Consider the following 57,671-nt stretch of genomic DNA (forward strand, 5'->3'; position numbering starts at 1 on the left):
TTGTTGATTAAACTTTAAGTAATAAACGTCTTATTAATCTTTGGAATTACTAATATATTTTTTAGTAATATCACTGATAGGGAGAAGCGTATCATAAATGATGCGGTTTTTATAAGGTTCTTCTTATTAGTGAAATTGTTAAAAAAAACAAAATGCAATGAACTGACAAATTAAAATCGCTTTAAGTCGTATTCTCAAAGAATCTATAAATCACTCGTATGTACACAGCCCCTTACTATAAGTTAAAGTGTCACTTTTCGGTTCTAATATTTATTATTCATAAGATATGCAATATATGATACAATTCATTCAAATGTATATTTGAATGAGGTGCTCTATGGTTCAGACTATTATAACTGCGGCAATACTTTATATTGCAACTGCGGTAGATTTATTTGTGATTTTATTAATATTTTTTGCTAGAGCAAAGACTAGAAAAGAATTTAGGGATATTTATATAGGTCAATATTTAGGATCGATTATCCTCATATTAGTCAGTTTATTTTTAGCTTTTGTGTTAAATTATGTTCCAGAGAAATGGATATTAGGTTTATTAGGTTTAATCCCCATCTACTTAGGTATAAAAGTTGCTATTTATGATGATTGTGAAGGTGAAAAAAGAGCAAAAAAAGAATTAAACGAAAAAGGTTTGTCCAAATTAGTAGGGACTGTTTCTTTAGTGACAATTGCAAGTTGTGGTGCAGATAATATTGGTTTATTTGTCCCTTATTTTGTAGCATTGGATATTATTGAATTACTGACTACCTTAATTGTATTTTTAGTTTTAATTTTCTTTTTAGTATTCACAGCACAAAAACTAGCTAGAATTCCTGGTGTGGGTGAAATTGTTGAGAAATTCAGTCGTTGGATTATGGCTGTTATTTACATAGCATTGGGCTTATTTATTATTATTGAAAATGAAACCATACAAACAATATTAGGATTTATATTATAAATTAAGGTGTGACTTAATATGAGTAACAATAAAATTTGTGACGTCATTTGTGTTCATGAGGAAAAAGTGAATTATGCTTTAAGATTTTTAAAAGAAGAAAAAACTCAACGGCTTATCAATACATTATTAAAGATAAGTGATGAGAATAAGCTGAAAATTATATTAGCTCTAATTAAAGAGAAAGAATTATGTGTTTGTGACTTATCTATAACATTAGGTTTGAGTATAGCTTCAACATCACATCATTTGAGAGCCCTGTATAAAAGAGACGTGCTGAATTTTTACAAGGATGGGAAAATGGTATACTATTATATCAAAGATATAGAAATGAAATCATTATTAATAAAATGTATGACTTAAATATAAAGAAACGCTCACATTAAACGAGCGTTTCTTTGAATTCTTGTATTCTTTTTCCAATTTCATCTCTAACACGTTGAAATTCTGGCCATTCTTTTCCTGCTGGATCATCAAAGCCCCAGTGTTCTTTTTTAACATTAGGTGGTAATATAGGGCAATTATCGTCTGCATCACTACATAATGTTACGACCAAATCTGACTGTTCTAAGATATCACTATCAATCAAATCTGATGTATGGTTTGAGATATCAATATCCACTTCTTTCATAGCTTCTATTGCTTTAGGATTAACACCATGTGTTTCAATACCAGCAGAATAGACATTCCAATCTTCACCCAATATTTCTTTTCCCCAACCTTCAGCCATTTGGCTACGACAAGAGTTTCCTGTACATATAAAATAAATTGTTTTCTTATCCATAATTAAAGCCTCTTTTCTTAAAATATGATTAGTGTAAGGTATAAACCTAAGAGTGTTACAAATAGGACCGGAATAGTAATGATAATTCCAATTTTAAAGTATGTTCCCCACGAAATTTTCACACCTTTTTGTGTTAAGACATGTAGCCACAATAATGTTGCTAAAGAACCAATCGGTGTTATTTTAGGTCCTAAATCAGAACCTATGACATTCGCATAAACCATACCTTCTTTAATTGTTCCAACTACATTCGATTGTCCGATAGCAATTGCATCTATTAAAACTGTAGGCATATTATTCATAATTGATGATAACAAAGCAGATATAAAGCCCATGCCCATAACACTACTGAATAGTCCATAACTTGAAATATTGGATAATGCATCAGCTAAAATTGTGGTGATGCCTACGTTTTTCAAGCCGAATACGACTAAATACATACCAATTGAAAATAGGACAATATTCCATGGTGCACCTTTAATTACTTGTTTCGTATGCACAGCTTCGGAATTGCGAGCTAACAGTACAAAGATAATAGCAATAATACCAGCAATGATTGATACAGGGATTTGAATAAACTCACTAACAAGATAACCCACAAGTAGTATTGCTAATACAATCCATGAAATCTTAAATAATTTAAAATCTTTAATTGCATTTTTAGGATGTGAAAGATTTTCTGTATCGAACGTTTTAGGTATAGATTTTCTGAAATATAACCATAAAACGAGAATACTAGCAATCAGAGAGAATATATTAGGAATAATCATTCGACTAAAATATTCAATAAATCCAATATCGAAGTAATCTGCAGAAACGATATTAACTAAGTTACTTACAATTAAGGGTAGTGATGTAGTATCAGCGATAAAGCCACTGGCAATGATGAATGGGAAAATAACTTTTTTATTAAACCCTAGATTTCTTACCATCGCTAATACAATAGGAGTTAAGATTAAAGCTGCACCATCATTTGCGAAAAATGCTGCTACAATTGCCCCAAGTAACATAATAAAAACAAACATTTTTAAGCCATTACCGTTTGAAGCCTTGACCATATGTATTGCAGACCATTCAAAAAAACCAATTTCATCTAATATTAATGAAATAAGAATAACAGCTACAAAAGTTAAAGTTGCATTCCAAACAATACCGGTTACTTCTAATACATCGGAAAAACTTACGACTCCTGTAATGATAGCAACAACAGCTCCAATTAAAGCTGTAATACCAATATCTAAACCTTTTGGTTGCCATATCACAAAGATTAAAGTTAACAAGAAGATTATAATTGCTAAAATGGTCATCAACAGTCACCTGATTTCACATTTTTACATACACATCTTTGATTAGATGTATTAATGATGTTTAAGTTTTGAATAATATCATCTAAAATAGCATGATTAAGTTGATACCAATGTTTGTTGCCGTCTTTTCGTGTTGTAACTAATTCGTTATCTACTAATGACTTCATATGATGACTTAGTGTAGGTTGTGAGAATTGAAAGTGTTCTAATAAGTCACAAGCGCATAGTTCACCACAAGAAAGTAAATCTAATATTTCTAACCTGCTTGGATCTGATAAAACTTTTAATATTGCTGATAATTCTTTATAAGACATAAATATACCTCCTATTCATTACATAGATTAACATCTATATAGCTTTATGTCTATGTAGTTTTTTGACTAATTTTAGTATTAGATTAGAATGCGTCCTAAATAACTAGTTTTATTATCTTGCAAAAGTTGAAATAATAATTTATATTTAATACATCAAAAAAAATTGATGTATCATTTTAGTATTTTATAAAGGAGTTCGATTTTATGAGAATAAATCATGCAGGTACATTATCTGTTGATTATTTTGTTAGCTACTTAAATCTAATTATGATATCAAGAGAAGTTTCTTTAAAAGAAGCTATATCATATATGAAAAATGAGTTCTTTAAAGGAGAACCTGACATGTATGGTAAAATAACAGAAACTCATTTTAATCAAGTAATACAAGAACTCAAACAAAAATAGAAATATCTATATATAAGAGAGGTGATTATTTAATGGAAATTATTAAGTCCAGTCCTAATAGAAGTGAGGAAGAACAATTAGACTTTTATGAACAGATGTTTAATGCGCTAGCTGATAAAATCAGGCTTAAAATTCTACAATCAATACGTCAAAGCGATTCAAAATCTTTATGTGTTTGTGATCTAGAAGAATTATTAGCGTTAAAACAATCTAAACTTTCCTATCATTTAAAAAAATTAGTAGATGCAAATATTCTTATTGCTGAAAAGCATGGCACATGGAATTATTATAAAATTAATGAGCAACAAATACAGGTGGTTTTAAATGAAGATACTTGCTGTAAGATACCTTAAGTATCTTCTTTATAACATAGAATTAATCAAATTTTTTTGATTAATATATCAAGAAAAGTTGATTAAATGAATTCGGAGGCGTTATACTAATGATAGATTCAATTATGGAATTCATAAAAACATTTCTGATGTTATTTTTTGAATTATTATTACTATTTATAGTAGTGAGTTTTATAGTAAGTCTGATTCAACAAGTTGTTTCAGAAGAAAAAATTATAAAGCTTTTGAGCAAACCTAATGAAGTCGTCAATTATATATTAGGTATGATATTTGGTGCTGTTACACCATTTTGTTCTTGTTCAACTATTCCAATACTTGCAGGTCTATTAAATTCCAAAGTTCCTTTTGGTCCAGCAATGAGTTTCTTAATTGCTTCACCGTTAATGAACCCACTAATGATATTTATGTTATGGGCTTTATTAGGATGGAAAGTAGCCATTGTTTATTTTGTAGTACTAGCAATTTTCAGTATTTTAACAGGTTTAGTATTTTCAAAAATGAATTTAGCTGAAAGTTATAAAGGGGTCAATGTTAAAGGTGATGGCTTTTTTGCTAATAAAACAGGATCTCGTTTTAAACAAGCATTAAACGATGCGTGGGCATTTTTATACCCAATGTTACCTTATCTATTTATTGGTGTATTTATTGGTGCCTTTATATATGGATTCATACCTGAAGAATTTATAACTAAGTATGCAAGTGGTGATGGTTTTATATCGGTGTTTATTGCTTCTGTTATCGGTATCCCTATGTATATCAGACCAGAAACAATGTTACCTATAGCCGAAGCATTAGTATCAAAAGGTATGTCGCTAGGAACAGTAGTTGCATTAATAATTGGTGGTGCTGGTGCAAGTATTCCAGAGGTCGTATTGCTATCTAAGCTATTCAAGAAAAAATTTGTAATATCATTCATTATTGCAATTTTAATTGTAGCCATTGCTACAGGTTTGATTGTGAATATCATTATTTAAAGGAGGTGAAATAATGGGTATTAAAGACGCATTAAAAAAAATAAAACCTCAAGAACAGTCATGTTGTTCGGTAGAAATTGAGGAAAAGAACGAAAAAAAAGAAAAAGATGAAAAAGAGCAAGAAGATAATAACAATTGCTGTAACAATTAATATAAGGGCCTGGAATTTATATCCAGGCCCTTATATTAATCTATTTTGCTACGCTTTTCTATATTTATTCTACAATAATTTAAAAAAGGACACATTTTGAAATCAATGTGTCTTTGAAAATGGTTACCTCTATATTATGCTTTGATTTCTACAGGTTCACTAAAGTGATTTTCTATAATTCTTGTTATTTCTTTACCTAGTGGTCCTTTTATTGTGAAAGTTCTTTTGAAATAAGAACCTAAAATACCTAGACCTGCTGCTGCACCGACACCTTTTCCAATGCCTTTGCCTATCGTTTTTATGATGTTACTCATGATTATCATTCCTTTCATTATTATTAATATTATTTGTAAAACATTGTCTGCTTGGTTTACTTTTGAACTTGTTGTTTTAAATATGTTAATTGTAGTAAAAGTAATTCATCAATCACTTGTTCTCTTAAATCAGGGGGTGAAATGATACGTATATTGGATCGATATATAAAACGGAGTTGAATAGCTTCGACTCTTGTCATCTTGAAAGTGACAATAAGATAATGTGCATCATATTTTTCTATTACATGAATTTGATAATATCGATGCATTTTTGACCACACATCTTTACCGATTTAAAACGTGATATAGGTTTGTAACTTTGATTTTTCTTGTATATCCACAGATTTTTCAGACAAACTCAGATTCATTTGATTAATATCATCTATATAAATTTCATTCATTGCGCGAACAACTAATGATGCTGGCAAAATACCTGTTTGATTTTTATCAATTTCAAAGCGGTCAAGATATTTTAGTAATGTAGTTCGATGACCTGAATGATGTTTGATGATTAATAATTTAAGATATTGATAAAAGTAATGACTTAATTTGGGTGTCGTCAGGTATAAAGCAGTCAAAATATCATACATAAAATGCATATTTTCATGCTTATCTTGTTCGAGCTTATAACTTTCTGATTTATAATCGTACGTGATTGCTTTAGGTGTACTGATCCACGATTTACTTTCATATAAGAAGTTTCTGATATCGTCGATATCTCTTTGTATCGTCCTAGGACTCTTATTGAGTTCTAATGTAAGTGATTGTTTGTTGACGGATTTATTCTGTAGTAAACGATGGTATATTGTTAATATTCGAAATGCACGATCCAATATGTCACCTCCTTTAAGTTATATATTACAAAATAGGTTTGTCACAATAAGTCAATCCTCCGTATATTTAATAAAAGTTGTGAAAAATATTTTTTAGATAAATACATTTATATAAAGAGATTTTATAAATATTGATAAGTGAAGAAATAGCGGTAATGACAAAATACGGCTATACCTCTACTTTTAAATTATGTTTTCTAATGGAATAGGCGTTACTATTTGAGAAAATAACATGCCCATCATTTCACTGATGAGCATTAATCGTTCGGTCACATTGATATCTTCAGGAGAGGGTGTTACATCTCCACTTGGATGGTTATGTCCTAGCATAATACTGTTGGCGTTACTGAGCATCGCTGTTTTGAATGTTTCTCTGGGGTGAATCACTGTTTGGTTAATAGAACCTATCGATAGTGTTTGAATATGTGTAGGTTCGTTTTTACTATTCATACATATAAGTATGAGATGTTCTCGATCACTGTTTCCAATGAATGAACGCATAATTTCTGCCGCATCACCAGGGTTTGAAATACGATTTTTTAGATAATTTAATGTATCTCTTTTTATCATTTGTAGTGAAACAATATTGATTTCTTTCATCGTTTCCCTCCATATATGGGTTATGCTTTCAAAGTCCATTTCTGTCTTGCTTTTGGATTAAGGGGGTGCATGATTTCATTGGTTACTGGGTTCATGAGTTGTTTCACTTTCGTCTTATGTGGTTTCAACATCTCTAATACTTCATTGACACGTGCTTCAACAACGGGCTTTTTAGCGTAAGCACCCCAGGCTAATATTACTTCATCCGATTCTTTCACTGCCTTCATAATTTGAATATCGGTATGATTATCATAGGAGTTTTCTAGATGTTTGAGATTGAGGGGTGTTGTAATATTGGAATATAGATTCACAAAATTGATTGAGCCAAATTCATCCATTTCTGAAACTTTGTTCATAATGAGCTGAGTTGTTAAGTCTATACGAAGAAGGCCCATAAAATTTGGATACATCGTGATGATTGTAAGTGTTTGTTTTTCACTGTCCCATGTTTTCTTAAGTAGATAGCGATGCATTTTATCTTCACTGAATATGGCTTCAGTTTCTAATGTATTTTTTATTGTTTTCATGTAATATTCACTCCTCTAGTATTCTTCTGGTAATAACATGACGTAATAAGAAAGGTCTACATCATCTTCTCGGATAATATAGACCTTATTTATATTGATAGCTTTTGAATAATTAGCTTTATGTGTTTTGATGTACTCAGGACGTTCTTGTTTGTGTTTGATATATAATTGATCATTATGCATGTTGAACTGGAAGATATGAAAGTAATCTATTGCTTCTAGTTCCTTGGACTGTTCGTTTTCACGTTTAGAGACGAGTTGCCATAATTGTTTTTGTAAGGAGATAGGTAAGCTATTGGCAATCCCCCGTGTTATATATTTATTCATAAGCGTTTTCCTTTCGTTCTGATTCTTTCATCCATGTAATGATTTCGCTTAGGATAGTGATGACTAATTGTGTTAGTTTGATATATTTATGCATTTTATTGTCCTCCTGTTAGTAAGTATCGTTGATCCAAAAGGGGCATGATGGTGTTGTGTAGATATAAGAAATCCATATCGTGATTTTCAACGATATAGCCGATGGCTATGAGCTGCTTCTGATAATAGAGGATGAATGGATAGATATTACTTTCGTGAAGTGTATCAGAGTAGTAGGTGTAGGTTTGAAGTATTTTATTACTGAGTGGCCCAAGCCTTACATATTGGTCAGGTAAGATATGATCAGCGATTTCCTCGATAGATTCACATTCCCACTTTTCATCTTTTGGCAGTTTGAATAAGTTGGTTATATAGTGCTTGAGTTGTTGTTCTAGTGTCATCATTATGACCTCCTAATGTGTTTGATGGATGTATGCATGTGATACATCATTTTGATAATATAAGTTTGAAATACGATTTGTTTCGCCTAGAAATCCCACTGAAATACAGAAAAGATCCCAATCGAAAGTCATGACAATTGTTGATATGACAAGGAAATCCCGTTATCCCGCTCATTTCTCGGGAAATATAGCTATATATTTATATATCATTTGGATTAATAGGTGTGGTTATGATTTACTTTTTTCTTTTTATATTATTTATTTATAAATAATAATGGGATTTTGGGATTACGCTTGCGTAATCCTTCTTATACATGAAGTTATCCAATACCGTTGCTATCCCGCTCGTATTTTATTTTGGGATGTTCTTTCGTCATATCAATATAAGCTTCACATTGAGCCATGATTTGTTAGCGTGTTGAATATATTTGTTAGATGAGTGTTATTGAATGACGAAAGGACAATACATTTGTATTAGATTTGAAGAAAGAGCGTTTGAGGCAAAAATAAAGACGAAGTGCTGAGGAGCACTTCGTCGAGTGGGGTATCATTGAAAAGTTGTTTAATAATTTCATTATTGAGTTTGAGTGTAACGTAGAACTGTTTTTTATGATTACCGTCTTTACGAATATCGATACGATCAATGACCGTAAGGTATAATGCTTTGAGTTGTACTTTATCCATTGATTCTACGTTTTGAAATATTTGTTGTAATAGGGCAGCGATTTGCTTCGTATCGTAAGATGGTTTTTCTTGGTTTTGTTGTTGCTTGAGTTGACTGACTTGGTTTGTAATGTCATTGAGTTGTTTTTCATACTGATGAATCGTATTTTTAAGAACAGACGTTAAGTCTGGATTATCTTCAAGCGTTTTTATCAAGTTATCTAATTTGATTTGGACTTCATCAAATTGTTTTTGTTTATAAGCAATATCATGGTTAAGTGCAGCCATATCAATTTGACTATCTTGATTAACACGTTCGACAACTTGTTTGAGAACTTTATCACTTTTGATAATTTCCAGTATCTGATTCATAACATATTTTTCTATTACATCAGCTCGTACGCTGTTCGCGGAACACACTTTTGACCCTTTATTGCGAAAATTACTACATGAATAATAATAGCGAATGCGTTTTTTGGTGCCATCTTTAAGTGTATTAGTAGTAGTGGAAGCAGCATATGTGGCGCCGCATTTCTCACAAAAAATTAGGCTCGTCAAAAGGTTTGTTCCTTTACCATGTACTTGGGGTTTTTGGCTTACTTGTTTTTTACGTGATTGTACTTTATCCCATAGCTCTTGACTAATAATAGGAGCGTGTTTACCTTCAGCAATTACTGGATTATCATTCAATCCCTTACGACGCTTTTCATTCCAATCTTTGTATTTTGCGAATTGAATTTTGCCGATATAAAATGGATTTGAGAGAATATAAGTAATAGCTGAAATACTAAAAGGGTTGCCTTTTTTAGTTACATAACCTTTATGATTGAGTGCATTGGCTATTTTACGATAACCATGACCTTTGGCATAAGATTCAAAGATATATTTCACAATATTGGCTTCATGTTGATTAATCATCAGTTCGTGCTTACTATCTGGTATTGTGTCATATCCTATCGGTAAATTCCCCTGATAATAGCCTTCTTGTGCACGTCTGGTTTGACCCATGAATACGTTCTCGACAATGTTATTACGTTCAAATTCTGAGAAACTCGCAAGTATTTGTAACATGAGTTTACCGCTACTCGTATTGACTTCCATACGTTCAGACAAACTGAAAAATTCGACATTTTGCTTATGCAAATCTTCGACAATTTTGAGTAAGTCTGATGTATTACGTGCGAGTCGATTTGTTTTATACACCATAACACAATCGATATGATCTTTATTCGCATCATGTAACATACGTTGAAGTGCAGGACGGTTCATAGATTTTCCTGAAATACCACGATCAGCGTATATATCTTTGACTTCGAAATGATGGAAGTTACAATATTCTTTGATTTGATTGATTTGTCCGTCGATACTATACCCCTCTGAACTTTGCATTTCTGTTGATACACGAACATAGATACCGACACGTTTTTGTTTGAGTTGTTGCATGATTTTTTCATCCTTTCTGATTAAGCAATCGATGATTGTGCTGTTTGATTGACGATGTTTAAGGGCTCATTTTTGAAATAGATACCTGTAAGCGTTTTACTTTTGGTAATATGAATTTCATCGATGTAAGGGTACAACATGTTTAACGTGAAACGTTGTTGAATGACATTTTGTAAAGCCTTTCGAATTTGATGCGTATGGATTGATGATATAGGTTTGGATTGTTGACATAATGATTGCGTTTGTTCTCTGAATGTTTCTGCATCAATTTTACATTGGGCTAATTTTTCTATCAGTTGTTCTTGCGTAAGTGTACTTTTAGCTTCTATGTCTTTTTGTTTTTTGAGTCGTTGTTGAATTGTATGGTTGATTTTTGAATACAACTGTTGATTTTGAAAGAAGTCTTGACATGTAGCTAAGACACTCGCTTCTAATGATTGTGCGTTGATTCCTTTGAATTCACAGACAAAACGAGATGCATTCATATTTTGTGGACAGACATAATAACGTAATGTACGGTGCTTTTTTCTAATGGTTATATTAGTCAACGTTGAACCACAATAAGGACATTTGATTTTTTGTTTGAGTTGATTAGCTGATGATGTCCGTTTGAGTTGCTTTTGTGACCGTATCGCTTGAGCTTGTTCATATATACTTGTCGAAACAATAGAAGGACACATGTTGTCATATTGCCCGTATTGATTAATGACTCGACCACAATAATTGGGGTTCATGATAATACTACGTACTTGGTAGGGTTTACGATTGATGAATTTCTCGTCAGCTTCTAAGTACTGTGCAATTTTTTTATAACCATAGCCTTGAAGATAATAACTGAATACAGCTTTTACGGTTGATGCCTCTGTGTTGTTTATCATGAAAATACCGTTATTATAGTGATAGCCAAAGGGTGCATGGGTCGTAATCAGTTTACCTTGTTTTGCTTTTTCTCGAAGGCCATTTTTGACTTGTTCGCCAATATTATCTGATTCAAGTTCAGCCAAACTGATGAAAACATTGATCTTCAACCGATCGAAAGCTTTATTCATGTCGAAGTAACCATCATGAACACTTAAGATATGAACATGATACGTTTGACATAATTTCATGAGTTTTAATGCATTTTTTAGGTTACGATGAAGTCGATTCAGACGATAGCAACATAGTACGTCACATTGTCCTTGTTGAATCAGTTCAGTAATTTGCTGGTAACCGTTTCGCTTATCAGTGCGTCCTGATTGCTTATCGCTATAAAATGTGATGTGTTGAATATTGTGTTTTTCAGCTAATGTCTTGATGGCTTGTTTCTGTGCCGGAAGTGATTGTTGTTTTGTTGTACTTTGACGTAAGTAACCCATTGCTTGTTTCATCCTGTTTCCTCCTTCCACAGTGATAATATATATTTATGAATGAATTTACACATAAGCCCAACACCAATAAGGTGTTGGGTGTTATTATTAGTCATCAGCGTGATTGATTTCTTCAATCACTAAATCAGCGAGTAATGTGATTAATTCGTCCATATTCTTCCTCCCAATTGACTTTGATAGTAGTAAAAGTGTTATACCAACATTGGAAATATTGTAATGAATTCAATTTTTCGCTTTGAGCAGAGTCTATACAATTCAGGATAATCTTCATAAATGCCCCAAAAGACAATACGTTTAGGTTTGATGTTTTTAAGTTTAATGTCATTTATTAATTGGCTATCGTCGTCATAATATTTTGTAATTTTACAACCATTTGATTTACAGAATGATTTAATGTCATCAATTGGCATACTTTCTAAAACTTCAGATCTTTCGTCTGTAATATTATGTGCTAATACAATTACATTCATAGTTAATTCCTCCAGTTGATTTAATGAGCTACAACGCATAGAGCGTTGTAGCGGTATAATATTCAAATTTATATTTCTAAATCGTCACTTGCTTCTTTTTCTTTCGCTTGTTTAATAAAATTATTAAGCAAATCTGGATTTGTATTACCATCAAATTGCGGTGATGTGAAAGTTTCTGTATTGGAACTTAAGCCAAAAATGGGTGCAAGTTCTTTATCCAATTTAAGATGATAGAATACAATACTCCTAGATTTTCCTTGAGCATCCTTGACACTCCGTTTGGTCGTTTTTCGGTTACGGTCAGATTGAATATGTCCTTTATCTCGTAGCGCATTGACGACATTTTGTACATCTTGATATTGGTTTTCTTCTAACATGTGTTTAAAAACATCTTTAAGCATCTTGACTTGAATGTGACCATCTTTGAGTTCAATAAGTCCATAATTTTCTGTCATCGTTGATAGTTTATTATCTTCAGAAAATTTGCCTCTATTCTGTGCCACAAACTGAACAATAGTTTCGACTGATTTATCAGCGAGAGACCTTTCATTTACTGAATCTGAATGATAATTCACTAAGTATTCTCTAACTGCGTCCAAATCGATTGGGGTTGCGATTACACGTTCCAATATGCGGGCTGATGTCGTTATTGTTGCGTATCGCTTGAACATGCGAATACCTGTATTGCTGGTTTCATTTTCTAGTCGTGTTTTGAACCATTGGTGCTCAGTGCGGAACCATTGTATGACTTCTTGTTCACGATTGAGTAGATACTCAGCTACTAAGGGCATGACATGACCATAATTCGCTGATATGCCTTTTTTAATGGCATCTGCATTGTCAGCGCTTGTCGTAAAGGCTTCAGATATTTCGATTGTACGTACATTCAAACCATCATTACGTGCAGATTTATTGAATATACTAAATTCTGATGTGCTGATGATTGACGTACCTGATTGTTTGATGGGTTTAATACCTCCATGAATATTTGCACGTTGACGACCTTGCCCTTCAGATAGACTATACAAAATCTCAGTGAATTGACCCAATCTAGAAGTAGAAAGTTCGTCTAAGACGATAGGCACGCCATAATTATTATTTATATAAGCTTCTAAGGCATTAGGTGTACCGTTCCAAGATCGGAACAAACTTTTGCTTCCCTTATTAGGGTTACCACATATAGAGACGGCTAGAGTAGCAGCCGAAGTCTTACCTGAAGAGGATTGACCTCGGAAACTATAGATGGTACCGGAAAACTCAATTTCATGTAAGTTTTTAAGGTAGGCTATGACTAATGATGAAACACCAAAAATCACTGCGAGCTCCAGTAACAAGTTCCCTTTTACTTCATCAAGATACATTTGCCACCAGCCTTCAAAAGTGCCTTTAGGTTGTAGATCGTATTGTATATCGCATAGGATTTCTTCATTTAAGGAACGCTGTATCTTTTTAGATACATAAGGTTCATCCAACGATATGATAGGGTAGTTTTCAGTGTTAATTACACCAACACCTTGATACATTGATGATACAGAAGTTTTAGCTCGCATTTGTTGAAGTATAAACCCTAAATCTCTGACATATTTTTCATTTATATTGAATCCAAATTTGATAATGCTTGGAAGCTTTTGTGATGACAGAATGTCAGCCTCTTCAATTAGTTCGGTATTATTAAAATCTGATAAAATAATTTTTTCAACTTTAGTCTCTGGATCTATGAATCTTGCTGTTATAACAATGGGGCTTGATATGAAAACTTTTTTATCCTCATCTTCGTTTTTCTTGGCAGGGATAATTAAAAACCAACCGACCATAGTCAAAATAGCATTCCCAAGTTTGAAAGGTAGGTTTGAAGGGTTCATTAGAACCCACCTCCTTTCCAGTTACTTTTGTGACGCATTGGATTAGGCCCTGTTTTACGGTAAACTAAGTTCCCGCTACTATTCTTACCAATAATGACAAATGGAACATTTGGTGCGTGCTTTACAAAGTATGCAAACCAGCGACCTACTTCTTGCTGTAATTCAGTTGAACATGTCTCAGTTTTTATTTTTAAGTCATGAAATGTAAATGTAGTGTCTTCAGATAGACTGAAAGCAACACCTAAACGTCTTCTTTTAAGTTCGTTAAACTCTTCACCTTTGTACTTCATAATTATTTACCTCCAAATGTATTAATTTGTGTATCGGCCGAATACATATATAACTATATAGGTAATAGTGTGAAGAGTAAGTCTGTAAAATAGACTTGAAAATTCCATACAAAAATTTTCGTGTAATATATTGACAAAAAAGAAGTGCCGATGAAAATCGGCACTTCTTTAATAATGATAACTATTTAGTTGTTATAAAAAAATATTCAGATTGATTATCTTCATCTTTATCAATATCTTTCTTATAATGATAATTTAAAGCTTTTTTTAATTCAGCAATAAGTTTATTGCGATTTTCTTTGGTGTACTTTGGTGTATCTACTAACTCACTTTGACTTAATAATCTAATGACTAGGGCTTTAGGGGCAGATGCTTGAGTTTCTTTGTTAGTTAAATATTTCGCAAGATTTACGTCAATTTGAACACGGCGTTCTTGTTCTAAATAGTCACTATAGCTATAAGATTGAGATGAAGCTAATCTTACATTAACTTCATCCTTGAGTTCATCTAATTCATCCATATAGTAATTAATTATATCTATTTTTTGAGCACTGCTAACATTTGGAGCTGTTATTATATCGATAACCTTAGATTTTATACCAACTTCGATATTTGAATCGATTAAGAAATATAAATAGTAATTTGTCATAGCAGTTTTATAATCAATAGGATTAGTAATTTCATTTTTTATAAAATAATATAAGTTATCATTAATTTTATTTGTAGATTCTATATCTTTTTTATTAACGCCATTTTTTAAAAAATGGATATAATCAGAGTTATTCGACAATATATCATGTATAACAAATTTACTATCACATTTAAATGCATAGAATTTTCCAATTTTAAAATTTTCAGAATCAATACCAAGTGCAAGGCAAAACTTTTTGAAATTTGCTGAAAAGTTAGTTTTAGTTGGCACAAATAAATCATGATCTTCCCACTTTTTTTGCTTATTTTCTTCATTTGCATTACTGCATCCATCAAGAAGATATAATTCATATTTAACTATGTCAGTTAAAATCATTGGATATTTTACCTTGTTACGAGTGTTGCGATTATTATTTAATTCCTCATAAGATTTACTTGCTTGACTCATCACTTCTTTTACTTCCTTTGTATCCATATTTTCAATTATTGATTGTAACTCATGTCCCCAATTGCTATACATCAAATCACTCATTTCTAATTTTTAAATAATTATATCTTAAGAATTGTGAATATATAGAGAGAACATAGGTTCTTGATTTGTTATAATTATTTGTATTAAGTAATTTCGTTATAAAGTGGATTGAACAATAGAAATTAAAAGAATACATTTATTAATTTACAAAATTTTAAATTTTTTAAAAGGATGATTAATTTAATGGAAAACAATAATTTAAAAAATGATCTTTTAGACGAGTTAGATAGACATTTAGAATGGATAAGGAGTTGTGATACAAAAGCTTCAATTGTTTTAGCAATGTTAGGAGTTTTTATTGTTACTATTTCTTCTGAATTATTCTTAGATAGTCAAAAAGAAATAGTATTAAACGTATTGAACAACATAAATTTTTCGAATTTAATTTATTTAATGTTTGAAGGATCGGTCTATTTTTTATTTTTTTATGGAGTATATAATATAATTAGGGTGCTTTTCCCCAGTTAAAAAATCTGTTAAGGCTTATAATGGGGTAGAAAATGACTCCTTATATTATTTTGAAAGCATTTCAAGCAAGACTTATTCTGAGTATAAAAAGCAAAGAATTAATAGGACATCAGAAGAAGAAATCCAGGATATTTTATCCCAGATTTATATAAATTCAAAAATATCTACAAAAAAATATTATTTCTATAAAAAAGGTTTAGCATTAGTACTTTGGGGAATTTTAGGAATTTTGATTTTGCATTTTATCGGTATTATTTTAGTTAAAGCGGGAGGTTTTTAAATATGAAAATAAGAGGCTATGATTACAAGTCAAGAAAGAAAAAAGTTGAAGAAATCTTAGAGAATACTAATTTTATAAATGAAGTGAAAAGATTCCCTAATAATGATAATTTTACATATGAGAATGGTTATAAAGCTTGGCTTAGTGCAATTTTTATAGATTTAAGAAATTCTACTAAATTATTCACAGAAAATAGTGAAGTAGATGTTGCCAATGTGATTAGAGGCTTTACGCCTGAAGTTATAGAGATTTTACAAAAGGATACTCAAGATAATGAATTGAAAGAAATTGGTATTAGGGGAGATTGCGTATTTGCTGTATATTCAACTGCTAGCAAAGAAGAAATATATGATGTCTACCAACGTGCAGTTTACATTAATACCTATTTAAAAATGTTGAATAAATTATTAGATAAAAGAAATCTTCCAAATATCAAAGCAGGTATTGGTTTGGCTGCAGATAAAAATTTGGCAGTGAAGGCAGGTAGAAAGAGTTCAGGTATAAATGATTTTGTATGGATTGGAAAAGCAGTAACAACAGCGTCAAATTTAGCAGATCTTGGTAATAAAGAGGGAATTTGTCCTATTGTGATGTCAGGCACTTTTTACACTAATTATATTGATGTTGAAAAGAATGAAAATTCTAAAAATTGGTGGAGAAAAAATCATGATAACCAAAATGGCGCATATTACCAAGGAAATATTGTGCGTACAGAATTTGATGAATGGATTAAGGCAGGTATGGTAGATTAAAAGTTAATTATGTTTTGAAATTGTTTAAATAGGGGGCGAGTACATTGATAAAGAAATTAGACAATTTAGATTTTGAGTCAATAGAAAAAATTTCCAATATATGGTTAAATTCTAATTTGGAAGCTCATGATTTTATAAAACGTGAGTATTGGATTGATAACCTAGATAAAGTGAAAAAAATGTTCTCAGATTCAACAATTTACGTGTATTATGCTGATAATCAAATTGTCGGATTTGCTGGCTTATATGAACAATATATTGCAGGTCTTTTTATTACAGATAATTACCGCAATAAAGGTATAGGAAGGTTTTTATTGGAAAGATTAAAAAGTGATTATAATGGACTTAATTTACATGTATATGAGAAGAATGAAAGAGCCATTCGTTTTTATACAAAACATCAATTTGAAATACGATCTAAGGAATTTGAAGCAGAAACTCAAGAATATGAATATTTTATGAAATGGGATAGTAATTGAAATTACAAAAGTACCAATAAATAATTTTATGTAAAAAGATAACAAATAATATACTCTATCAAGTCCCACAACTTGATAGAGCTTTTTGTATATATTAAGCATTTATGCTACTAGTTGATATTAGACGTAAAGTATTTATAGTAGTAATATATCGTTTTATCTAGCTGTACGAAAAATCAATTACAAAAAACCGCATCAACAACCGATAAGCAGAACTCGTCAAGAGATGGCAGATAAGATAGTTTTAGTACTCTGAAATTTTAGGTATAAGGTATATTATAACCGTTTTAGTCTATCCATCCATCGCTCACTCATTCTATTCTAGCTTATCCACCCGACGCAATTTTCTGACTCATTCCAGCTTTGCCTATCCACCTATCGCCCTTTATCTACGCACTCCACCTTTAAAATCTACAATTTCCTTATGCTTATTCATTCACTATCCCTCCGTACTCTTCTCATCGTTCTTTTAATTCACACATCCCTTTTCCTTCGTCACTCGGTCATGGCAGTTTGTAATTCTTGTTCAATTAAGTCGATATGTTTACTAATCAAATTCCGTTGTTCATTCAAGAATTCTAGGTGTGCGCGTAACACGCTTGGGACATCTATTTGGTTTTGATAAAGCATGTCTGTGTTTTTTCGGATTTCTTTTAATGGCATATTCAATTTGCTTAGGCACTGGATAAATTTAATCATTTCGATATCGTCGTCTGTGTATAAACGCTTGTTATTGCTATCTCTGTCGATGTGTTTCAAGATATTCTTTTTCTCGTAATAACGCAGTTTGCTTTTAGGTATATTGCAATAATCTGAGACATACTCAATGTAATATTGTTTCATGTAAGCATATCCTTTCTCTTAAACCAAGGTTTAACTGATATTGTAATCTATATAAACATGAATGAGGAGGAAAGACAATGAAAAAGGCTTTAATTGTTGTAACAAACATTGCGAAATATGATAATTTAGACAGACCTACAGGTGCGTGGTTCTCAGAGGTTACGCATTTTGCGAAAGACTTCTATGATGCAGGTTATGATGTTGATTTCGTAAGTCCCAACGGTGGATATGTACCTATTGATCCTGTCAGTCTTACCCCTGAAATGATGAGTGTTGAGGACTGGAAATATTATACGGATCACGATTATATGAATCAATTTGGACAAACATTATCTCCAAAAGAGGTTAATCCTAGCGACTATCAAGCCATTTACTTTGCAGGTGGACATGGTGCGATTTGGGATTTAAGAAATAACAAAGAACTTAACGACATTGCGTTAAGTATTTACAATAACCAAGGCGTTCTCTCTTCTGTATGTCATGGTGCGGCTGGTCTACTCGACATTAAAGAAAATGGCGATTACCTCGTTCGTCATAAAGACGTGACTGGTTTTACAAATAGTGAAGAACAAGCAAATGGTACAACTGAATACATTCCATATTTATTAGAAGACGAATTTATTAGTAACGGTGCACATTTTAAAAAAGAGGATGACTGGAGTAATTTCGCAGTCGTAGATGGTCGCATTGTCACTGGTCAAAATCCTCAATCAGGACATGCAGTTGCTGAACATGCTTTAAAAATCTTATCTAATCAATAATTTTAAAAAGGAGCGATACACATGAAATCATTAATAATTGGCGCTCATGGTGGCGTTGGTCAACATCTGGTACGCAAACTCAAAGCACGAAACGTTGACTTTACTGCCGGTGTTAGAAAAGAAGAACAAGTTGAAGTTTTAAAAGCAGATGGTATTGATGCAACTTACATTGATGTTGCAAAACAATCTATTGATGAATTAATAGAATTATTTAAACCGTATGATCAAATCCTTTTTTCCGTCGGTTCTGGTGGAAGCACAGGTGACGATCAAACAATCATAGTAGATTTAGACGGTGCAGTGAAAGCAATTAAAGCAAGTGAACACGTCGGTCGTCAACATTTTGTTATGGTATCAACGTACGACTCACGTCGAGAAGCGTTTGATGCGTCAGGCGACTTGAAACCATATACCATTGCTAAACATTATGCGGATGACTACTTAAGACATGCAAATTTAAAATATACCATTGTGCATCCAGGCGCTTTAACAAACGAACATGAAACGCAACAATTCAATATGAGTGCGCAATTTGAAAATGTACAAAATCCGTCTATTACAAGAGAAGATGTAGCAGAAGTGCTTGTTTCTGTATTAACTGATGAAGCATTACAAGGTCACGAATTCCAAATCATCAATGGTGATTTGTCATTATCAGACGCAACGACTAAATATCTGGAGGAATAATAAATGAATAATCAACAAGTTGTACTTGCAAAACGACCACAAAGTATCCCACAAGACGATGTATTTAGATTTGAAACAATAGAAACTCGAGAACCACATGCAGGTGAGGTTCAAGTAGAATCCATTTATGTATCTGTAGATCCTTACATGAGAGGCAGAATGAATGATACAAAAAGTTATGTTCAACCTTTCCAAGTGAATGAGCCATTACAAGGTCATATTGTTGGAAAAGTCACACAATCGAACGATGAACGTCTATCTGTCGGTGATTATGTCACAGGCATATTACCATGGAAAAAGATAAATACAGTGAATGGAGACGATGTGACCCCTGTGCCATCAAAAGATGTACCATTACATTTATATTTGAGTGTTTTAGGCATGCCGGGAATGACGGCCTATACAGGATTGCTTCAAATTGGTCAACCACAATCTGGCGAGACGGTTGTCGTGTCAGCTGCATCAGGTGCAGTAGGCTCTGTCGTAGGACAAATTGCTAAAATTAAAGGCGCAAAAGTTGTCGGTATTGCTGGTGGTAAGCAGAAAACAGCATATTTAACAGATGAATTAGGATTTGATGCGGCCATTGACTATAAACAAGATGATTTCGCACAGCAACTCGAAGCGGCTGTACCAGATGGTATTGATGTGTATTTTGAAAATGTAGGCGGCGCAATTTCTGATGAAGTGTTTAAACACTTAAATCGATTTGCACGCGTTCCGGTATGTGGTGCAATTTCAGCATATAATAATGAAAAAGACGATATTGGACCACGTATCCAAGGAACGTTGATTAAAAATCAAGCATTGATGCAAGGCTTTGTAGTAGCACAATTCGCTGATCATTTTAAAGAAGCAAGCGAACAACTCGCACAATGGGTGTCTGAAGGTAAAATTAAATTTGAAGTGACGATAGATGAAGGTTTTGACAATTTACCTTCTGCATTTAGAAAGTTATTCACAGGAGAGAATTTTGGTAAACAAGTTGTCAAAGTCGCTGAAGAATAGGAAAAGGCTATGAAAAATATCATCGTAAGATTCATATTTAGTTTACTGTTTTATAAAAGTGGTGTTGCACACTTTAAAAATAAAGATATGTTTTTAAAAATCGTGCCGTCCTATTTACCTTTCAAACACGCAATAGTTAAGTATTCGGGCATATTAGAATTTATAATTGCTTTTTATGTACTCGGTGCTAAAAATAGATCACGCGTAAGAAAAGTAGTACAAGGATTCCTTTGGCTCGTATTTCCTGCAAATATTTACGCTGCACGTAAGAACATCTCTTACAAAGATGAAACAGATAGTGTTAAGCAGCATGTCATTCGTTTACCATTACAATTTGTCATGGTCGCACTTGCGAAACTATTATAAGACTTATCATAGCCACGCCTGGAACATTACTTTTTGTTCCAGGCGATTTTTTAATATTTACACTTAAAATCGATGTATATCAAATGATTCTCTTGACAACGCTTATGTGCTGTTTGTTTAAATAAGCTCATATCAGACATTTACTTTTCAATTTTTCTATAGTGATAAGCTTCTAAATTAAGAAAAGCATAAGTTAATTTGCGTGTATGAGTGTAAGAAGAAATAAAAAATGTATTTTATCATGTGATACTATCGCAACATTGTAACATTAATGTAATAACGTGACCTGTAAGACAAATATGAGGAGGGTTTTTATGAAAAAAGTTTCTAACTTTATTTTAGCTAGTAGTTTAGTTTTGGGCTTTTTCGTAACGCCCGAATTATTTAATATCACTCAAGCACATGCGCAAGAATCTGTGAAACCTTATTATAGTTACAGTGGTTATACAGCAAATCAAAGTAATTTTATTCTAGATAAGAATTTTAAAACATCTCAAAAAGCTGATAACTTCAAGATTAATAATTACAAGATTACTAAAAATAATAAAGATTTACACAATCCAACAATTTACGGAGTTTTCTAATCATAAAACGAATGGTGTTTTCTTCTTATTAGACGGTAAGTCAGTGAGCAAAAGGAAATATTGAATCATTACGATGAACCAAAGTATACATCTACATCAATCTGAGGGAAAAATATATGTATAAAATTGGAAATGAAGATGTGAGATTTTATGTTAACCAAAAGGATTATGTCATCAAAGGACAAATCGTTAGTGAATAAAATGGGATACTAAGCATGTATGAGAAGTGGGATAAAATTCATTTTGAATTCGTAGTCTCGCTCCCTAAATTAATGTATACTGCATTTAATTCAAAAGTTAATTTATATGTTTAAGATTGACGATAAAACAATATAAAAAAGAAACCGCATCATTAACCGATAAGCAGAAGCGTATCATAAGTGATGAGGTTTTTAGCTGCTTTATAAAAGAATTTTGATGATTCATAATAAAATGAATTTATTTAGAAATAAGGTGTTGTAATGGAGTGGATTCATATATTATCGAAATACTGGCAAATTATAGGTGGGATAATGACTATATTAGGACCTATAACATACTTTATTCATTCATACTATGAAAGAAGGATTTTGACAAATAAGCTGGATAAATTTTTTACATTATTTACTATTTTTTTAGTTAATATGTTAACCTACTCGTTGTTTACATATTTGTTATTTGTTCAAGCATACTATGATAGTGATTGGAATTTATTTAATTTTAATTCTTATAGTATGCTTTTTCTAGGTATTTCACTATTTTTATTGTTTATTTCACTTATGGTGGAAATGTTGTATCAATCAAAACTTAGAATAGGTTTTACATTGATGAAAGTGTCAAATATTTCCGGGCTACTAATTAAACAAAAAATAATTGACTCACAAAGAATATTAAAATATCAAATATTAGAAGATAGCTTAGAAGAAAAAAATATTATTAAATTTTATAGAAAAAAATATAGAGAAATTGGTATACCGATAACTGAAGAGTATATTGAAAATAATTACTTTATTTCTGATAGTATTTACCGTTTGAAAAATATAAGTGTGTTTAATAAGAAAATTTCACTGCTAGTAATTGATGTTGTTAGATGGTTTTTAACATTATTAATTGGCATTGTTGGACTTATTATTATGCCAATATTTGAGTTGAATAGTGCTTGGATATTTGGTTTCTTGATTTTGATGGCGGTTATCACAATGATTAAGAATATAAGGTGTATGAAAGCAATTAATATTAGTAACGAAAAATTATTGTATGAAGAATATAAAAATTGGTGTGATTAATGATTGTTGGATATATAAAATTAATTTTACTTAAGTCTTTAATAGTATAGAACAATTTGATGAGTGCGAAAGTTTTAATGAGATTACTTAAATTTTGAAATTTACACCACCTAAATCTATTTATATATTATAATCGATTGTAATAGAGATAAAGGTAGGGGATGTTATGGTATATCAAAGTGAGTTTGCATTAGAAACTGAAATGATGGAACAGCTGAAATCAAATGGCTATGAAACTGTAACGATTAGAAGTGAACAACAACTATTAGATAATTTTCGTTCTATATTAAATGAACGTCACGCTGATAAATTAAATGGAGAACCTCTAACAGATAAAGAGTTTCAACGCTTGTTAACGATGATTAATGGTAAGGGGATTTTTGAAAGTGCGCGTATATTACGTGATAAGATGCCTTTGAAACGAGATGATGAATCTGAAGTGTATTTATCATTTTTAGATACGAGAAATTGGTGTCAAAATAAATTTCAAATCACTAATCAGGTGTCCGTAGAAGATACATACAAAGCGAGATATGATGTCACAATTTTAATTAATGGCTTACCATTAGTTCAAATTGAGCTTAAACGTCGTGGCATTGATATCAATGAAGCATTTAATCAAGTGATGCGTTATCGAAAACAAAACTACACAGGTCTTTTTCGTTATATACAATGATATTTAAAATTTTGTAATAACAAGCGTAATCAAAGTTATTAAATCACTCATAAGAAAATAAATATAATTTTAATTGAAGAGCTACATTACTATTTTGGGGGCTATACATTATGTTTTTCTACCCGATTTCATTTTGACTAATATATAATTGAATTTTAAAGAGTCTAAGAGAAAATGTAGAGGGATATCATGTATTAATTCTTTAAAATGCGGAGGGTAAAATGAAAAAGGATAAAGTAGTGATTGCATCAGTGACCAAGGAAAACCAACTTGAAAAGGTATTGAAATACAAAGATAACTTGAAAGCAGTATTTATTTTAACTGGTAATTTCATAAATATTAAAGAGTACGTGAAGCTATATCAGTCAAATGGAATTGATGTTTATATTCATGTGGAGAAGATTAAAGGATTAAAATTAGATGATTTTGGTTTTAAATATATAAAACAAATGATTCAACCGGAAGGTATCATAACGACAAAAATGAGCCATGTAAAATTAGCGAAAAAGAATGATATTTTCGTAATTCAACGTTTCTTTTTAGCCGATCACGATATGAAAGAAAATATTATAAATACTGCTAAAGTAAGTCAGCCTGATATGTTAGAAATGATGCCAACGATTACTTCATTTTTAATTGAATCTATTCAATCAAAAGTAAAAATACCTATTATTATGGGTGGATTAGTAGATAGTGAAACTTATTTAACTCAAGCGCTTGAAGATGGCGCTTTAGGTGTATCGACTGCAAATAAAGCAATGTGGAAGAGAGAATTTACTGATTTTTTACATGAGCATCAATAAATATTAATATACATTTGTTACATTAAACATAACAAGTGAAGTGATAGGCAATTGGAGAGCCAAATAAGCGTGTATTGACACGTTTATTTGGCTATTTTTTTTGGAGGGATTAAGGCGAATGAAGCAATTTAGTTTTCTCTTGTGTATAACATTACTGTTTTTAGCAGGTTGTAGCGCTGAAGGGAGTAAGGAAGAGACAAAAGATGGCAAAGTGAAAATTGAGTACTGGCATGTCAACGCTGAAACTCAAGGTGGAAAAACAGTAAAAGAACTTGTAAATGATTTTAATAAACAAAGTGACGACGTCTATGTGCAAGCTAAATATAATCCAGATATGTATAAAGGGTTGATACAGAATATGATGTCTGAAGCAGCAGGGGGTAGAACCCCAGATGTTGTACAAATAGGCTGGTCCTTTAAAAATTATTACAAAGACAACTTTGAATATACATCACCCGAAGAGATTATCAATCAATCATTTCCAGAAGATAAAAAGTTTATAAAAGAAAAGTTTGATGACAAGGTTTTAAAAATTGCCCAGGATGAAAACGGAGAACAACTAGGACTGCCATATTCTGTTAGTAGTCCAGTTATGTTTATAAATAAAGATATTTTACGTAAAGCGCATCTTGATGCAAATGGGCCGAAGACTTGGGAAGAAGTTCAAAACTATGCAAAAAAAATTAAAGAAACCACAAATCAATATGGCATCTTTATACAAGAGCCTGCAGATAGTTGGGCACAACAAGCAATCGTTGATAGTAATGGGGGCAATATCGTAAAAGATGGAAAAGCATCATTTGCAAACCAGGAAGGTATAGAAGCGTATCAAATGATGCAAGATATGGTGAACGATAAGTCCGCATTACATACTAATGATGAACAAGGTCAACAAAGCTTTATCAATGGTGAAGTCGGTATGCTATTTACTACAAATGCGAAACAAAAACACATTAAAGATAATGCAACATTTGATGTTGAAGCGATTGAAATACCAAGTTGGAAAGGTAAAGTGAAAGCAGTTCCCGCAGGGGGTGCAATGCTAGGCATTACGTCAGATACTAAAGAAGAGCAAGAAGCATCGTGGAAGTTTATGAAATATCTATACAAAGTTGAAAATGTGGCGAAATGGACGAAAGGGACGGGATACGTGCCGCCACGTAATGATGTTGTAGATAACCCGAAAGGTTTAAAAGCTTATGTTGAAGAAAATAAGATGATGCGACCAGCAATCAACCAAATGAGTGATGTTGTGCCTTGGGCGGCGTTTCCTGGTAATAGCGGTTTAGAAGCGGAGCAACAACTTATTGATATGCGAGATAAAATACTCGGTGAAGATGCAGATGTAAAGGAAATCATGGAAGCAACGCAAAATAGAATTAACCAGGAATTAGATTAACCAATTAAGGAGGTACAAGTAATGAATAAAAAATGGTTGCCTTATGCACTATTACTACCATCTGTAATCATTATTTTAATTTTTAATATTATACCTTTGATTTATACCGTATATTTAAGCTTTTTTGATTGGAACATGATTAAAACAAACAAAGAATTTGTAGGTTTAGATAATTATATTGAACTTTTTACAAACGTTAAGTTTTATATGATTATCGGTCAGACATTTGCCTATATTGCATTACTAGTTGTATTTAATACAATGATAACTTATATTTTTGCTTTTATTGTGGATTACTTTATTGGCAAAGGAAAACGTATTTATCAAACTGTATTGTTTATACCCTCTGTAATTTCACTTGTGGTAGGCGCGATGGTGTTTCTGTGGGTACTTAATCCAGTGTCGGGTCCTGTTGCACAAGTGCTAGGTATATTTGGCATATCGATACCAAATTGGACGACGACGAATGGTTGGGTCATCTTCGTCATTAGTTTGATTGTAGCGTGGAAAGTCTTTGGTTATAATTTCTTGGTTTTATATTCCAGTATTATTGGCATACCGAGAGAGATGATTGAAGCAGCAAAAATAGATAACGTGAAGCCTTCACGTATTTTTATAGATATTATTCTACCTATGAGCTCGGCGACCGGTTTTTACATTTTAATCATGACTATAGTACAAGGTTTGCAGTACGTTTTTACGCCTATCAGTGTAATTACAAAAGGCGGCCCCAATTATCAAAGTAGTAATTTAATTTATCATGCTTATCACGAAGGGTTTACCTTATATAAAACAGGCGTTTCTGCTGCTGTATCGACGATTACTTTGATTATTTTCTTTTCACTATTACTGATTCAGTTTTTAGTGGTTGAGAGGAGAGTAAAGTATGAAAATTAAACCTTCTATCGCACATATCGTACTCATCACATGTATATTATTAGCAATTTATCCAATTATTTTTGCAGTAAGTAATGCGTTCAAAAAACTAAACCACGCATACGATTCTATGATTAATTTAATACCATTGCCATTTACAATGGAGAATTTCGACAAATTAATTAACGATATTCCATTGTTGCAAATTACAACAAACACGTTCGTAATTGCCAGTGTGATCACGATAGTGAAAGTAATCATTTCATTTTTAGCAGCGTTCGCTATTGTTTTCTATCAATTCAAATTTAAAAAAGTAACTTATATGGTACTCGTAGCAACGATATTTGTTCCATTTACTGTCACGATGGTCCCGAATTATATTATTATGGCGCGTTTAGGTTTTGTAGATTCGTGGTGGGGAGTTATTTTACCCCAGCTTGCAGATGCAATTGGCATATTTATGTTAACGCAATCTATGCGTAATATACCAAAAGTATTGTTAGACTCCTTGCAAGTGGATAATATTTCAGTTTGGTATACGATGAAAGACGTGATTGTGCCAATTACTAAGCCTGCACTGACATCAACAAGTATTTGGTTTTTTATCTTGTCATGGAATGAATATATATGGCCAAACTTAATGTTGAAAAGTGAAGCAAATTATACATTACCTTTAGCATTACAATTGTTTGTAAGCTCAGAAGGTGGCACTAATTTTACAGTAGCGATGGCCTTGAGTGTCTTAACGATGGCCATTCCACTCATCGTATACTTATTATTCCAACGTATGATTATAGACACATTCACTGCAAGTGGGATTAAATAGGAGGTTTACAATGGGTACTTTAGAATTGAAAAATTTATGCAAATCATTTGGTGACACCAAAGTGATTGAGAATTTAACTTTGAAAATAAATGATGGGGAACGCGTAGTGTTTTTAGGCCCCTCTGGTTGCGGGAAGTCTACAATACTTAGAATGATCTCTGGCATAGAAAGTGTTTCAGACGGCCAAATACTATTTGATGATAAGGATGTAACAAATTATGCCCCGGGAGAAAGAGATATTGCAATGGTTTTCCAAAACTACGCGTTATATCCACATATGAGCGTAGAGAAGAATATTACCTATGCATTAAAACGTAATAAAATACCCAAAGAAGATATTGAGCAACGCCTTCATCAAGCACTCTCTATATTAGATTTAAATCACTTAAAAGAACGTAAACCAAGCGAACTTTCAGGTGGTCAACGTCAAAGAGTTGCTTTAGACAGAGCAGTCGTTAAGAATGCTTCTTATTTCTTATTAGACGAACCTCTGTCTAACCTCGATGCTTTACTGCGTGTGTCTGCTAGGAGAGAGTTATTACATTTACATGATATGTATCAGCATACTTTTATTTTTGTGACACATGATCAATTAGAGGCAATGGCATTAGCTGATCGTATCGCATTATTTGATAAGGGTGAAATACAAATGTTCGATACACCGGAAAATGTTTATAATCATCCGAGTAATGTGTTTACAGCACGTTTTATCGGTACGCCACCGATGAATATTCTCGATGCAAAGTATGAGAAAAACCAACTCATATTTGAGTCTAAACTATATATAGATGCGAAGACTTTAAATCAACAAAATTTAGAGACCTATGAAGGTCGTTCGCTACTAGTAGGTATTCGTCCTGAAGCAATTTATATAAAGGAAGAACCAACAGGAATAAGATTTGAAATTGAAGATATTGAAAATTTAGGAGAAAGTTACAGTCTTATTGGAAAAATCAATCAACAAATGCTGACTGTAAAAAGTTATAAAAGACCAGAACAAAGTGTAGTAAATATTAAGTTTGATATGAGTAAAGTAACATTGTTTGATCCAAATACAGAAATGAATATAGAGGAGAGGTAATTATGGCACTCATTTTAAGTACCAATGCATATATAAGAAGTGGATTAACGCCTATTTATGGTCTCTTAGAGGACAACCCAGATTTAGGAATAGAACTTTTTGCGAATAACCAAGATAAAGTTTATATGAAAGAATTACTTGCTTTAGGTAAAGATACAAATCGATACTTAACCTATCATGAACAAATATTTGATGTAGAACACTCACGATCAAAGGAAGAAGATTTATATAGCTTAGAACAAATTCGATTAGCCATTGAACATTGTGTAGACTTAGGAATAAAAGATATCGTCTATCATGTAAATAACATCGCGATTGACGATAAGCAACAAATGATTGTCCAAACAAAACTTAATTTAGACCATATTACACAAGAAGCTAAAAACAAAGGTGTCAATATTTTAGTGGAAAATGTGGGTGTAGATACCAAGCAAAACAAATTATTAACAGAATCAGAATTTATCAATTTTTGTAAAGAACACGCGAACAACGTATTGATTGATATTGGACACGCAAATGCAAATGGGTGGCATTTAGATTATGTGATACAGCAACTTCAAGACAAAATTAAATTCTATCATTTACACAATAATGACGGTAAGCATGACGATCATAATTTATTAAACGATGGCACATTAAATGTGGAACACTTCTTTGAGACATACCGTAAGTACACACCCAATGCCCATCTAACATTGGAATACAATTATGATATCGGAGAACAACCACAGCAAATTCAACATGATATAGACTATGTATTAAGAAAAATGAAAACAGAATAACAAGGATAAAGTTGAAAACTGTCCATCATAGGGAGAAGTCGGATTGTAGTAGATTAAGCTACACTCCGACTTGTATTATTCATTTTTAAATGACTGAAGACATCATTTGTTTAAAAATAGCTAATAATAATTACTATTTTAAGATTTTTGTAATGATATAAATACAAATTAATCTTTTTAATATAAACGATACATATCAAGTCAATTTGGTAATTTTAAATAAAAACAATATTTTAAGCCATGTGCTTGAGCTGGACCCAAATAATGGGAATAAAATAAAAACACTTTCGTTGAATTCATTTAAAATGAATCATACAAAGGTGTTTTTCTATAAAAAGAGTGTCTTATTCATTACAAACAAAGGTTAAAAGTTGAGGGAAATGGAAAAAATAAAATAAATATGCGTTGTCTATGTCCTACGACAAAATATGTGAATGCATTTCTGTTGTAAAGGGATAAACGATATATCCCCGAACGATAAATTGTCGGAGAATGCGTATGTATATCATATTTTTATATTTCAAATAGAGCACGATAACTTAATGTATAACTGGTATAATAACCGACAGCTATTGTAATAACAGCTTTATTAAATTCTATAATCTGAAATGTTTCATGAGAAACGCTTTTTCAGCAATCTATTAACAAGGAGAAACATATCATTAGTGATACAGTTTTTGAGGTTCAAGTTTTATAAAAATTAATTGTCGTTTTAAGCTATATATTGATAACTTTAGATTAAGCATATTGAATCCGTAAATCATTAAGTTGTTATTGATGCTTTGATTATTAAGAGGCACAATTATAACGTAAAAAAAGTTATTAATTTAGTTAATAACTTCAATAAAATACTTTAATTGTAAATTTCTGACATAATAACAAAAAAGATTATCTTTTGACTAACGACGCCCAAAAGTTAGTTCTTCCGCTAACTTTCGAGTATCGTACAATGATAATCTCGCTAGTTTAAGTTTGTGCCAGTTAATGAGACATCTATTTATTGTTTTACAAAAAATTACTCTTTATTTAAATGGATGGTAAAAAATCAGGTAGTTGTTGCTCATGCTTATCGAGCATAATATGTTCTGGCTTGATCCCCTGTTCTCGTAATACTGCGATGTTCTGCAAAAGAAATTCATCGCTGCCGACAATATAGAAGAGGCCATCTTTATCTGCAACAAGTTTTTTCACTTCTTTATAGTAATCTTTACGATTATCGACAAACTGCGCAGTGAAATTCTTGTCAACGGCAGATTCAAAAATGGTAGGGAATAAGAAATCTTTTGATGAATCGATATTCAATGAATGAATTTGATTGACGTTGCCAGCGCGTTCGAAATAATCAAGCACAAGTGGTCTGAATGTTGCTAGACCGACACCTGAAGACAGAAGATAAACATTTTTGTCTGCTCTTTTAAGTGGTACATTTGAATGAGTTTTAAATATCGCAACTTCATCTCCAACTTCAAGATTTAATAAAATCGATTTAAACTCAGAACACTGCTCTTTGATGCGCGTAGTGATACCAATCACGTTTTCTTGCGGTATAGTAGAGATTGACATATGACGAATTAAATTACGATTTGGTTTATCTCCATCATTAAACCCTTTCAGAGCGAAGTGGACATGGGAACCTTCTTCCCACGTAAAGTTTTCTGGGCAATCCAATAAATATGTTTTAACTTCAGGCGTTTCTTCAATAATTTTATTTATTTTAGTCCAGTATATCTGCATTACATACCCTCCTTATTTAATTACATATGATAATTCATGAAAAAACTTTTTTATTTGAATATTAACTTACTAACTAAGATACTTATTAAGTAAGACTTTATCACGAACTAAATAGGGTGTCAATGAGAATTCTTCTCAATAACATAGACATATTTAAACTATAAGTCTTTAGCACATAGCGTATGTAATAGGGTTTAAAAATTATGATTTAATTTACGAAAAACATCCAGAATTTGCTCTATTTCCGTTTCATCTAAATTTTCAAGCATTCCTACAAAAGTGGTAGACCGCTGTTTAATGATTTGTTCTACAATCTCTTCACCTTGACTAGTAAGAGAAAGTAAAACTACTCTTTTATCCTTATTTGACCTGTAATGGTTAATTAAATTATGTTTCAATAAGTTATTTGTTAGAACAGTACCACCGCCAGAGGAAATTCCAAGATAATTTGTAATATCAGAAACTGTACAATTACCCACTTTATTTAAGTAAGTAAGAATAAGAATATGACTAGCACTTAGATTGTATGGTGTTTTTGGGAATAAGTCTTCTTGTTTTTTCATGTAGATAAATATATTTTCAAATAAATCTTGGAACTCTTTCAACTTCCTATTACGCTCTTCAAAATCTTTTTTATATGAATCCATTATTTTCCTCGCAATCTCTTCGTTAAATGCTTTATTTCCCTTATAATCCTTGCCATTTAAGACTTCTATTTAAATGTTTCTATACGTATTTTAACATAATAATTGTTCTGTCCTTATTGGATAACCTTTCTTGCTCTAAATATAAAAATGAGTTTAATTTTTAGTTTATTTCAAGGATATATACATTGAAAGAGAGTTTTTATATATTTTTTAGGGCTGGCATTTCTAGTTGGTTTTATAATATCAGAAATAAATTATATATAAATAAACATATGCCGTTGTGACTAGTTATATTGGAAGGTAATGGTAAAAGTTATCTAAAGATAAAAGCTATTATAGCTGAAGCAAATTATTTGGCTACCATGTGTTAAATACACATAGAATTTAAGGGAAATTATGTAAAACATAAAAGTAACAAGGTTTTACCAATAAAAATTTTACTCAAAAATCGAAATTGTTTACAAAAAAGAGGGTAATATATAGGTTAAGGGGTTGATTATATTGGTAAATATAAAAAAAGATCGTATGAAAATCTATGTTTTAGATAATGGACGAATGCAAATGGATAAAAATCTTATGATAGCTAATCCAAACCAAGCGACACTCCACAATCCAAATAAAGAAAATGAACTACATGAAATTCCGATTTATACAGTTTTTATAGATCATCTTTTATAGATCATCCAGGTGCTAAAATTTTATTTGACATTGCTTGTAATCCTAATTCAATGGGAAAAGAAGGTCGTTGGATTAATGCTACACAGAAAGCCTTCCTTTATTTTTCAGATGAATCATATCATTTACCCAATAGGCTAGGACAATTGGACGTAAATCCTAAAGATGTTGATATAGTAGTCGCTTCACATTTACATCTAGACCACGCAGGTTGTTTAGAATATTTTACAAATGCAACTGTCATTGTCCATGATGATGAATTTAGTGGCGCGATGAAGTGCTACGCACGTAACCAACAAGAAGGCGCATATATTTGGAGTGATATTGATGCTTGGATTAAAAGTGATTTAACTTGGCAAACAATTGCATGCGACCAAGACCATTTGATGCTTGTATCTGGAGTGAAGGTGCTGAATTTTGGTAGTGGGCATGCTTGGGTTATGATTGGCCTTGAAATTGAAAGTGAAGAGTTAGGCACTTTAATCTTAGCTTCTGATGCCATTTATACACAAGAAAGTATGGCGCCTAAATTGCAAATACCTAGAATAATTTATGATTCAATTGGTTGGGCTAATTCAGTTGAATATATTAAGAGACTAGCAAAAGAAAAAAACGCAGAAATCTGGTTTGGTCATGGCGGCCATCAATTTGAGTTTTTTAGAAAGTCTACTGATGGTTATTATGATTAAAGGGTGTGAAAATAAATGAAAACAAAAGCAGCAGTATTATATGACATGGGCATAGAAGGCCCTTATGAAAAAACGAAACCTTTAAAAATTGAAACTTTAAGTCTTGGCGCTCCTCAGAAAAACGAAGTGTTAATTAAAATCCATGCAGCAGGTTTATGTCATTCTGATTTATCAGTGATTAATGGAAGCCGACCACGACCAATGCCTATGGCGTTAGGACATGAAGCAGCAGGAGAGATTGTAGAACTAGGTGAAAATGTAAGCGACTTTGAGGTGGGTGATCATGTTGTTTGTACATTTATCCCAAGTTGTGGTAAGTGTATACCCTGTCGTGAAGGACGACCAGCATTATGTGAAAACGGAGCAATATCAAACGAAAAAGGTGAAATGTTAGAGGGAGGGTCTCGTTTATCTAAAGATAATGACGCCATTTATCACCATTTAGGCGTTTCTGGTTTCTCAGAATACGCTGTTGTATCAGACAATTCAATTGTAAAAATTGATTCGGACATTCCTTACGAACGCGCAGCAGTATTTGGCTGTGCTGTCATTACAGGTATAGGAGCAGTTATTAACACAGCACAGATTAGACCAGGCAGCAATGTAGCAGTTGTAGGGCTTGGCGGTATTGGTTTAAACGCTATTATAGGAGCAAAATTGGCAGGAGCTAATGAAATTATTGCTTTAGACATAAATGAAGATAAATTTGAAATTGCCAAAACTTTAGGGGCGACGTCAGTATTTAATTCAGGAGATGAAAATGTTATAGAAGAAGTTAAACAATATATTAATGGTGGAGCTGAATATGTATTTGAAACAGCAGGTGCAGTACCAGCAATGCAAGTTGCATATGCAATAACAAAACGTGGTGGCTCGACAATTACAACAGGTTTACCTAATCCAAAAGCAGAGTTATCATTTCCTCAAGTCACCTTAGCAGCTGAAGAACGAACGGTTAAGGGTTCATATGTTGGAAGCTGTGTTCCTGACCGTGATATCCCTAGATTTGTTAGTCTGTATCAACATAATCGACTTAACATTGATCCATTAATCAGTGATGTCATTTCACTTGAACAGATAAACGAAGGTTTTGATCAATTAGCAAATGGTGATGCAGGTAGAATTATTATTAAAATGACAAAATAATTACTATATTAGTTAAAGTAAATAAATTAAGCTTAGCTATGAAAAAATCTATGACGATAGATTTCTTTCATAGCTATTTTTTATAGTTATAGAGAGCAGTAGATCGATTGCGCTTTTAGGTTTTAAATCTGTATTTTAAACGGATTAGCTTTACTCTCGTCTTTTAAAATTCGCTTGAGTATGTTGGGTTCTTGAAAACGTATATAGGAGAGTGGCGTTATGCATTATTGTGACCGCGATTTTGAAAACAGACTTAAAATACAAAATAATCAAATAGAAGCTACGTTCAAAACGAGTTTTTTATGTTCAGAAAAACAAATCAATCTGATGCGCCTAAACTCGCATTACTAGCCATCAATACCAATATTTCCTATTTATAAAATTTTGTATACTCGAAAAATTATAAAAATAACTAAAGTTAGTGCAAATTAATGAATTTTTTTCACGCAAAAGAGGCAGTTTTTTGGAAACCATGATATATTCACACCGTTATATTCCACGCATTTATCAATCATTTTTGAAGTATCCTGTTTTGCTTCATTATTTAATGCTTCAATATCTTTGTCACATCAATACTGTTTACCTGCTTGTTACTCAAACTTATGGATTTCGACATTTCTGTGCCGTTTCCACCTATTATCAACTAGTGTCTTATCTCGAATATTTAATCCATTCATAATTTCTTTTATAGCATGGTTTTCAGCTTTTATTTCTATAGCTTTAATCCTAATTTCTGATAATTAAGTAACTCTTTTTATAGAAAAAGCATCTCCGTATCAATTCATTTTATGACGCATTCAACGAAAGTATTTTTATTTTACTCCCACAAATTGGAATCAGTTCATATAAACTGGTTGTGCCCGTTGATCTGAATTGATCTTCTTATAATCACTAGTTACGTCACTTTCTTTTCCTTAATACTGACACATGCAAATACTTATTTGTATCTTGTTTAGAGAGAATGCCTATTAATGTTTGTATTTTGTGTTCTAGGGAAAAATGAAACTATTTAGAGAAAAGAAATATTGCACTGCTCAGTCTTTACTATTATCTAAATGTTAGGAACCTTAAAACTTGTATTACCAAAGTGAACTTAATAGCACATATGCTACATAATTAAAGACAGGATATGTGGTTGAAACCACGAATAATGAAGTCCATGAAGCACAGCTTGTTGCTCTGGATAGGTGTTTTGAGAATCATGCATCATATTGTTACTGCTATCCAAAAGACAGATGTTTCAAAGTCTATTAAAAACTTACTTTTAGTCATACAGTTGCTTGGTACTTTAGATATTAGAATCATTAAAAACTTTGATTAGCAAAATGAATAAAGAAGTTGGAAATGCGGGTGAAGACGAGCATAAAGATAGACGTTGGAGGTGGTTAAACCTACGATCTACTTCAAAAAATGCTGAGGTAGTTGAAAAATAAATATACTTCTGAGCATTATCAAGGGATTAGGGACAGATGTAAGTGAAGAGTAAGCAGAACAGAAAAACCAAGAAATCAGTAAAAGCAAACCATCTACCTACATGTCATATCTTTATAGGGGGGAGTTATTTTATTGGCATCGGTACTGTTTAAAAAGGCTCTGATAACACTATATGAACTAAATTCACTCAACCAGATAAATAAGTTCTCGGCTGTTTTCAGGTCTACAGTATGAGAGCAGCCTTTTTTATGTAATTCAGTAAAGAATTGTTTTTGCCAATATATTAAATAAAAAAGGGTTTGAAATTTGCAGAAAGCCAATTACAAACTAATCAGAGAGGGTTAGGACGAACGAAAGTTTGCAGGATGAAGAAAATTGGTTTGGTAGTACTCCATCGTTTTGCTTCATATTTGCTAACAGCGTGATGATATCTCTAACTATAGGGTAAGCATCCCATTTCAGCCAAGATAGAATCATTACTTAAAAATTATATATTACTGAGTTTTGTCGAAACATCTATTGGATGTTTATAAGACATAAGATTTATTTAAAATTAATCATTAAATTAATTCAATAATAAACTTAGTTTAAATATTAATAAAAAGGATGATTAAGATAACGGTTTTAACTTTATACAATTAATTATAAATATTACGTAAAATTTGTAATTGATGATAAACCCTACATTTGTAGTATTAGGAGGTTGAAAAAGTGTCGAAATTTAAGTCTTTGCTTCTACTTTTTGGCTCACTAATCGTACTTAGTGGCTGTTCTAATGTAGAAGTTTTAAACCCAAAAGGGCCGGTAGCAAGTGACTCGAAGTTTTTGATTATTTACTCAATCATCTTCATGCTTGTTATAATCGCTGCTGTGCTTATCATGTTTGCTTTGTTTCTATATAAATATAGATTACACAAAACAGACGAATCTGGTAAGATGCACCACAACGCTTTAATTGAAACAATTTGGTTTATTATTCCGGTGATCATTGTTATCGCTTTAGCTATTCCTACAGTAAAATCACTTTACATGTATGAAGAAACGCCGGAAAAACAAGATGATCCCCTTGTTGTCTATGCAACAAGCGCTGGTTATAAGTGGTTCTTCAGTTATCCTGAAGAAAAAGTTGAAACTGTTAACCACTTAACCATACCTAAAGATCGACCTGTTGTCTTCAAACTCCAATCAATGGATATGATGACAAGTTTCTGGATTCCACAGTTAGGCGGTCAAAAATATGCGATGACTGGAATGACAATGGATTGGACTTTAACTGCTAGCGAAGAAGGAACGTTCAGAGGACGTAACTCAAACTTCAACGGTGAAGGATTCGCTCGCCAAACATTTGATGTCAATTCAGTTAGCCAAAGTGAATTTAAGGATTGGGTAAAAGATGCTCAAAGTCAAAAGGAATTAGATCAAGATACCTTTGATAAACAACTTTTACCAACTACTGAAAACAAAAACTTAACTTTCAGTGGTACGCATATGGCATTTGTTGATCCAGCAGCTGATCCTGAGTATATTTTCTATGCTTATGATCGTTTCAATTACGTACAGAAAGATCCAAACTTTAATACACCAGAAGAAATAAAAGAGGATGTATTAGATAAACCTAATAAACCTGCACGTAAGCCACAAATCACAAACGCAAACTATGAACGTCATGGTATGAAAGCTATGATTCTAGGCAATAATGAACCATATAATAGTGAGTTTAAAGATGAAGAATCACATAATATGGACGAAATGGAAAAAATCTCAGAAGGTGCTAAAGACGAACAAGCATCAGAGTCTGAGAAAAAAGACCATGAACATGGAGGTGGACATTAATGAATTTCCCATGGGATCAATTGCTCGTTCATGGCGATTGGATGGTTACAATGGCACAAATTGGTGCACCGTTCGCTATCATCGCAGTGATCGCAGTAATTACTTACTTTAAATTATGGAAATATCTATACAGAGAATGGTTCACATCGGTTGACCATAAAAAAATCGGCGTGATGTATTTAATTTGTGCTGTATTAATGTTCGTGCGTGGCGGTATTGACGCCTTAATGATGCGTACACAATTAGCAATTCCAGATAATACATTTTTAGAACCACATCACTATAATGAAGTCTTTAGTACGCATGGCGTCATCATGATTATCTTTATGGTAATGCCTTTCATTTTTGGTTTATGGAATGTTATTGTACCTTTACAAATTGGTGCAAGAGACGTTGCATTCCCTGTATTAAATAACGTAAGTTTCTGGTTATTCTTCTCAGGTATGTTGTTATTCAACCTGTCATTTATAATCGGAGGCTCACCTGCAGCTGGTTGGACGAACTACGCACCACTCGCAGGAGAATTCAGCCCAGGGCCCGGAGTCAACTATTACTTAATTGCAATTCAAATTACTGGTATAGGTACCCTAATGACTGGTATTAACTTCTTTGTTACTATAATCAGATGTAAAACATCTACCATGAAATTTATGGAAATGCCAATGTTTACGGTTACTGCTTTCATTACCACATTACTCATTATATTGGCTTTCCCAGTATTAACAGTGGCATTAGCACTGTTCACAACAGATAGAATCTTTGATACTGCATTCTTTACAGTCGCAAATGGCGGTATGCCAATGTTATGGGCTAACTTCTTTTGGGTGTGGGGCCATCCTGAAGTTTATATTGTTGTGCTACCAGCGTTCGGTATATATTCTGAGATTATCCCAACATTTGCTCGTAAACGTCTGTTCGGTCATCAAAGTATGGTATGGGCAACAGCAGGTATCGCATTCCTTAGTTTCTTAGTTTGGGTTCACCATTTCTTCACAATGGGTAATGGTGCATTAATTAACTCAGTCTTTTCAATCACAACCATGCTGATTGGTATCCCAACCGGCGTTAAAATCTTTAACTGGTTATTTACGCTTTATCAAGGTCGAATTACTCTTGAGTCACCAATGTTATTTGCGCTAGCATTTATCCCTACCTTCCTAATAGGTGGAGTGACTGGTGTTATGCTTTCTATGGCAGCAGCAGACTATCAGTATCATAATACGTACTTCTTAATTGCACACTTCCACTACACATTAGTAGCTGGTGTTGCATTCGGTTTATTAGGCGCACTCATATTCTGGTGGCCTAAGATGGCTGGGTTTAAGTTAAACGAAACATTAAATAAATGGTGTTTTTGGTTCTTCATTATTGGCTTTAACGTTTGTTTCTTACCCCAATTCATCCTTGGATTAGATGGTATGCCACGTCGTTTATACACTTATATGCCAGAAGACGGCTGGTGGTTGTTAAACGCAATCTCTACTGTCGGGGCACTCATGATGGCATTAGGCTTTACGTTCTTAGTTGCTAGTATCGTATATAGTTTCTTCAAATCACCACGTGAAGCTACTGGCGACAATTGGTACGGTATAGGACGTACATTAGAGTGGTCCACTGCTTCAGCGATGCCACCTAAATATAACTTTGCTGTTACACCAGATTGGAATGACTATGATACATTTGTAAATATGAAAGAACACGGTAGACACTACTTAGATAATCACAACTACACTGATATCCATATGCCAAATAATACGCCAGTTGGTTTTTGGATGGGCATCCTCTTCACAATCGGGGGCTTCTTCCTTATCTTTGAAACAATCCTCCCAGCTGTTATTTGCTTAATAGGTATCTTTGGTACTATGATTTTCCGCAGTTTCCAAGTAGACCACGGTTATCATATCCCAGCTTCTGAAGTAGCAGAAAACGAAAAACGTTTGCTTAACGAACGTATAAAAGAAAGGGAGGCTGTACGTCATGAGTCATGATGCAAATACTATTGACCAACGTTCGCATGAAGGTAATTTAAATAGACTTGGCTTTTGGATATTCCTTACAGCAGAAGTCTCACTATTCGGTACGCTATTTGCAACCCTATTAACACTTCAACATGGTGGAGACTATGGCGGTAAAATGACGACTGAAATGTTCGAATTACCCCTCGTTTTGATAATGACATTTGCGTTATTAATTAGTTCTTATACTTGTGGTATTTCTATTTACTATATGAGAAAAGAAAAAGCAAAATTAATGACGATTTGGATGATTATCACTTTATTATTTGGTGTTGTCTTCGTAGGATTTGAAATTTACGAGTTTGCACACTACGTATCAGAAGGTGTTAACCTAACAATCGGTTCTTATTGGTCTAGTTTCTTTATACTTTTAGGAACACACGGCGCCCACGTCTCATTAGGTATTATTTGGATTATTTGTTTATTAATCCAAGTTGGCATGCGTGGACTAAATAAAGACAATGCGCCTAAGTTATTTATAGTAAGTTTATACTGGCACTTCTTAGATGTTGTTTGGATCTTCATCTTTACTGCCGTATATATGATAGGGATGGTGTTTAGCGGATGAATACAATTGTAAAACACACAGTAGGCTTTATTGGCTCAATCGTTCTGACTCTTTTAGCAGTATTCGTAACCCTATATACATCAATGGCACTTAATGCTAAGATTACAATCATCTTTGGCTTTGCTTTTATACAAGCTGCAGTACAATTATTAATGTTCATGCACTTAACTGAAGGTAAAGACGGAAACGTACAAGGGTTTAAAGTTATATTTGCGCTTATCATTACTTTAATTACTGTTATCGGTACTTATTGGGTAATGCAAGGTGGACACTCAAGCCACTTATAACCTATAAAAAAGGGAGAGGATTCCTTTTGAAGTTATCTAATTAGCGGTAGTCAATTAAAACCAATTTCATTGAATGCATATGCATGTACGCAATCCTAAAAATTGTAATTTGGTTTAGTATATAATTTCAAAGGTTTGTTTCCTATATTAAGTAGGAGACAAGCCTTTTAGCTTTGACTTAATTCATTATTTTTATAAAAATTGAACGGTGCAGCCCAAAAAAGAAATAAAAAATAGGGTTGGCGTTTTGTACAAATAGTTTCTGAAGGCATGATGTTTAAACCCGAGTGAAACATAATAGATATACCCAGCAGAGATTAATATACTTTCCTTATTGCTGATTTTGGCACGATTAAAAAACTCCTTATTCGATAAGGAGCCTTTTTAATATAGTTTCTAGTAATCATTTATTATGTAAAACGACACAAAAACTAGAAATCTTATTAGTTCATGATTTCTAGTTTTTCATTTTATTAACATAATAAAGGCTTGTAAATAGTGCCTTTGTCTATTCTATTCGCTTTAATTATAGTAAACCTTCTTTAATTTTGAGAGAAAAATTTTTATATTGCCATTAAAAAATTATAGTTTGCGTGCTTATTTAATCGTTCTAGAAATGCATTCTAATATTGTCTGTTCGGAAAACGACACTCTAAAAGATAGCATGGATCTCCTATAACTTTATAGTTATTCATAACAAAAATGCTTTCTTCCTGAATAAAATCAAGATATGAATTATGAGAAATTTTATGAGTATAAATATTAATAAATACATGGACTTTACAGTCTAATGCTTCTTGGTTTAAAACAATCGTGTATCCAGTAATAACGTTGTCATCCTCTAATTTTTCACTCTATTTGTTGCTGCCTGACTAGTTAGATTTACTTTTGCTCCCAAATGCTTCATTGAAATTTTACTGTTATTTTTTAATTCTCTAGTTATTTTTTTGTCTAATTCGTCCATTTTTAACGCTCACTTTCAATCTTCAAGTATTTAGTTAAAAACTCTTTGAAATTTATATTTAAACAGATAGGTCAACCAATTAAGATAAATATATACAAAAATTTGGAGGAATTATTATGGCGTGGATAAACACTAAAGATGGTTTAGAAATATACTATGAAAGACAAGGTGAAGGAACACCAATAGTCTTTCAATCAGGTTATATGGGCATTCATGATGTTTGGAAAGATCAAGTTAAACTATTAAAAGAAAGTTATTTATGCATAACACATGATAATAGAGGTTACGGTCTTTCAAGTAAGCCTGTAGATTCATCATTTTATACTATGGAAAAAAACGCAGAAGACCTTAAATCTGTACTTGATGCAAACAATATTGCTGAACCTATATTATTAGTTGCTCACTCAATTGGTAGCTTAGCTTCATTAGCTTTCGTTACAAAATATCCGCAACTCGTTAAAGGGATTATAATGGCAGGTGGAGGTCCTTTTACAGGAGAATCAGTACTTAAAGCCGGAGGGAATGAGGAAATGTTTGCAGCTTCTCAGACGACACCTAGCGAAGCTCAACAATTTTACCAACGTTTAGGTTGTTCAAGCGAAATTGCATTAGAGGCATCTAAATGGCAGTCTACTGTTTTCAAAAACCAAACACGAGCAATGTTGTATTATACTGCAGATACGAAATTGTTATCATTAGACGTTCCTATCTTAGTTATTCATGGAAAAGATGATATAGTTTCAACTAAAGAAAGCGTTTATGAAATTGTGGAAAACTTACCAAATGCAGAGTGGCTAGAAATGGAAAACGTTAATCACTTCCCACAGTTGGAACATCCTCAAAACTTAAATGTTATTATTGAAAATTTTATCGCAAAATACTTCAATTAACAATTATTCGAATAACAACACAGTTCTTAATGAATATAGAAAACAATCTTTTATTATGATTGTTTTCTAAAATGCTCATTTAAAGGATTCAGTGCCTAACATTCGGGCTTTGTATTTATCTATTTAAATTTATTATTGTTAATGTAGTTATTACTATTGTTATATTTTTTGACATTAATTACTAATGAATAAACTCCTAAAACAAGCATAATAATAGGAAGAATAATAATGATATATATAGTCAATTTTCCAAAAATGTTAGTAACAAATGCTAAAGCAAATATGATTAATAATATAAAAACTAAAAGATTTAACGCGGCTGTTTTACTCATAAATTCACTCCTTTTATGCTGATAATATAATTTTAAATTTATTCTACTTATCTTTATCATTCTTATCATTTTTTCTTTCTACAAAGAAATATATAATTAAAATAATAAAAGGGATAGACGCTGAAACTAGTACTGAATAACTACCATTTTTAATTAAAATTGGCACACATATAGCTGCTACTATTATACAAACTAGTAATATAAGTAGGAGGTACAGTTTGTTTTTACTCACCTAAAAATCGCTCCTTCAAGTAAAATTCATTCATACTGTAACACATCATATAATCTTTTCATATTGATGTTTTTGCCTAGCTAAAAGGATGTCTCCTTTTGCTTTTTCTAACTTTTTTAAGTATAGTAACTTAGTATATTTTTTAAAATTTATTAATATCCCTCTAAATAATGCTATTAATGGGTTTCCAAAGTGAAGTTGAAACAATAAGAGTTAAAAAAGCTCATAGACACTGATTTACTATCCGAAGAAATTTTAGATAAGCGACCTAATTGTCTATGTCTTAATCAGCCTATTTTAAGAAGTTAAAATCCTGTTTTTGCGTTTCTCCATACTATGATGTTATAATGTAAATAACAAAGAGAGTTCCATAGGTACACCAATCCCCTCACTACCGGAAATAGTGAGGGGATTTTTTGGTGCAACTATGTCGCCTTATTATTTGTTACGATTGTTTAGCCAGAACGAGAAGATCGCAACAATGCATCCTGAAATCACAGGTGCAATTATACTAACAAAGAGAATTACCATAGGTTTCACCTCCTTCCGTCGAAAATATCGCCGGAAGTTAAGGCGACTCCATTATTATACCATCTGTAAACACGTAAGCATACGCGCTTCCGATAAGTTAAATTATGTTGAATAGAAAGCATATCGCCTTATTAAAATTCCATGTTTTATATGTCTCGATTTAATATTTAAACTTTTATGAAAAATTCTAATGATTCATAAACCCTCTTCCTTTTTATATAATTATACCATTATATAAATTAATTATCTTGAGGTATAACGCTAAACAATCTTGGAAAAAGTGTCAATATTTGAAACAACTTTTTCAGCTGGAGAAACTAGCGTATTACTAAAAAAGCACATGAATATCATGAAAGCATCAACCAATTTAAAATGCTCTATCACCGATAAACAAAGAAACACTACAATATTTTTAATAAAGACAGACACCCACTACTTTTGTGTACAGCATAAGTAGTGGGTGTTTGATGTTGTTAGTAAGTCTGGCGTGGGTGTAGCCAAACATTGGTTATAACACAATCGTTGACGCTTTAGCGAATATGTTCTGCCATGTGTGGTCGAGTTCTGTATCAGTGACAATGTAGTCAATATCAGATAATTGCGCGAATGTAATAAGACTGGTCTTATCGAATTTTGAGGTGTCGACCGCTAAAATAACTTTATTGGCTTTGCTAATCATTAACTCTTTGATGTGCGCTTCATACTCATTCGAATCAGTAATCATGCCATCTTTAGTTAAGGACTTACAACTTAAAATAGCATAGTCAGGATTAAATTTATGAATGGATTCAATTGTTTGCGGCCCAACTAATGCTGATGAGTGTTTTAAGAGTTTACCTCCAGTCGAATTAATTTCGAGTGATGACTGGTTTAACTCATATAAGGCATTGACTGCGTTTGTAATAATATGGATTTTTTTATCAGTAATTGCGAATTGTTTTAACGTTTCGATAACTGTTGAGCTTGAGTCTGAAAATAAGCTAGTATCGTCCTCAATAAAGTGATTGATTTTTTTAGCAATCTTAAGCTTGGCTTCTTTATTCCGTGTGTGGCGAACAGAATAAGGTAGTTCTTCAGACTTTAATAATTTAGCTCCACCGTAATTACGTTCAGCAATGCCTTCTTTTTCTAATTTTTCTAAGTCTCTGCGGATAGTTTCTTCAGAGACATTAAATGTTTCTGCTAATTTACTTACGTAAACAACGTTGTTTACGTATAACTCATTCAGTAAATTTTTTCTCCGTTCAAAAGGCTTCATCTGTCATTGCTCCTAATTTGTTTTTCTCTAGTATAGCATAACCTAGCCTAAAACCTCACATATCACCATTATAAACAACAACAAACAACAAAATGTGTGGTTTATTGTTGATTTATGATAACTATAGCTCTATAATGTAAACCAAAGAGGTGAAGAAATGAAAAATTACATCGCAGTTGATATTGGTGCGTCAAGTGGAAGAGCAGTCCTAGCGCATGTAGAAGACGGAGATATCAAAATACAAGAAATTAATCGTTTTGCTAATGGATTCACCACACAAAATCAACAAGAAGTGTGGGATGTTGATTATTTGTTTGATGAGATTATAATATCACTCGAACGAGCCAAAACGCTAGGCGTCGGTTCATGTTATTTAAGTATAGATACCTGGGGGGTAGACTATATTTTTTTAGATGATAAAAGTAAGCGCTTGCAAGAAGCGGTGTCATATAGAGACACGCGTACGAACCATACAATGGAGAAAGTATTTCAATTAATAACTAAGCACGATATTTATAACAAGACGGGTATTCAATTTTTACAATTTAATACGTTATTTCAGTTATACGAAGAATGTAAATCGGTAAAACAACAAGCAGAATATATTTTATTAGTTCCGGATTATTTAAACTTTCGCTTAACTGGGCGATTAACTAACGAAGTTACTAATTTAAGTACTACACAATTATTAGACTTATATGGCTATAACTTAAATAATGAATTGTTAGAAATAGTCGATATCAAGCCTCAACAGTTTGCAGAAGTGGTTGAACCTGGCACATATCTTGGAGATGTGAGACCCGATATTCATAAGTTGCATAATTTACCAGAAACGTGTGTTTATGCGACCGCGTCGCATGATACTGCTTCTGCAGTATTAGGGTCAGTAGGTCATAGTGGGAAAGATTGGGCATTTTTATCCAGTGGGACGTGGTCATTAATTGGTCAAGAATTATCAGAGCCTATTGTCTCTGAAAATGCTTTTAATCAGGGCTATTCCAATGAAAGAGGGATTCAAGGAACTTATAGGTTTTTGAAAAATATTATAGGTATGTGGATTATCCAAAGAGTCCGTAAAGATTGGCCCAAGAATTATACATTTCCCGAAATGGTAAAACAGGCACAACAACATACTGATTTTAAAGTGTTCGTTGATTTTAATGATGCACGCTTTATAAATCCAAATAACATGGTTGAAGCTATTCAAACCTATTGCATTGAGACTGGACAATCCGTTCCACAAACTATAGGAGAATTAGCACAAACAGTGTATTTAAATTTAGCTATCATTTATGCAGTTTCTATAGAGGCATTGAATGAGATAACAGGGTCGACGATTGAAGTTATTAATATTGTAGGCGGTGGCTCTAATAATGAATATTTAAATGAACTTACAGCTTATTATACGAACTGCGATATTATTGGAGGCCCTGTAGAAGCTACAGTTTTTGGTAACTTAGCAGCCATAATGATCGCGACAGAACAATTTAAAGATATAGCAGAAGCGAGACAAGCGATTGCACAGTCAAACATGCTGCAACATATCATGACACCTAAAGATACAACAGACAGAATCACTGATATTAATTTATTTAAGGAGGCAACACAATATGCACACAAATTATAAAGAAGCATTTGCATTAGCAAAACAACAATATGAATCAATAGGAGTTAACGTAGAAGCCGCATTAGATAAATTAAAGGATATTAAAATTTCTATTCATTGTTGGCAAGGGGATGATATCGAAGGCTTTTTATTTAATCAGGAACTATCAGGTGGTATTTCGGTAACAGGTAATTATCCTGGTAAAGCACGTAATGGTGCAGAACTACGCAGTGGCTTAGAAGAAGCGCTTAAACATATCCCAGGAAATCATAAAATTAACTTACACAGTATTTATGCTGAAACAGAAGAAACGATTGATTTAGATGAGATTGAGCCTAAGCACTTTAGAAATTGGGTAGAATGGGCGAAACAACACAGTTTAGGGTTAGATTTTAATCCAACGTGCTTCAGTCACGAAAAAGCAGCAGACGGCTTAACATTAGCACACCCACAACAAGAAATTCGTGATTTTTGGATTGAACATTGTAAACGTGCACGCCAAATCGGTGCTTATTTTGGTCAAGAATTAGGCCAAGCGTCAATTACTAATATATGGGTACCTGATGGGTACAAAGATACACCTGTAGATCGTCTGACACCGCGGAAACGTTTAATGAATAGTTTGGATGAAATTTTTAGCGAAGACATTGATGAAGCCTATAACGTAGATACTTTGGAAAGTAAATTATTTGGTATCGGCTCAGAAAGTTATGTAGTAGGATCTCATGAATTTTATATGGGTTATGGCTTAACACGCAATAAACAAATTCTATTAGACGCTGGTCATTATCATCCAACTGAAGTTGTGTCTAACAAATTATCAGCTTTGTCATTATTTACTAAAGGTTTAAGTTTACATGTGTCACGACCGGTGCGATGGGATAGCGACCATGTCGTAACGTTAGATGATGAATTAAATGAAATAGCTAAAGAATTAATTTATAACGACTTAATAGATACGACAACTGTAGGCCTAGATTTCTTTGATGCTTCTATCAACCGTGTAGCCGCATGGGTTATTGGTACTAGAAATATGCAAAAAGCATTATTAAAAGCACTATTAGACCCGGTGACACAATTAAAAGAAGCTGAACTAACTGGAGATTTTACGCAACGTTTAGCATTACAAGAAGAAATGAAAACTTATTTATTTGGTGCTATTTGGGATGAATTTTGTCTTAGAAATGATGTAGAGCCAGGTTTAAATTGGTATGGAGCTATTAAAGATTATGAACAAAATGTATTGGCAGAAAGAGGGATATAAATGGAAAAATTTATCGATTCGCCTATGGTTAAATCATTATGCAATATTACTAATGTGATGTACAACAAAGGCTGGGATGAACGTAACGGAGGTAATATCTCGTGGATTATTGATGATGATAAAGTAGCACTTTTCTTAGATGGTTTCACGGGAAACACACGTAATATTGCCTTGCCGTTTACTGTTGAGGCGTTAGCACAACGCTATTTATTAGTTACAGGAACAGGAAAATATTTTAAAAATATTAAAGCCGATCCTCAAGACACACTTGGTTTAATTCAAATCGCTGCTGATGGTAAAAGTTATGACATTTTATGGGGGTTTGTGAATGGTGCATATGCGACAAGTGAATTGCCCACGCATTTAATGAATCATGCCCAACGCCTAGCAGTTGATGAAAATCATAGAGTCATCATGCACTGCCATGCGACACACACGATTGCGATGACGTTTGCACATGAATTAGATGAAAAAGCATTGACCAAAACGTTATGGAAGATGTGTACAGAGTGTTTAGTTGTATTCCCAGATGGTATCGGCGTTATTCCTTGGGTAGTCCCTGGAACAGAAGAAATCGGACAATTAACGGCAGAGAAAATGACATATTGTCGAAGTGTATTATGGCCATTTCACGGAGTTTTTGGTGCTGGACAAGACTTAGATGAAACATTTGGTTTGATTGAAACAATTGAAAAAGCAGCAGAAGTTTATACGTATGTTCAAGCGCAAGGTGGCACGAAGCAAGAAATTAGTGATGAACAACTTAGCGCACTTGCACAAGGGTTTAATGTAGAACCAAAAGCCGGCTATTTAGAGGTAGGTGTGAAGTAATGCCACAGCTAGCCTCAGTCATGTATGTGAAAGAAGGGTGTCACGCAGAGTACAAACGTCGCCATGATCAGATATGGCCTGAAATGAAACAACTATTAAAAGACCATGGTGTGAGTGATTATCATATTTATTTAAATGAACGTACCGGTGAATTATTTTCGGTCTTAACAATAGAAGATGAAACACTACACGCTGAAATTGCGCAACAAACGATATGTCGTCAGTGGTGGGAGTATATGGCAGATATTATGAATGTGAATGATGATAATAGTCCGAAGTCAATCGAGTTAACAGAAGTGTTTTTCCTAGAATAAAAAAAGGGGATGGAAAAATGAACTTAAAACCTAAAAAAACAACAGGATGGGTGGCAACGATTGCGATTGCAATGGCGAACTATATCGAAGCTGGTTCCATCATTGCCGCAGCGAGTAGTTTATCACTGTGGCAAGCGTATTTAAATATTGATAACATGCAAATTGGTTTGTTGAGTGCATTGAGTGCAAATGCTTTGGGAGCAGCAATTGGTGCATTGATAGGCGGTCCAATTACAGATAAATTGGGACGTAAATTTATTTTCAAATATGATTTAATTCTATATATGTTAGGCATACTAGCAATTATTTTATCATTTAACTTCTCAATGCTATTGATTGGTACTATTGTTGTCGGTATTGCAGTTGGTATCGGCGTGCCTGTTGCGTGGACGTATATTGCAGAAGAAGCGCCTGAAGATGAGCGTGCGAAACGTGTAGGTACAGCACAACTGGCTTGGTCCATTGGCCCTGCAATCACTTTTTTATTAGCAGTTATTGTTGCACCCATGGGCTTGTTAGGTTCACGTTTGATTTTTTTACATCTATTCATTATTGCAGGTGTAACTTGGTGGATCCGTCAAGGTATGAATGAATCTGAAATTTGGGAAGCAGAAAAAGCGAAAGAGAAAGCAGAAGCGGCTCATGATATTAAAAAAACATCAGTAATTAAAGAATTATTTACCAACCCTGTGAATTTAAAAGCGATGTTATTATTAATGGGTATTTACCTGTTTTGGAACTTAACTTCTGGCGCTATGGGTTATTTTATGCCATTTATTTATGAAAGCGTTGGCGGTTTATCTGGCGCTCAAGCGAACATTTTACAAGCCGTGTTGTGGTTCTTAACAGTAGTGACGACATACTTTGGCTTTATGAAGTTAGGAGATAAAGTTAATCAACGACTATTATTTGGCGTTGGCGCAGTTATGGGTATCGTGGCATGGTTAATTTTAACATTTGCGCCAATGAACTGGGTTTCACTCATATTGTTCGTTGTACTTTGGGGTTCATCTGCAGGTATTGGAGCGCAAGCCTTTTATGCACTATGGACGAGTGAACTCTTCCCAACAAGGTACCGCGCAGGGGCACAAGGATTAATGTACTTTATTGTACGTACTGGTATTTCAATTTATTCCTTTGTCTTACCGACGATTTTGGCGACGTTAGGTTTTAAAGTTACCGGTATAATTATGATTAGTTTCTTAGCCATTCACACTATAATAGGCTTAGTATTAACACCGAAAACGCAAGGCAAGACATTAACACAAATTGAAAAAGAGCGTTATGGCGACAGTGCAAACATTCAAGTAAAAGAAGCAGCGCAAGCAAATAATTTAAAAGAAGTGAGGGGTTAAGTGATGTATCAAATTAAAGATTATGTAAACGGCCAATTTGTAGAGCGACCAGGAGCACCCGTAATTGATGTTATAAATCCAGCGACAGAGGATATTATTGGACAAACCTATGTAGGTACACAATTGCATACTCAAGAAGCAATTTATAGTGCACAACAAGCACAAATTGATTGGAGCGAAGTGCCTGCTATTGAAAGAGCACAATATTTAAAGAAAATAGCCGCGGGAATACGCGAACGTAACGAAGAGTTAACGGAAGTCATTATCAAAGAAGGCGGAAAAACGCGTGATTTAGCCAGTACAGAAGTATTTTTTACTGCTGACTATTTAGATTATATGGCGGAGTGGGCGCGTCGTTTTGAAGGTGAGATTATTCAAAGCGATCGTAAAAACGAGCATATTTTATTGTATAAAAAACCGCTTGGCGTTACATCAGGTATTTTACCTTGGAATTTCCCATTCTTTTTAATCGCACGCAAAATGGCGCCAGCATTAGTAACTGGTAATACAATTGTCGTAAAACCATCAGAAGAGACGCCTATTAACGCTTTAATTTTTACTGAGATTTTAGATACAGTAGGCTTACCGCCAGGGGTTTTCAACTTAGTCAATGGTGCCGGCGAAGTTGTTGGTGATGAACTCGCACGCAATGAAGCAATTGAACTCGTATCGATTACAGGTAGTGAAAGTGCAGGGAAAAAAGTCATGGAAGCGGCGAGCCGCAATGTTACAAAAGTAAATTTAGAGTTAGGTGGTAAAGCACCAGCCATTGTCTTAGAAGATGCTGACATTGACAAAGCAGTACAATATATTATTGATTCACGTATTATCAATAGCGGTCAGGTGTGTAACTGCGCAGAAAGAGTCTATGTGCAATCATCCATACAAGATCAATTTGTAGATAAATTAGTAGCAAAAATGGCTGAAGTAACGTACGGTAACACGTTAGATAGTGATTATGATATGGGACCACTAATTAATAAAAAAGCCCAAAAAAATGTGCATCATCACGTAGAACAAGCTATTCAACAAGGAGGACACTTAGCATGTGGCGGCGTTCTACCTAAAGGTAAAGGTAACTTTTATCCAGCAACCGTAATTACAGATTGTCATAACGACATGGAAATCATACAAGAAGAAGTTTTCGGACCTGTATTACCCGTCGTGAGTTTTGAAACTATTGATGAAGCAATAGCGCTCGCAAATGATAGCAGGTTTGGTTTGACTTCATCTATTTACTCTAACGATATGAAACAAGTCTTTAAAGCTGTAGATCGCTTAGAATTTGGCGAAACGTATATTAATAGAGAAAATTTTGAAGCTATGCAAGGTTTCCATGCAGGTGTTAAACATTCAGGCATTGGCGGTGCTGACGGCAAGCATGGCTTAGAAGAATATTTACGCACACATGTCGTATATATGAATATAGAATAAACATATAGTAATTAATATGTGATTAAAAGCTCTTCATCCGTAATTAAAGATGAAGAGCTTTTTAAAATGCCTCGCTTTTTATCCCTTTTAAAATCCACTATATCAATGCTCATCCTACACTTTCCTTATTCCTTAAATATTAGTTGGCCTGATTTGCGCTTTGAATAATGTATCTATTTACTAACTTTACGCTTACTAAGTAAAAGGACATCTTTCTCAATTTTACATAAGTTAATGATTTCTCAAAGATAATAAATAAAAGTGGATGGATCGTTCATTTATTTATTTTACTTCTAAATGCGCATAATTAAATCGTTTTGTTTCAAAGTTGCGCTAATTTTAAAAAAAGAGAAAAATATGTAAAAAACATATAGTTGGGCCAATATTCGTCCCTTTCGGGTTGTATAATAACTTTACCAAGAAAGAAGGTGACTTAGTTGAATCGTTCGCATCGGCTTTTGAGTATATACACACGGTTTATACAACATAAAAAATTGGATAAATTGGAACTTTCTGCTGAATTTAAAGTAAGCGAAAGGACTATCAAAAGAGATATTCAAGAAATCAGGAATTATTTTTACGACAATGACGAATGGTTTGAAAAGAAAGAGATTTATTTTGATTACCATAACTATAAATATTCTATAAAAAATGAAAAGAGTGGTTAATTTTTAAATCTAAATAATTGTTGTATTTGGTGTGTGTGTTTTCATCTAAATGTCTTTCAAAATACTAATATTCATAGTTAGTAATTTTGGATTTTTTTATGAATCGATACTAGGGAGAAGCTTTAAATATAGCTTATGTGTCATATGAAAATCCTAACGATCTATACAAGTTTTACTTCTTGGTAATTTTTATAAAGGAGAGATATAGAGGAATGACTGGTAAAAAATTAGATTTTTTATCTAATAGGTTAAATAAGTATTCTATTCGTAAATTCACAGTAGGAACAGCATCGATTCTAGTAGGGGCAGCATTAATATTTGGTGTAGCAAATGAGGAAGCGAATGCAGCAGAAGACACACAAAAAATGGAAGAAATGACGTCGGATGAACTTTCTGATGAGTCGACTATGAATCAAAGCACAAATCGGGATAGTTCTAATCAAGAGAAAAATATAGAAGAAAGCACACAAGAAGAATCGGCGCCCCAAACAGGACAAGTTAAAGACGAAACAACAGAAATAGTGCCACAAGTAAATCCAGAAGCAGAACAAGTTGAAGAAAAAGCAGCAGAAACAGCACCCCAAACAGGACAAGTTAAAGACAAAACAACAGAAGCGGCTTCAAAAGCAGAGCAAGCTCAAGACAAAACAGCAGAAGTGGCACCCAAAGCAGAGCAAGCTCAAAACGAAACAACAGAAATAGTGCCACAAGTAAATCCAGAAGTAGAAAAAGTTGAAAAAAAGTGGCAGAAGTAGCATCCCAAACAGAGCCAATTAAAGAAGAAAGCGCAACAGCTAACATAAATGATACGAAATCAGCAAAAAATGATTACGCTAAAGTAGCCAATGTATCTGATAGTGAAGCTGAGAAAATAATCGGTCAATTAAACTTAGATCCACAAAATATGACTACTGAAGCATTACAATTTGCGTTAAACCAATTAGCAAATGAACAAAACGCAAATAAACGATTTGCAACAGCGTTAAGATCAGTCTCACCAAGAAATACAGAAGCTTTAAATATTAGTGCTAATGATGTACCAAGTGCATTAATGCCTTATTCTGGTTCACAAGTGATTGAAGCCGATGCAATTGCAAATGGTTACATAAAAAGTCAAACAGACGCTACAAATGCGCCAAATACACTGTCGGGTAGAGCATGGTTAGTTGATCATGGTACGCCCTCTACTATGGCAAATGGTTTAACACCAGTTACAGAAGGTACCAAAGTTTATTTACAATGGATTGATAGCGACGGAGCTGTCTCACCTACTTATGTTGCAAGTACAACAAATCAATTAAGCTCAGCTGATGGATCTCAAGTTGGACCAGGTTCATACGCGTTTGATTTAAGAGAAGCATGGATAGATGCAAATGGTAAAGAACATAAATATCATGCAATTGCAGGACAATATTATAGATTATGGATTGAAGATTTCCAAACACCAAATGGTAATAATGTATCTATGCTTCGACAAGCGGGTGGATTTTTTCCAGGTTCATATGTAAATTCTGTAAGTAGTTCAAACTTAGGCCAATTTCCATTAATTGGTACGAATATGCAACGTACAGGTATTTATATGGCTATTGACTCTACAAATGGATATATGGCTGCAGATCGTTCTGAATGGATACATGATGAATTGGGGCCAATAAGTGCACCGTCAGTAGATTTAAATGCTAAAAATAGTATTTCAGGGAAAGTTTGGTTAGAAACGGGTGCAGGAGATTACGCTAACTCTGCTACAGGGCCTAATGACAACGGCAATGACCCACAAGCTGTTGGTTATACAGTAGTTATATCTTCTTTAACCAGTGAAGGTGCGCAAGCATATGAAGCCCAAGTGGAAAGTTTACCAGAAAGTGAGAGAGCTGACGCTGCTAAAAATTTATTAACAGATCATCCTGAATATATTTCAGCAACCGTTTATGGTGAAACAGATGAAGGCGGTAAATACACATTAAGATTCCCTGATGGCACACTGAATGACCAATATATCTATGGTTATGTCATGGACCCCGAAGGTAATATGATAAAATCTTATTCTTCTTATACGAGTCCACAATTTAGAACACCAAATAGTAACTTATCATGGACACCACAAACAGCACCTGCACAAAATTTGGTTGCAAATCCAATGTGGTATAACGTGAATTTTGCATTAGTACCAACTACAAAGATTGATTTAGAAATTATTGATTTTAATAATACGAATAGTCCAGCGGTTCCAGGCGATGTAGTGAATATTGATTTGACCGGTAGTAAGTTATCACCCCTTCCAACACACATTGAGTGGAGAGATAAAAAAGGTAATATTGTTCAACAAACAACAGATATTACATCTTTAAAAGAAGGCGAAAAACAGTCCACATTTATAGTACCAGATACGGCAACAGATGGTGATATTTATACAGCTTATCTTGTTGTAGGTGGTAATGACGTTGCAGCAGATTCATTTATCATTAAAATAACAGATGCACGTAAGTACGAACCATCTACAGAAGGTATCAAGAAAGATTACGGTACACCGACAACAGCGGAAGATGTGACAAGTTCAGTAACGGTACCCGGTTATCCAAGTCAAGGAGACCAACCGGTTATTACAGTGGATGACCCAACACAATTACCGGACGGTAAGACGCCAGGTAAAACCGAAGTAGATGTAACAGTAACGTATCCAGATGGCACAACAGACCACATTAAAGTACCAGTAACTATTGGAGGTCAAGCAGAAAATGAAGTGTATGAACCATCTACAGAAGGTATCAAGAAAGATTACGGTACACCGACAACAGCGGAAGATGTGACAAGTTCAGTAACGGTACCCGGTTATCCAAGTCAAGGGGACCAACCGGTTATTACAGTGGATGACCCAACACAATTACCGAACGGTAAGACGCCAGGTAAAACCGAAGTAGATGTAACAGTGACGTATCCAGATGGCACAACAGACCACATTAAAGTACCAGTGACTGTTGGAGGTCAAGCAGAAAATGAAGTGTATGAACCATCTACAGAAGGTATCAAGAAAGATTACGGTACACCGACAACAGCGGAAGATGTGACAAATTCAGTGACCGTACCAGGTTATCCAAGCCAAGGAGACCAACCGGTTATTACAGTGGATGACCCAACACAATTACCGAACGGTAAGACGCCAGGTAAAACCGAAGTAGATGTAACGGTGACGTATCCAGATGGCACAACAGACCACATTAAAGTACCAGTAATCGTTGGAGCAGATACACAAGCGAATATAAACAACCCAGGTTACGCTCATGCGACTGTTAAACCAGGTGAAACAGTTAAAGTACCGCAAACTGGTGACAATACAATGCCAGATAGTTCTAAATATGATATAGCTACTAATCAAGTCCCTGCAGGATGGAAAGTATCTGTGAATGCTAATACTGGTGAATTAACTGTTAATCCACCTAAAAATGCTATGACTGGCACATCAGTAGTAATTCAAGTGACAGTAACATACCCAGATGGCTCTTCGGAAACTGTGCCATCCAAAGTATCGGTAGATGATATAATCCAACTTCCAGCGCCAACAGTTAATCCTGTAGATGATAATGATACTGAAATCACAGGTTCAAATGGTACACCAGGCAATACTATTGTAGTCACATTTCCAAATGGTAGTACATCAGAAGGAACAATTGATGAAAATGGTAATTGGAAAGTTGATGTACCTAAAGGAGTAAGCCTAAATAAAGGTGATATCATTATTGCTGTTGAAAAAGATAAAGATGGTAACGTATCTGGTCCAACGAATATCGTTGTAGGTGAAAACTGTGACATGTCTCCTAATAATAGTTCAGATAAAGAAAAAATTGAAACGCCAAAAGATGAAAATATCCTAGAAAATGAACCTAGCGTAAACTTGTCTGGAAATAAAGCTTATGAAGCTCATACAAATACCGCAGTGAAGAACAGTAAACAAACAGATGTTAAAAATAGCGAATTAAAACATAAAGGTGTAAATATAGACTCAGGTAAGAGCAGTAAACAAGACGCCATTAAAGAGAAAGCACTGCCAGAAACTGGAGAAACTACTCATAATACTACAATGCTTGGAACATTATTTGCAGCATTTGGTTCATTACTATTATTCAGAAGACGTAGCAAGCACAATGAAAATAAATAATTAATCACTTAAAAGGCTGGGCTTTACGCCCAGTTTTTTAATTAGAACCCAATATCATTACTATGATATCGATACTGAAAACAAGGACATATTAAAAATGGAAAAAATTAATGCTCAATAAAAGAGGTAACTTCATATTTTCGTTTCTTTGCGTACATAATACGTTATTTTCCATGAAGATAACGGCTCCTACGACTTCAGTTTATTTTTTCAAAATGTATTCATCTCATTTAATAGTTCTCTACATTTTAACAAACTTCTACTATTACTAAACAAATTTCATTTATAAAGAGAAAATGGATATTTATATTTTGAATGTATCAGAAAAAAGTAATAGCCATATCATTATTAAATTAATTTCCCTTTTATTTCTTCCAAATTTTAATTTAATATTTACTTAAATTGATTTTCAAAAGTATGATATATTTTTAATAATTAAATACTTATGTAAAACATTTTAAGAACTAGAAATTAAAGGCGGTTGGGCTTTGAAGAAACAAAGGTTAAAGTTAAGCACGTTGATCATTATTGTAGTATGTATTGTCGTATTGGTTTCATTGCTTATCACTAGCGTATTGATTAGTAATACAATTAGGGATACGATACATCAAACGACTGAAGAAAAGGCTGAGGTTATTGGCAAGACGGTGGCACAGTCTCAAGTGGTGCAATCTACTTTGAAAAAGAAAAACAATGATAACAGTATACAAGCTTACGTATCTGACATACAACAATCAACGGATGTGAGTTTTATCGTTGTGATGGATATGAAGGGAATCCGAATGTCGCACCCTAATGAAAAGTTAATTGGTAAACATTTCAAAGGTGGCGATGAAAAAGAAGCACTTCATGGTAAAGTGAGTGCTTCTATTTCTAAAGGAACGCTGGGTGAATCATTGAGGTCATTTACGCCTGTTTATGCGAATGGAAAACAGGTTGGCGTCGTGGCTGTTGGTGTGCCAATGAAAAGTGTTTATGAAGCCCTTGCAGATGGCAATAAGAAGATTATCGTTGGTTCAATCATTGGGTTGATTGTCGGAGCTATTGGTGCATACATGCTTTCTAGGTATATTAAGAAAATTTTACTGGGTTTAGAACCGTCGACGATTGCTAAGATACTTGGAGAAAGAAATACGATGTTACAATCTGTTCATGAAGGTGTCGTGGCTGTTGATAAGGAAGGTAAGATTAATTTAGTGAACAAATCAGCGATGGATATATTTAAACAAGCAAATCTGAAAGGTAACCCTATCGGTATGAAGATTGACGATTATATGGCGTCTACACAGCTACCGAAAGTACTTGAATTAGGTGAACCG

General features: G+C 33.3%; 58 protein-coding genes and 5 pseudogenes (1 of these 63 cut by a window edge). 40 read left to right on the forward strand and 23 right to left on the reverse strand.

What is annotated here, in order from left to right:
- Positions 1-337 precede the first annotated feature (337 nt).
- Together BJG89_RS00505 and BJG89_RS00510 are read left to right on the forward strand one after the other, a co-directional pair.
- Positions 338-955 (forward strand): CadD family cadmium resistance transporter, encoded by a 618-nt coding sequence (locus BJG89_RS00505; protein WP_038024172.1) that lies wholly within the window; start codon positions 338-340, stop codon positions 953-955.
- Positions 956-973: 18 nt separating this feature from the next.
- Positions 974-1,315, forward strand: coding sequence for an ArsR/SmtB family transcription factor (locus BJG89_RS00510; RefSeq protein ID WP_002469817.1), 342 nt, complete (start codon positions 974-976; stop codon positions 1,313-1,315).
- A 19-nt stretch (positions 1,316-1,334) separates the two neighbouring features.
- Here BJG89_RS00510 and arsC read toward each other — a convergent pair whose 3' ends face one another.
- Genes arsC through arsR form a run of 3 tightly spaced genes read right to left on the reverse strand, consistent with a single transcriptional unit; the run spans position 1,335 to position 3,357 of the window.
- On the reverse strand, positions 1,335-1,736 hold the full coding sequence (gene arsC, locus BJG89_RS00515) for an arsenate reductase (thioredoxin) (RefSeq protein ID WP_002434455.1): 402 nt from the start codon (positions 1,734-1,736) through the stop codon (positions 1,335-1,337).
- Between the two features lie 17 nt (positions 1,737-1,753).
- Complete coding sequence (gene arsB / locus BJG89_RS00520) at positions 1,754-3,046, reverse strand: arsenite efflux transporter membrane subunit ArsB (protein ID WP_186333490.1); 1,293 nt, start codon at positions 3,044-3,046, stop codon at positions 1,754-1,756.
- Entirely contained in the window at positions 3,043-3,357 is a 315-nt protein-coding gene (gene arsR, locus BJG89_RS00525) for an As(III)-sensing metalloregulatory transcriptional repressor ArsR (protein ID WP_065865872.1), read from the reverse strand. Before arsR ends, arsB begins: the two co-directional genes overlap by 4 nt.
- A gap of 204 nt (positions 3,358-3,561) precedes the next feature.
- On the opposite strand from arsR, the gene BJG89_RS00530 reads away from it, so the two are divergent.
- The 4 genes from BJG89_RS00530 (at position 3,562) to BJG89_RS00545 (ending at position 5,240) form a co-directional block, all read left to right on the forward strand.
- Positions 3,562-3,762 (forward strand): hypothetical protein, encoded by a 201-nt coding sequence (locus tag BJG89_RS00530; protein ID WP_038025466.1) that lies wholly within the window; start codon positions 3,562-3,564, stop codon positions 3,760-3,762.
- Positions 3,763-3,794: 32 nt separating this feature from the next.
- Positions 3,795-4,115 carry an ArsR/SmtB family transcription factor gene (locus tag BJG89_RS00535; RefSeq protein WP_070704789.1) on the forward strand — a complete coding sequence of 107 codons (321 nt, stop codon included), beginning with the start codon at positions 3,795-3,797 and terminating at the stop codon, positions 4,113-4,115.
- Positions 4,116-4,204: 89 nt separating this feature from the next.
- On the forward strand, positions 4,205-5,089 hold the full coding sequence (locus BJG89_RS00540; RefSeq protein ID WP_096808031.1) for a permease: 885 nt from the start codon (positions 4,205-4,207) through the stop codon (positions 5,087-5,089).
- A 13-nt stretch (positions 5,090-5,102) separates the two neighbouring features.
- A complete protein-coding gene (locus BJG89_RS00545; RefSeq protein ID WP_096808032.1) occupies positions 5,103-5,240 on the forward strand; it encodes a hypothetical protein in 138 nt (45 codons plus the stop codon).
- Between the two features lie 134 nt (positions 5,241-5,374).
- On the opposite strand, the gene BJG89_RS00550 is transcribed toward BJG89_RS00545, so the two are convergent.
- From BJG89_RS00550 to BJG89_RS00605, 13 genes are all read right to left on the reverse strand, one after another.
- Positions 5,375-5,554, reverse strand: coding sequence for a hypothetical protein (locus tag BJG89_RS00550; RefSeq protein WP_065865875.1), 180 nt, complete (start codon positions 5,552-5,554; stop codon positions 5,375-5,377).
- A 56-nt stretch (positions 5,555-5,610) separates the two neighbouring features.
- Positions 5,611-5,823: a hypothetical protein gene (locus BJG89_RS14665; protein ID WP_232514192.1), complete on the reverse strand. Its 213-nt coding sequence runs from the start codon at positions 5,821-5,823 to the stop codon at positions 5,611-5,613.
- Positions 5,824-5,847: 24 nt separating this feature from the next.
- Positions 5,848-6,387, reverse strand: coding sequence for an HTH domain-containing protein (locus tag BJG89_RS00555; RefSeq protein ID WP_232514193.1), 540 nt, complete (start codon positions 6,385-6,387; stop codon positions 5,848-5,850).
- Between the two features lie 183 nt (positions 6,388-6,570).
- Positions 6,571-6,987: a JAB domain-containing protein gene (locus BJG89_RS00560; protein WP_232514194.1), complete on the reverse strand. Its 417-nt coding sequence runs from the start codon at positions 6,985-6,987 to the stop codon at positions 6,571-6,573.
- Positions 6,988-7,007: 20 nt separating this feature from the next.
- A complete protein-coding gene (locus BJG89_RS00565) occupies positions 7,008-7,514 on the reverse strand; it encodes a DUF1643 domain-containing protein (RefSeq protein ID WP_096808033.1) in 507 nt (168 codons plus the stop codon).
- A 15-nt stretch (positions 7,515-7,529) separates the two neighbouring features.
- Positions 7,530-7,841, reverse strand: a complete 312-nt coding sequence (locus BJG89_RS00570; protein ID WP_096808034.1) for a DUF960 family protein — start codon at positions 7,839-7,841, stop codon at positions 7,530-7,532.
- A 95-nt stretch (positions 7,842-7,936) separates the two neighbouring features.
- Positions 7,937-8,275, reverse strand: coding sequence for an SAUGI family uracil-DNA glycosylase inhibitor (locus BJG89_RS00575; protein WP_096808035.1), 339 nt, complete (start codon positions 8,273-8,275; stop codon positions 7,937-7,939).
- A gap of 474 nt (positions 8,276-8,749) precedes the next feature.
- A complete protein-coding gene (gene ccrB, locus BJG89_RS00580; protein WP_096808036.1) occupies positions 8,750-10,381 on the reverse strand; it encodes a cassette chromosome recombinase CcrB in 1,632 nt (543 codons plus the stop codon).
- 20 nt (positions 10,382-10,401) lie between these two features.
- The gene (gene ccrA / locus BJG89_RS00585; protein WP_096808037.1) at positions 10,402-11,751 is read right to left on the reverse strand and encodes a cassette chromosome recombinase CcrA; all 1,350 of its coding nucleotides are present in this window, start codon (positions 11,749-11,751) and stop codon (positions 10,402-10,404) included.
- A gap of 191 nt (positions 11,752-11,942) precedes the next feature.
- Positions 11,943-12,221 (reverse strand): recombinase family protein, encoded by a 279-nt coding sequence (locus tag BJG89_RS00590; protein WP_096808038.1) that lies wholly within the window; start codon positions 12,219-12,221, stop codon positions 11,943-11,945.
- A gap of 68 nt (positions 12,222-12,289) precedes the next feature.
- Positions 12,290-14,083: a cassette chromosome replicative helicase gene (cch1, locus tag BJG89_RS00595; RefSeq protein ID WP_096808039.1), complete on the reverse strand. Its 1,794-nt coding sequence runs from the start codon at positions 14,081-14,083 to the stop codon at positions 12,290-12,292.
- The gene (gene ssb / locus BJG89_RS00600) at positions 14,083-14,373 is read right to left on the reverse strand and encodes a cassette chromosome ssDNA-binding protein (RefSeq protein ID WP_069820286.1); all 291 of its coding nucleotides are present in this window, start codon (positions 14,371-14,373) and stop codon (positions 14,083-14,085) included. The genes cch1 and ssb overlap by 1 nt, the downstream gene beginning before the upstream one ends.
- Positions 14,374-14,554: 181 nt before the next feature.
- Positions 14,555-15,544 carry a hypothetical protein gene (locus BJG89_RS00605; protein WP_232514195.1) on the reverse strand — a complete coding sequence of 330 codons (990 nt, stop codon included), beginning with the start codon at positions 15,542-15,544 and terminating at the stop codon, positions 14,555-14,557.
- Positions 15,545-15,739: 195 nt separating this feature from the next.
- On the opposite strand from BJG89_RS00605, the gene BJG89_RS14670 reads away from it, so the two are divergent.
- Genes BJG89_RS14670 through BJG89_RS00620 form a run of 4 tightly spaced genes read left to right on the forward strand, consistent with a single transcriptional unit; the run spans position 15,740 to position 17,535 of the window.
- Positions 15,740-16,024: a Pycsar system effector family protein gene (locus BJG89_RS14670; RefSeq protein ID WP_232514196.1), complete on the forward strand. Its 285-nt coding sequence runs from the start codon at positions 15,740-15,742 to the stop codon at positions 16,022-16,024.
- 58 nt (positions 16,025-16,082) lie between these two features.
- The gene (locus tag BJG89_RS15095) at positions 16,083-16,304 is read left to right on the forward strand and encodes a Pycsar system effector family protein (protein ID WP_464765778.1); all 222 of its coding nucleotides are present in this window, start codon (positions 16,083-16,085) and stop codon (positions 16,302-16,304) included.
- A 2-nt stretch (positions 16,305-16,306) separates the two neighbouring features.
- Positions 16,307-17,056 carry an adenylate/guanylate cyclase domain-containing protein gene (locus BJG89_RS00615; protein ID WP_096808041.1) on the forward strand — a complete coding sequence of 250 codons (750 nt, stop codon included), beginning with the start codon at positions 16,307-16,309 and terminating at the stop codon, positions 17,054-17,056.
- 44 nt (positions 17,057-17,100) lie between these two features.
- Complete coding sequence (locus BJG89_RS00620; protein ID WP_096808042.1) at positions 17,101-17,535, forward strand: GNAT family N-acetyltransferase; 435 nt, start codon at positions 17,101-17,103, stop codon at positions 17,533-17,535.
- A gap of 495 nt (positions 17,536-18,030) precedes the next feature.
- Here the strand turns inward: BJG89_RS00620 and BJG89_RS00625 are convergent, their stop codons facing one another.
- On the reverse strand, positions 18,031-18,378 hold the full coding sequence (locus BJG89_RS00625; protein ID WP_096808043.1) for a MerR family transcriptional regulator: 348 nt from the start codon (positions 18,376-18,378) through the stop codon (positions 18,031-18,033).
- A 77-nt stretch (positions 18,379-18,455) separates the two neighbouring features.
- Here BJG89_RS00625 and BJG89_RS00630 point away from each other — a divergent pair, with 77 nt between their 5' ends.
- The 13 genes and pseudogenes from BJG89_RS00630 (at position 18,456) to BJG89_RS00690 (ending at position 29,492) form a co-directional block, all read left to right on the forward strand.
- Positions 18,456-19,139, forward strand: coding sequence for a type 1 glutamine amidotransferase domain-containing protein (locus tag BJG89_RS00630; RefSeq protein WP_096808044.1), 684 nt, complete (start codon positions 18,456-18,458; stop codon positions 19,137-19,139).
- A gap of 21 nt (positions 19,140-19,160) precedes the next feature.
- The gene (locus BJG89_RS00635; RefSeq protein ID WP_002511751.1) at positions 19,161-19,826 is read left to right on the forward strand and encodes an SDR family oxidoreductase; all 666 of its coding nucleotides are present in this window, start codon (positions 19,161-19,163) and stop codon (positions 19,824-19,826) included.
- Between the two features lie 3 nt (positions 19,827-19,829).
- Positions 19,830-20,834 (forward strand): NADP-dependent oxidoreductase, encoded by a 1,005-nt coding sequence (locus tag BJG89_RS00640; RefSeq protein WP_069832366.1) that lies wholly within the window; start codon positions 19,830-19,832, stop codon positions 20,832-20,834.
- Between the two features lie 9 nt (positions 20,835-20,843).
- A complete protein-coding gene (locus BJG89_RS00645) occupies positions 20,844-21,200 on the forward strand; it encodes a DoxX family protein (RefSeq protein ID WP_075100232.1) in 357 nt (118 codons plus the stop codon).
- Positions 21,201-21,514: 314 nt separating this feature from the next.
- A pseudogene (gene isaB, locus BJG89_RS00650) lies at positions 21,515-21,984 on the forward strand (immunodominant staphylococcal antigen IsaB family protein).
- 312 nt (positions 21,985-22,296) lie between these two features.
- A complete protein-coding gene (locus BJG89_RS00655) occupies positions 22,297-23,049 on the forward strand; it encodes a hypothetical protein (RefSeq protein WP_096808045.1) in 753 nt (250 codons plus the stop codon).
- 166 nt (positions 23,050-23,215) lie between these two features.
- A pseudogene (locus BJG89_RS00660) lies at positions 23,216-23,722 on the forward strand (type I restriction endonuclease); the annotation flags it as partial.
- 224 nt (positions 23,723-23,946) lie between these two features.
- On the forward strand, positions 23,947-24,528 hold the full coding sequence (locus tag BJG89_RS00665) for a glycerol-3-phosphate responsive antiterminator (RefSeq protein ID WP_096808047.1): 582 nt from the start codon (positions 23,947-23,949) through the stop codon (positions 24,526-24,528).
- Positions 24,529-24,646: 118 nt separating this feature from the next.
- Positions 24,647-25,927, forward strand: coding sequence for an ABC transporter substrate-binding protein (locus tag BJG89_RS00670; RefSeq protein ID WP_096808048.1), 1,281 nt, complete (start codon positions 24,647-24,649; stop codon positions 25,925-25,927).
- A 21-nt stretch (positions 25,928-25,948) separates the two neighbouring features.
- On the forward strand, positions 25,949-26,824 hold the full coding sequence (locus BJG89_RS00675) for a carbohydrate ABC transporter permease (RefSeq protein ID WP_096808049.1): 876 nt from the start codon (positions 25,949-25,951) through the stop codon (positions 26,822-26,824).
- Positions 26,814-27,629, forward strand: a complete 816-nt coding sequence (locus tag BJG89_RS00680) for a carbohydrate ABC transporter permease (protein ID WP_096808050.1) — start codon at positions 26,814-26,816, stop codon at positions 27,627-27,629. The genes BJG89_RS00675 and BJG89_RS00680 overlap by 11 nt, the downstream gene beginning before the upstream one ends.
- A 10-nt stretch (positions 27,630-27,639) precedes the next feature.
- A complete protein-coding gene (locus tag BJG89_RS00685) occupies positions 27,640-28,710 on the forward strand; it encodes an ABC transporter ATP-binding protein (RefSeq protein ID WP_096808051.1) in 1,071 nt (356 codons plus the stop codon).
- Positions 28,711-28,712: 2 nt separating this feature from the next.
- Positions 28,713-29,492: a sugar phosphate isomerase/epimerase family protein gene (locus BJG89_RS00690; RefSeq protein ID WP_096808052.1), complete on the forward strand. Its 780-nt coding sequence runs from the start codon at positions 28,713-28,715 to the stop codon at positions 29,490-29,492.
- 516 nt (positions 29,493-30,008) lie between these two features.
- Here the strand turns inward: BJG89_RS00690 and BJG89_RS15020 are convergent.
- The 3 genes and pseudogenes from BJG89_RS15020 to BJG89_RS00700 all read right to left on the reverse strand — a co-directional run.
- Positions 30,009-30,095, reverse strand: a pseudogene (locus BJG89_RS15020) (IS6 family transposase); the annotation flags it as partial.
- 423 nt (positions 30,096-30,518) lie between these two features.
- Entirely contained in the window at positions 30,519-31,226 is a 708-nt protein-coding gene (locus BJG89_RS00695; RefSeq protein WP_096808053.1) for a ferredoxin reductase domain-containing protein, read from the reverse strand.
- Between the two features lie 194 nt (positions 31,227-31,420).
- A complete protein-coding gene (locus BJG89_RS00700) occupies positions 31,421-31,873 on the reverse strand; it encodes a MarR family winged helix-turn-helix transcriptional regulator (protein WP_096808054.1) in 453 nt (150 codons plus the stop codon).
- Between the two features lie 501 nt (positions 31,874-32,374).
- On the opposite strand from BJG89_RS00700, the pseudogene ahlS reads away from it, so the two are divergent.
- The 6 genes and pseudogenes from ahlS (at position 32,375) to qoxD (ending at position 40,520) form a co-directional block, all read left to right on the forward strand.
- Positions 32,375-33,237 (forward strand): annotated as a pseudogene (ahlS, locus tag BJG89_RS00705) (AhlS family quorum-quenching N-acyl homoserine lactonase).
- Positions 33,238-33,252: 15 nt separating this feature from the next.
- Entirely contained in the window at positions 33,253-34,383 is a 1,131-nt protein-coding gene (locus BJG89_RS00710; RefSeq protein ID WP_096808055.1) for a zinc-dependent alcohol dehydrogenase family protein, read from the forward strand.
- A 2,145-nt stretch (positions 34,384-36,528) separates the two neighbouring features.
- The gene (gene qoxA, locus BJG89_RS00715) at positions 36,529-37,650 is read left to right on the forward strand and encodes a cytochrome aa3 quinol oxidase subunit II (protein ID WP_096808056.1); all 1,122 of its coding nucleotides are present in this window, start codon (positions 36,529-36,531) and stop codon (positions 37,648-37,650) included.
- Positions 37,650-39,638, forward strand: coding sequence for a cytochrome aa3 quinol oxidase subunit I (gene qoxB / locus BJG89_RS00720; protein WP_096808057.1), 1,989 nt, complete (start codon positions 37,650-37,652; stop codon positions 39,636-39,638). The genes qoxA and qoxB overlap by 1 nt, the downstream gene beginning before the upstream one ends.
- A complete protein-coding gene (gene qoxC, locus BJG89_RS00725; RefSeq protein ID WP_096808058.1) occupies positions 39,628-40,233 on the forward strand; it encodes a cytochrome aa3 quinol oxidase subunit III in 606 nt (201 codons plus the stop codon). Before qoxB ends, qoxC begins: the two co-directional genes overlap by 11 nt.
- On the forward strand, positions 40,230-40,520 hold the full coding sequence (qoxD, locus tag BJG89_RS00730; RefSeq protein WP_096808059.1) for a cytochrome aa3 quinol oxidase subunit IV: 291 nt from the start codon (positions 40,230-40,232) through the stop codon (positions 40,518-40,520). Before qoxC ends, qoxD begins: the two co-directional genes overlap by 4 nt.
- A 623-nt stretch (positions 40,521-41,143) precedes the next feature.
- Here the strand turns inward: qoxD and BJG89_RS00735 are convergent.
- Positions 41,144-41,484: pseudogene (locus BJG89_RS00735) on the reverse strand (Lrp/AsnC family transcriptional regulator).
- A gap of 116 nt (positions 41,485-41,600) precedes the next feature.
- On the opposite strand from BJG89_RS00735, the gene BJG89_RS00740 reads away from it, so the two are divergent.
- Positions 41,601-42,374: an alpha/beta fold hydrolase gene (locus tag BJG89_RS00740; protein ID WP_096808060.1), complete on the forward strand. Its 774-nt coding sequence runs from the start codon at positions 41,601-41,603 to the stop codon at positions 42,372-42,374.
- Positions 42,375-43,376: 1,002 nt separating this feature from the next.
- On the opposite strand, the gene BJG89_RS14435 is transcribed toward BJG89_RS00740, so the two are convergent.
- Both BJG89_RS14435 and BJG89_RS00755 read right to left on the reverse strand, forming a co-directional pair.
- Positions 43,377-43,469 carry a type I toxin-antitoxin system Fst family toxin gene (locus BJG89_RS14435; protein WP_108909077.1) on the reverse strand — a complete coding sequence of 31 codons (93 nt, stop codon included), beginning with the start codon at positions 43,467-43,469 and terminating at the stop codon, positions 43,377-43,379.
- A gap of 508 nt (positions 43,470-43,977) precedes the next feature.
- The gene (locus tag BJG89_RS00755) at positions 43,978-44,727 is read right to left on the reverse strand and encodes a DeoR/GlpR family DNA-binding transcription regulator (RefSeq protein WP_096808063.1); all 750 of its coding nucleotides are present in this window, start codon (positions 44,725-44,727) and stop codon (positions 43,978-43,980) included.
- 157 nt (positions 44,728-44,884) lie between these two features.
- Here BJG89_RS00755 and BJG89_RS00760 point away from each other — a divergent pair, with 157 nt between their 5' ends.
- From BJG89_RS00760 to BJG89_RS00810, 10 genes are all read left to right on the forward strand, one after another.
- Positions 44,885-46,354 (forward strand): rhamnulokinase, encoded by a 1,470-nt coding sequence (locus tag BJG89_RS00760; protein ID WP_096808064.1) that lies wholly within the window; start codon positions 44,885-44,887, stop codon positions 46,352-46,354.
- On the forward strand, positions 46,338-47,597 hold the full coding sequence (gene rhaA, locus BJG89_RS00765; protein WP_096808065.1) for an L-rhamnose isomerase: 1,260 nt from the start codon (positions 46,338-46,340) through the stop codon (positions 47,595-47,597). The genes BJG89_RS00760 and rhaA overlap by 17 nt, the downstream gene beginning before the upstream one ends.
- Entirely contained in the window at positions 47,598-48,428 is an 831-nt protein-coding gene (rhaD, locus tag BJG89_RS00770; RefSeq protein ID WP_096808066.1) for a rhamnulose-1-phosphate aldolase, read from the forward strand.
- Positions 48,428-48,742, forward strand: coding sequence for an L-rhamnose mutarotase (rhaM, locus tag BJG89_RS00775; RefSeq protein ID WP_096808067.1), 315 nt, complete (start codon positions 48,428-48,430; stop codon positions 48,740-48,742). The genes rhaD and rhaM overlap by 1 nt, the downstream gene beginning before the upstream one ends.
- Positions 48,743-48,759: 17 nt before the next feature.
- On the forward strand, positions 48,760-50,097 hold the full coding sequence (locus BJG89_RS00780; protein WP_069793342.1) for an MFS transporter: 1,338 nt from the start codon (positions 48,760-48,762) through the stop codon (positions 50,095-50,097).
- 3 nt (positions 50,098-50,100) lie between these two features.
- Complete coding sequence (aldA, locus tag BJG89_RS00785) at positions 50,101-51,531, forward strand: aldehyde dehydrogenase (RefSeq protein ID WP_096808068.1); 1,431 nt, start codon at positions 50,101-50,103, stop codon at positions 51,529-51,531.
- A gap of 458 nt (positions 51,532-51,989) precedes the next feature.
- A complete protein-coding gene (locus tag BJG89_RS00790; protein WP_232514295.1) occupies positions 51,990-52,199 on the forward strand; it encodes a DeoR family transcriptional regulator in 210 nt (69 codons plus the stop codon).
- 212 nt (positions 52,200-52,411) lie between these two features.
- The gene (locus tag BJG89_RS14965; RefSeq protein WP_096808070.1) at positions 52,412-52,954 is read left to right on the forward strand and encodes a YSIRK-type signal peptide-containing protein; all 543 of its coding nucleotides are present in this window, start codon (positions 52,412-52,414) and stop codon (positions 52,952-52,954) included.
- Positions 52,942-56,352, forward strand: coding sequence for a Rib/alpha-like domain-containing protein (locus BJG89_RS00800; RefSeq protein WP_096808071.1), 3,411 nt, complete (start codon positions 52,942-52,944; stop codon positions 56,350-56,352). The genes BJG89_RS14965 and BJG89_RS00800 overlap by 13 nt, the downstream gene beginning before the upstream one ends.
- Positions 56,353-56,840: 488 nt before the next feature.
- Positions 56,841-57,671, forward strand: partial view of a Spo0B domain-containing protein gene (locus tag BJG89_RS00810; protein ID WP_232514197.1) — the 5' portion only. 459 nt of this gene lie beyond the right edge of the window; 831 of the gene's 1,290 nt are visible here — the first part of the coding sequence; the start codon lies at positions 56,841-56,843; the stop codon falls past the right edge of the window.

The sequence above is a fragment of the Staphylococcus nepalensis genome (assembly GCF_002442935.1).
In the GTDB taxonomy this organism is placed as follows: domain Bacteria; phylum Bacillota; class Bacilli; order Staphylococcales; family Staphylococcaceae; genus Staphylococcus; species Staphylococcus nepalensis.

Bases quoted from the DNA above. Each gene is read 5' to 3' on its own strand.
- BJG89_RS00505 (WP_038024172.1), top strand. From the start codon at position 338: ATGGTTCAGACTATTATAACTGCGGCAATACTTTATATTGCAACTGCG.
- BJG89_RS00510 (WP_002469817.1), top strand. From the start codon at position 974: ATGAGTAACAATAAAATTTGTGACGTCATTTGTGTTCATGAGGAAAAA.
- arsC (WP_002434455.1), bottom strand. From the start codon at position 1,736: ATGGATAAGAAAACAATTTATTTTATATGTACAGGAAACTCTTGTCGT.
- arsR (WP_065865872.1), bottom strand. From the start codon at position 3,357: ATGTCTTATAAAGAATTATCAGCAATATTAAAAGTTTTATCAGATCCA.
- BJG89_RS00530 (WP_038025466.1), top strand. From the start codon at position 3,562: ATGAGAATAAATCATGCAGGTACATTATCTGTTGATTATTTTGTTAGC.
- BJG89_RS00535 (WP_070704789.1), top strand. From the start codon at position 3,795: ATGGAAATTATTAAGTCCAGTCCTAATAGAAGTGAGGAAGAACAATTA.
- BJG89_RS00540 (WP_096808031.1), top strand. From the start codon at position 4,205: ATGATAGATTCAATTATGGAATTCATAAAAACATTTCTGATGTTATTT.
- BJG89_RS00545 (WP_096808032.1), top strand. From the start codon at position 5,103: ATGGGTATTAAAGACGCATTAAAAAAAATAAAACCTCAAGAACAGTCA.
- BJG89_RS00550 (WP_065865875.1), bottom strand. From the start codon at position 5,554: ATGAGTAACATCATAAAAACGATAGGCAAAGGCATTGGAAAAGGTGTC.
- BJG89_RS14665 (WP_232514192.1), bottom strand. From the start codon at position 5,823: ATGCATCGATATTATCAAATTCATGTAATAGAAAAATATGATGCACAT.
- BJG89_RS00560 (WP_232514194.1), bottom strand. From the start codon at position 6,987: ATGAAAGAAATCAATATTGTTTCACTACAAATGATAAAAAGAGATACA.
- BJG89_RS00565 (WP_096808033.1), bottom strand. From the start codon at position 7,514: ATGAAAACAATAAAAAATACATTAGAAACTGAAGCCATATTCAGTGAA.
- BJG89_RS00570 (WP_096808034.1), bottom strand. From the start codon at position 7,841: ATGAATAAATATATAACACGGGGGATTGCCAATAGCTTACCTATCTCC.
- BJG89_RS00575 (WP_096808035.1), bottom strand. From the start codon at position 8,275: ATGACACTAGAACAACAACTCAAGCACTATATAACCAACTTATTCAAA.
- ccrB (WP_096808036.1), bottom strand. From the start codon at position 10,381: ATGCAACAACTCAAACAAAAACGTGTCGGTATCTATGTTCGTGTATCA.
- ccrA (WP_096808037.1), bottom strand. From the start codon at position 11,751: ATGAAACAAGCAATGGGTTACTTACGTCAAAGTACAACAAAACAACAA.
- BJG89_RS00590 (WP_096808038.1), bottom strand. From the start codon at position 12,221: ATGAATGTAATTGTATTAGCACATAATATTACAGACGAAAGATCTGAA.
- cch1 (WP_096808039.1), bottom strand. From the start codon at position 14,083: ATGAACCCTTCAAACCTACCTTTCAAACTTGGGAATGCTATTTTGACT.
- ssb (WP_069820286.1), bottom strand. From the start codon at position 14,373: ATGAAGTACAAAGGTGAAGAGTTTAACGAACTTAAAAGAAGACGTTTA.
- BJG89_RS00605 (WP_232514195.1), bottom strand. From the start codon at position 15,544: ATGTATAGCAATTGGGGACATGAGTTACAATCAATAATTGAAAATATG.
- BJG89_RS14670 (WP_232514196.1), top strand. From the start codon at position 15,740: ATGGAAAACAATAATTTAAAAAATGATCTTTTAGACGAGTTAGATAGA.
- BJG89_RS00615 (WP_096808041.1), top strand. From the start codon at position 16,307: ATGAAAATAAGAGGCTATGATTACAAGTCAAGAAAGAAAAAAGTTGAA.
- BJG89_RS00625 (WP_096808043.1), bottom strand. From the start codon at position 18,378: ATGAAACAATATTACATTGAGTATGTCTCAGATTATTGCAATATACCT.
- BJG89_RS00630 (WP_096808044.1), top strand. From the start codon at position 18,456: ATGAAAAAGGCTTTAATTGTTGTAACAAACATTGCGAAATATGATAAT.
- BJG89_RS00635 (WP_002511751.1), top strand. From the start codon at position 19,161: ATGAAATCATTAATAATTGGCGCTCATGGTGGCGTTGGTCAACATCTG.
- BJG89_RS00640 (WP_069832366.1), top strand. From the start codon at position 19,830: ATGAATAATCAACAAGTTGTACTTGCAAAACGACCACAAAGTATCCCA.
- BJG89_RS00645 (WP_075100232.1), top strand. From the start codon at position 20,844: ATGAAAAATATCATCGTAAGATTCATATTTAGTTTACTGTTTTATAAA.
- BJG89_RS00655 (WP_096808045.1), top strand. From the start codon at position 22,297: ATGACTATATTAGGACCTATAACATACTTTATTCATTCATACTATGAA.
- BJG89_RS00665 (WP_096808047.1), top strand. From the start codon at position 23,947: ATGAAAAAGGATAAAGTAGTGATTGCATCAGTGACCAAGGAAAACCAA.
- BJG89_RS00670 (WP_096808048.1), top strand. From the start codon at position 24,647: ATGAAGCAATTTAGTTTTCTCTTGTGTATAACATTACTGTTTTTAGCA.
- BJG89_RS00675 (WP_096808049.1), top strand. From the start codon at position 25,949: ATGAATAAAAAATGGTTGCCTTATGCACTATTACTACCATCTGTAATC.
- BJG89_RS00680 (WP_096808050.1), top strand. From the start codon at position 26,814: ATGAAAATTAAACCTTCTATCGCACATATCGTACTCATCACATGTATA.
- BJG89_RS00685 (WP_096808051.1), top strand. From the start codon at position 27,640: ATGGGTACTTTAGAATTGAAAAATTTATGCAAATCATTTGGTGACACC.
- BJG89_RS00690 (WP_096808052.1), top strand. From the start codon at position 28,713: ATGGCACTCATTTTAAGTACCAATGCATATATAAGAAGTGGATTAACG.
- BJG89_RS00695 (WP_096808053.1), bottom strand. From the start codon at position 31,226: ATGCAGATATACTGGACTAAAATAAATAAAATTATTGAAGAAACGCCT.
- BJG89_RS00700 (WP_096808054.1), bottom strand. From the start codon at position 31,873: ATGGATTCATATAAAAAAGATTTTGAAGAGCGTAATAGGAAGTTGAAA.
- BJG89_RS00710 (WP_096808055.1), top strand. From the start codon at position 33,253: ATGAAAACAAAAGCAGCAGTATTATATGACATGGGCATAGAAGGCCCT.
- qoxB (WP_096808057.1), top strand. From the start codon at position 37,650: ATGAATTTCCCATGGGATCAATTGCTCGTTCATGGCGATTGGATGGTT.
- qoxC (WP_096808058.1), top strand. From the start codon at position 39,628: ATGAGTCATGATGCAAATACTATTGACCAACGTTCGCATGAAGGTAAT.
- qoxD (WP_096808059.1), top strand. From the start codon at position 40,230: ATGAATACAATTGTAAAACACACAGTAGGCTTTATTGGCTCAATCGTT.
- BJG89_RS00740 (WP_096808060.1), top strand. From the start codon at position 41,601: ATGGCGTGGATAAACACTAAAGATGGTTTAGAAATATACTATGAAAGA.
- BJG89_RS14435 (WP_108909077.1), bottom strand. From the start codon at position 43,469: ATGGTAATTCTCTTTGTTAGTATAATTGCACCTGTGATTTCAGGATGC.
- BJG89_RS00755 (WP_096808063.1), bottom strand. From the start codon at position 44,727: ATGAAGCCTTTTGAACGGAGAAAAAATTTACTGAATGAGTTATACGTA.
- BJG89_RS00760 (WP_096808064.1), top strand. From the start codon at position 44,885: ATGAAAAATTACATCGCAGTTGATATTGGTGCGTCAAGTGGAAGAGCA.
- rhaA (WP_096808065.1), top strand. From the start codon at position 46,338: ATGCACACAAATTATAAAGAAGCATTTGCATTAGCAAAACAACAATAT.
- rhaD (WP_096808066.1), top strand. From the start codon at position 47,598: ATGGAAAAATTTATCGATTCGCCTATGGTTAAATCATTATGCAATATT.
- rhaM (WP_096808067.1), top strand. From the start codon at position 48,428: ATGCCACAGCTAGCCTCAGTCATGTATGTGAAAGAAGGGTGTCACGCA.
- BJG89_RS00780 (WP_069793342.1), top strand. From the start codon at position 48,760: ATGAACTTAAAACCTAAAAAAACAACAGGATGGGTGGCAACGATTGCG.
- aldA (WP_096808068.1), top strand. From the start codon at position 50,101: ATGTATCAAATTAAAGATTATGTAAACGGCCAATTTGTAGAGCGACCA.
- BJG89_RS14965 (WP_096808070.1), top strand. From the start codon at position 52,412: ATGACTGGTAAAAAATTAGATTTTTTATCTAATAGGTTAAATAAGTAT.